Here is a 51284-nt window from a genome sequence, read left to right on the forward strand (position 1 = left end):
TGTGGGGTCGAATTGATTTGTGCCCAAGTGGAGGCAGGCTCGTCTTCCAACAGTTGCCGCAGTTCCCCTGGCTCGAATGCCATCATCGGTGGGGAGGCGGGTTCATCCTCCAGCAGCTGCCGCGGCTCTTCCTCGTGCGGCAAGCGCCTCCTTAGCCGGTCTTGCAGCGCCTGCCGATCGGCAACGAGGTTGTCGAGGGGCAGCGGCTCGTGGTCTGGCCGCTGCCCTTTCACCAATCGTTCAACCAGCGCCCACGTGCCCTCCAGGACAAATACGCCGCAATCATAATGGTTCGTCTGTCTGGCCATGGGGGCTGGCGCCAAGGTGGCATTCAGCAGTCCTGCGAGCTGTTTTGCAGGCACGTCGTTATATCCCTCTCGCTGGAGGGAGTCGTAGTGATAGGCGAACCGCCTTTCCGGGTCGCGGCGATCAACGAGCAGCAGCGACCAATGGGTGCCGGGGCTAGTAGCCGTGCCATTATTCACTGGCAAGAACAGGAAGTCGGCTGTGGCGTTGTTTTGATTATAGATGGACTGCAATATGCCTCGAGCGTCTTGCGGCGACGTGTGTCGCAGTAGATGGGATACGGAAGGATCCACCAGCCGAGTCCGGGCAGCGAGCGCCGGATTGATCCCCTGCAGTTGCCCCTCCAGCAAATTGTAATCTCTCTGGATATGGGCGTCGCTCAGCCATTCGGCGGCGCCGAGCACCCGCCCCGTTGCAACGTTGGACGGGGCTGTCGGATCGAGCGCCCCGATCTGAGCCCCAGAGGAACTGGTAGTCAGTGTGGTCACATCAACCAGTGGAAGGCCGCGGTAGGTGCCTGGCAGCCTAGCGGTTGCTGGCGAGGCGGGTTGGGGAGCTCTTGCCGGTGCCGCTGGCCCAGCTTCAGCAGCGGCCCCAACGCGCCTGGTGACTGCGTCTGCCGGATGAGCAGAAAGGACAGTTTCGCGCCCGAGCACAATGCGCGGCAGGATATCCCGGAGGTGAGCCAATGCAGAACTGATACTTAGCCTATTACCATAGGAGACAGCCTTGAAGCTCTCAACATCTTTATCCAGCGATTTGTCGTGAATCCGAGCCGCAATCCCAAGCTTGTTATTTTGACGCAGGTACTGACTAAAATGTCTAAGAAAATTTGTATAGCCGCCCACGGTATCTGGATTCCGTCCGGTCGCAGGCGCTGCCAGGTACTCCTTGGTCGAAGCGGCTCTGTAATTTCTAATGAGCTCGGCATCGTCAGGATAGGGGATCACGACAGGGCGAGCCATAATCGGGGCTCCGCCTGTCGACTTCTTGAGGTAACGCAGTGCGCCAGCCACGGTGGAGGAACCACCCGTACTCTCGTACTCCTTGAGATCCTGATCCAGCGACGAATGGTAAAGCCGAGCAGCAAACCCTGGCTTGTTGTTTTGAAGGAGCCACCGACTAAAGCCGAAAAGAGAATTTACATTGTAAGTGACCGTGTTCGCTTTGGCCTTACCCGCGTGGAATGCTGCCCTCAGCCCTTCGATAGCGGTCGCATCGTTGGAATAGACAGGACGCTTGTCGGCACCGTCGGGGACTACAATTGGACGATCCGGCTGCACTGTCGAGGGCATCGACCCACCACCTCCGGGATGCGGTGCTGGGGTGGATTCGTGCTCATCCCTCTGCCTGACGAGCTGCGCCTCACATTCCGGTGTAGCCACCTCATGAGGATCCTGCATCGGTTCGATCCCCTCCATCTCCTGCTGCAACCAAGCCAAAGCTTGGCGAGCGGCCTGCGCGGCTTCATCAACCGCGGAGGATGTCTCCACACCTCTGGCGGACGCCGGCAGAGCCTGCTCCGCCCGCCGTCGAAAGAGCTCTGGCGAGGCGGATTTCTCCGCCCACAATCTGGGCTGCGTAGCGAGTCCCCGTCCAGATTTATGTGGCACCGCCTCGCTTGGCAGCGGGCTGCTCCTGTCCCGTGCAGCTACCAGCTCCTCCGGGGCGCCCTGGTCGCCGTGGCGCCAGTTCAAGTGAGGGACGGCCTCTCCAAAGTCGGGCGCTTGGTGTTGGTGCGCGGTTGGGGCGAGAGACAATGGTAGATCGGTGCCCTCCTTATAACCTACCGGCAGGAGCTCCTCTGGCCAATCGAATCCCTGCTGTGGTGCGGTATGCTGAGCAGCGTCGCCACGGGGACGAGCCTCCATGCTGACCGCGTTTTCCAGATGATTCCCGAGTATAACGCGCGGCGGGTTCTTGCGGAGATAAACCAGCGCAGATTCGATCGGAGCTCCACCATTAGAGGAGGCGGCCTTGTAGCTCTCAACATCTTTATCCAGCGATTTATCGTAAATGCGACCCGCAATTCCGAGCTTGTCATTTTGACGTAGGTAATGACTGAAATGGTTAAGAGCAGTTGCGTAGCCGCTCGCGGATCTGAAATGTCTGGTGAGCGCGGCGTCGTCAGGATGGGGGTTCAGGACAGCGCGACCCACAATCGGGCCGGCTCCGCCCATCGACTTCATCAATTGACGCAGTGCGCCAGCCACGGTGGAGGAACCACCCCTACTCTCGTACTCCTCGAGATCCTGGCTCAGCGACGGATGGTAAAGCCGAGCAGCAAGCCCTGGCTTGTTGTTTTGAAAGAGCCAACGACTAAAGCCGAAAAGAGAATTTGTGCTGCGAGTGACCGTGTCCGGCCTGGCTTTACCCGCAAGGAGTGCTGACTTCAGCCCTTCGATGGCGGTGGCATCGTTGGAATAAACAGGACGCTTGTCGGCACCGTCGGGGACCACAATTGGACGATCCGGCTGCACTGTCGAGGGCATCGACCCGTCGAGATGCGGTGCTGGGGTGTATTCGTGCTCGTCCCCCTGCATCACAAGTTGCGCCTCCCGTTCCGATGTACCCACCTGATCGGTGGGGAGTTGCATCATCACGCGAGCGCCTGAGTTGCCAACCTCACCTGGTTGCCGCTCAGTGACAGCATGCTGCAGATTGCTTTGGATCCTCTGCCTCTTCGTTGGTCTCAACTCACCTTTACCATGCGAGCCATTGACGAGGACCTCCTCGCCTAGCGCACCCATCAACTCGTCCGCCGCCTGCAGTTCGCCCAAGTGCTGCTCAAAACCGGCTTGGCCGGCCTGTCCGCTTGCTCGTGCGGTACGGCGTGCTGCACCTGCAGCCAAGCTGCCACGATGAATGTCTAGTTTGTACGGGTGCACGCTATCCTCACTTCCACAGATCACATGAGCAACCTACTCAGGCAAGCTTTCGAGAGGCTGACGAGGTCCGCCGCCGCGGAAGGCGAAGGCTGGTTTTCTGCTCAGCGGTTGACGGCCTCGCGTGTTGCGGCCGCGCCGGGTATCACGCCAATCAATCTGAATAGTCGATGCGTCAAACGAACCAGGATGGGATTTTCGTAGCGGGGCTGCTCTACTCACTCTTGTCCTGAGGGCAGAATTCAACCATATCGCCGAGCAACTGGATGCCGATTGGATACCCGATCCGGAAAGCTTCAGCTCATATGTGACGCGAGGATGAGAATCGTGGCAGCTCCAGACCGACGGGCTGCCACCCACAGCGGCGATGACCGACGAGGGTCTTCTATTGCCAAGGCAATCGTCCGTTCGGGGACCTATGTGTTCCAATGCTCGTCGAGCGGATCGGTGGGCCGCACCGCCGTAGCGTTACGGCGAGCGGAAGCGGCGTTGGGTGCGGCTTTTCCCCTGAACGCTTCACACCAGGCTGATAGGGGATCTTGCAATCGCACACACGCGGTCTGCAGGCGTGCCTATCAAGCAGTTTGCTCAGACCAACGTCGCGGCGAGCCGATCCTCAATACGCAGCGCAAGTCCTAGACTCCACGATCGTCCTTCGGTGCAGATTTGCTCGCGCCTCGCCCTGATTACAGCTGATAAGGCGAGCTAACAATTGCAAGAGCCACAAGCTATTCCAGCTCGATCGGTTTGGTGTTCCAGTCGGGCGGGGTCTGACCGAGAATGTTGCGAACGAAGAAGTCTAGGAGTTTGCGCTCGGTGTAGGTGCCTAGAGTATGGTGATTGGCACCAGGAACGTAGACCATGTCAAAATCTTTTCCTGCCTTGATGAGTCGATCGGCAAGCTGGAACGAGCAAAACGGATCGACATTATCATCCATTTCGCCGACCGCGATCATCAGCTTGCCCTGCAGCCTGTGAGCATTGTCAACGGCGGAGGATTGCGAATATTCAATGCCGACCGGCCACCCCATCCAAAGTTCGTTCCACCAGGTCTTGTCTATCCTGTTGTCGAAGCAGCCGTTTTTGGCGACGGCGACCTTGTAGAAATCGGGGTGAAAGAGCAGCGCGCTGACTGCACTCTGGCCGCCGGCGGATGCGCCAAAAATGCCGACGTTGGATATGTCGTACCATGGATATTGCGCGGCCGCCGCCTTGTGCCACAGAATGCGATCGGGAAATCCTGCGTCCTTCAGATTCTTCCAAGCAACATCATGGAAGGCGCGGGAGCGGTTGTTGGTGCCCATGCCGTCGATCTGAGCAACGACGAAGCCCAGCTGCGTGAGCGGCTCTGTCCACCGCGAGAAGGATTTTGGGACGAAGGAGCCGTGGGGTCCAGCATAGATATTCTCCACAACCGGGTATTTCTTCGTCGGGTCGAAGTTGGCTGGCAGGTGGAGCACGCCCCAGATGTCAGTTTTGCCGTCGCGCCCCTTGGAATGGAAACTGAGCGGCGGCTGCCAGCCTGCGGCGACGAGCTCAGAAATGTCGGCCGTCTCGATCTGCTGGAGCTTGGCATTGTCGCTGGCGCGGTAGAGTGCCATGCGCGGGGGCAGATCGATGCGTGACCAGAGATCGACATAATAGCGCCTGTCAGGCGAGAACTCGATATGGTGGTTGGCCGGTTCGGGCGTCAGTGCAGTCAGTCCCTTGCCGTCAAAGCCGATGCGGTAAGCATGGACCCAATAGGGGTCCTCCTGCGAGTTCATCCCGCTCGCCTCGAACCAGATCTGACGCTTGACCGGATCGACATGGTTGACCCTCCGGACGACCCACTCACCTCGCGTGATCTGGTTTTCGAGCGCGCCTGTCCGGCCGTTGAAAAGATACAAATGCTCATACCCGTCGCGCTCTGATGCCCAGATGATCTCCTTCCCGTCATCGACATCGTAACGGAAGATTTTTCCGGCATCCTCCTGGCCATGCCCCAGCGGCAAATAATCAACGAATGTCTCGCTGGTCTCATCGATCAGGGAGCGCCCGCGGCCCGAGGCGGCGTCTACCTCGACCAGGCGATAAAGCTGATGCCCGCGCTGGTTATATTCGAAAGTGAAGCCGCGGCTGTCCGCCCACCACCGGAGAGGGGAAAGTTCGAAGACGTTCGAGAAGAGGGCACCGTCAATCACGATCTGGCGCCGGCCGGCAATGTCGAACAGGACTGGCTGGGGCAGCGGAAGGACATCGCCCGGCCTGGGATAGAATTTTGTTGAATATTCCCGCTCCAACTGGTCCGTCGAAGAATTGAGGTAGCGGACCTCTCGCCTATAGCCGGGGCGAACAAGGTAAGCGGCGAGGTGGCGCGAGTCCGGCGACCAGCTCAGCGTCGAAAAGACGTAGCAATTGCCTTCGGCTCCGTCCCGGCTCAGAGGAACATCCTGCAATCCGTCCTCGCTGCGCAGGAAAACGTTGCAGTTCTTGATATAGGCGATCCATTTGCCGTCGGGCGACGCGTTGCTCTTGTCGGGGTTGTTCTCCGCTGGCGGCGTGTAGCGGTGGCTGAGCTCCCTACGGTCCCCTTTCCTTGCATCGAATGTGGTGCTGGTACAGTCATAGCTTGCAAGGTCGCAGCTCCACCGGGTGTCTTCAATCTGGAAGTCGAGCCTGCGACCATCCTCACTCAGTTCGAAACGGTCGAACGGAAGATTGCCGGCTTGATAGCTCTCATGGCTCACCTTGTTTAGCGCTGCCGCCAGACGCGCCTGATCGAAAGCGGGCCGCTTGAAACCCGTGGCAGCATCGACCTGCATGAACTGCTGCTCGCCGTGGCTAGTCCGGCGGTAGACGAAGGCTTCACCCCCGGTCAGCCAGAAAGGCATTTTGGGGACATTGACAGTGAGCCCGCCATATCGATCGTTGATCGTAAGTGCGCGCTTGAAATCGGCCGGCGCTAGCGTCGGGTGTAAACTTTTCGAACCCTTGGCCAGCGTCTGAGTTGCCGATCGCCATGCGGCGCGCGTCAAAGCGCCGATCCTGGACATACCTGTTCACTTCTTTCGGTTTTCGGAATGCTAATTTTGAAGTTGGGTTCTCGTCGCCGGTCTGCAGCAGCGCCGAAGCGTCGCCTTGGAGGAGAGCCAGCACGCGGGTGCAGCCAGGCACGCGCAACAGGGGCGCTCCTTGGACATCCAGGCACTGGTTCGGGTGCCGATTGAAGAGTTGGCGTCCGCCGCCGAAACAACCAGGAAAGAGCGTCCATGCAGCCCTGACGCGACTATTTCCCCGCGAGTATGGCCGCTTGCTTTTCTGCATCATCTGAAAGGTCCTGCTCTAGTCGGGCCGGATGTCACCCCGGCAGAAATCATTGTGCTATTTCGACAATCTCCGAGCGATTGCCGCCGGCCCATGACGAGGTTTACCGATAGGGCGCAATATGCGTGCCAAAGGAAAAGCGGTTTAAATACACGGCAATCCGCCTATGTCGCATCCCCAACATCGTCGCACACCGGACAATGCCGGACGAAATTGTCCCGGGGCGTCAAATTGGTTTGATGGTGACCCAAGGAGTTCTGGCTTTATCTGAGGCGTTCGGCCTTTTTCGAAAGCCGGACTCTTCGCGCGTTTCCGACGGCCCGAAGCGCCTGATCAAAGCTGACGGCATTCCCGGGTCTTGGCCTTGCCACAGCAGCACCTGCTGCATCAATTCCGACGGACGCTGTAGAACACCTGCAACACACGGCCCGCAGCAATTTCTCCGGCGCAACGCTGGGGCGACCGCCTTTGGCACTGCAGGCGTACATGCCGGAAAGGATGCCGTCTAGCCGCACCAGCGCTCCATTGATCATCAGCCGGTGCGGGCACCAGGATGACCGGCTGGAACGAAATCTTCCAACCGCTTCATCGTGAACAGCTGCTCCATGAACACATCGCTCCCGTCAATCGAGCCGTCTCGCCAGGGGGATCAATAGTCTGTCTTTGGCGTAGGTATTTCAGCAGCCTGCTGTTAGCGTGCGGACGACGCCGACATCAACCGGCGGACAAATGCGACGAGGGCAACAAGCGCGCCTGACGCAACGCCGCCAGATCAGCCGAGCCCGTGCAGAAGCAGGCGACGGCCAACTGGCGGATGACGATCTCGAAATGCGCGACAACGGCCCCGGTGGACACTGTCGCCGCGCCCAGCACGCTGGCCGCCTGCCCGGCGATGTCCGCGCCCAGGCGGATGGCCTTGGCCACGTCGACGCCATCGCGGATCCCGCCCGACGCGATCAGCTTCACCGTTGGCAGCGCCCGACGCACCGCCTGCACGCTGGTCAGGGTGGAATCCCCCAATCGGCGAATGACATCGCCACTGCACGGTCGGCGGCATTGCGGGCGCGCTCGCCCTCCACTGCGGCCCAACTGGTGCCGCCGGCGCCGGCGACATCGATTACCGCCACGCCCGCCTCGACGAGCGCACAGGCACCGAGGCGGACAGGCCCGCCCCCACTTCCTTGGCCACCATCGGCACGCCCACGATGCGCGCGGCGCCAGCGATCAGCGCCAGGACGCCGCGCCAGTTCGCGGTCGCCCTCCGGCTGTACCGCTTCCTGCAGCGGATTGAGATGGACGATGAGCCCATCGGCCTCCAGCGCGTCCACCGCGCGACGCGCCAGGTCCAGGCCGTCGGCCTCCCGCAGTTGCGCGGCGCCGATATTGGCCAGCAAGGGAATGTCTGGCGCCAGGCGGCGCAGCGCGCGCGTTAGCCCCTGGGAGTTGCGGGATTGCAGGCTCACACGCTGCGAACCGCACATGGCGATCCCCAAGGCTTGCGCTGCCTCGCTCAAATGCCGGTTGATGGCCTCGGCCCGTGGCATGCCGCCGGCCATAGAGCTGATCAGCAGCGGCGCGCGCATAGCCTTGCCCAGCAGCGAGGCGCGCAGGTCGATCTGCGTCAGGTCCAACTCGGGCAGTGCGCAGTGTTCGAGATGGATGTACTCCCAGCCAGCGGCCACCGTGGCCGGCGCCGTTCGCCGATCCAGCACGATGTCCAGATGTTCGTCCTTCCCCGGCTCAGGGCGGTGTCGCTCATGCTCGCTCCATCCGTAGCAGCGGGCGACGGCGTTGCGTCGGATCGAACCGACGGCAGCGCGCCCAAGCCGCCGCCTCCGGCGCGTCCAGGCCGACGCACGCTGGCCTCCCCCTGCAGCGTCGCTGCGATAGCGGCTGGTCGAAGTCTGGTAGTACTGCGCGCGGATCGCCGCCATCGCCTCGATCAACGGTCCCCACGGCGCGGGAAAGCATTCTTCCGCCATCACCCGGTGCAGCATGCGCGTATGGCCGGCCAACTCGTCGTTGAGGAACTCAACCACAGGCATAGCCGGATAGCGCTGCAGAAGCAGGATCGCCGCGTTATCGCCGGCCGACCTGTCCTTGTCGCGTCCATGCAGATCGTTCTGCAGGCGCCCTATCACTGAGATGAGCCGCAGGACCTGGCGAAACGCTGGACGCGCGCGCAAGGTCGCCATGTCCAGCCCCCACAGCAGCGACAGGCAACAGAACACGGTCCCGTAAGCGATCGAATCGATGCCGTTGTGCAGGTACTCGGCGTAAGACCAGCGTCGCGCCCCTGCCGCCTGCGCGTGTCCGGCGCGCAGCGCCGCGCAGTAGCACCGGGTATAGTCGAGAAGCCGAGCATAGTCGTGACGATCGTAAGCGAGCGCAGCCAGCGAAGCGCGCAGCTGAGCGCAGCCCTCGAATCCGGAGAGCACGCACGGTACGCCGTGCCCCAGCGCCTGCTCCAGGGCGGCGAGCTGCTCCGGCGCGATCAGGCCAACGTCGTTGCAATCGTCTAGCCAGAACAGCAGCGCCAGTTCGCGATAGAACGCCACGATCAGCGTTTCGTCCTGCGGATCGCGGCCGGTGCGGGCGCTGGTGTCGCGCAGGCTCGGGTGAATGCGTTGCAGGATATACTGGCCGCCCCTTACCGCTTCCTCAGCATGCTCATCCGCGAAACCGGTCAGGGCACGCCCCCACTCAAGCACCTGCTGCAGCGCGCGTTCGGTCTGGATCATGGCGCCGCCCCTGCTCCCTCGGCTACGACGCGCCGCCCACAACGAAGCGCCAGCCACAACCCGGCGAGACCGCATCTCCGCGCCATAACGGCGATCGCGAAGTTATCGATCCGATTGCCAGTTGCTGATGCAAGCTCTTGTGAACGGCCGTTAGGACCGGCCCGCAGCCTCGCCGGCAGTATCGAGCAATCCGCTTGCGCCGGCTCGCCATAGCAGGCGAGGACGGCAAGGTCGCCGGCGGCAAACGCACGCGAGCACATTGCAAGCGACATCCGCGAACGCGGCGCCGACTGGTCAGCCTCCGCCTCGGTGCCCGCATATGTCCGCGAGTCGAGCAGCGCCTTCGCCACGAAATGAGCAGAACGCCTTACGAGCATCGACCGCCGGCTGCTGCGCATGCGCGATGATGAGGCATGGTCTCGCAGCGGACCCGTTCCGACAGATGCTGCACCAGGGACGAGGCGACCTTATCCAACAAGGCACCACTTGCGCTGTTTGTGGAGACGAGCGTCGGCTGCATCCATGCGGCTGCTTGAGTGGTGAAGACTCTGAACGACGGTTCCTACGGCGCTGCCGGCGCAATCGGCTGCTTGGGGGACGCGTGACGCAGTCAAAGCTCCCCTTGCCAAGCACGGAGCAGGCGAGTGAGAGAGCAGATGAATAGGCGTGTCGCCAATATTTTTGCATTGCTCTAATCGATTATAGTTGTGAGGAGCAATTTGAGACCATTTACTTGCGGCTCAAGTCACCCATAAAAGAAGGCAAGCACCGATTCGGTAGCTTATCCCCTGTCTTTCGCGTACTCGCGGCCGTGGCGCCGGGTGAACGATTGAAGACCGCCGGTCTCACTCGCAGGTGGGCGCCAGGGCGTGGGGCGGTTGGCAAGCCACAGGAGTAGGACAATGTCGAAGGATTCGGGTAAGGGCGATAATCACGGCGGCGGACCGGGCAAGATCGAGATCACGGTGGTGGTGAACGGCCAGCCCACGCAGGTCGAAGCCAATCCCAACCAGCCGCTTCACGTCATTCGTACCAAAGCCCTTGAGAACACGCAGAATGTCGCCCAACCAGCCGAGAATTGGGAATTCAAGGATGAGGCCGGCAACTTGCTCGATGTCGACAAGAAGCTTGGCGACTTCGGTTTCCCGAATACTGTGACCCTGTTCCTCAGCCTGAAGGCGGGCGTCGCAGGTGCCTAAACACCAAAGTGTGGATCCGGAGGTCTCCCGAGCGAAGTTTGATCGGGAGATCGGCCGGTTCCGGCCATATGCTGATGTCTATCGGGCTCAGGGCTGCTTCTTGATCGAGGCGACCTTTCCGCGCGCTTTCTTCATTTTCGCCAGCCCCAAGTTAAAGCCACGGGTGGTCAGCGCAGCGAGCGAGGTCGACTTCACCGACTACGACTTAAGACCACCGTCCGTGGTCTTCGTCGATCCGTTTACGCGTCATCCGATTGCCCGGAAAGATCTATACCTGAAAATGCTTAGACGTCCGCCGCTGCCCGGAACGCCGCCGGAGATGATAGGAGCTCTCATCCAGCAGAACGCCGTGCCGCTGACGGACTTCATCCAGGCCAACAGTCCCGAGGACGAACCATTCCTGTGCATGGCGGGCGTCCGGGAATACCACGACAATCCAGCCCATTCAGGTGATCCATGGCTGCTTCATCGGGGTTCTGGCGAAGGCTGTTTGGCCTTCATCCTGGACAAGATCATCAAGTACGGAATCGTTCCTATAGAGCAGTTGCAGATTCAACTCCAACCGACAATCGTAGGAATGGTGGTATCCCCTCAGGCGATACAAGAATGACTGGTTTGAGAGATGTAACGATCGTGACTCTCCCGCGCGGCTGCATCTCGACCACGCATGGGCATCTGCGCTCAGTTGGTCGCGAGGGCAATGAGGGGATGGCGCTCTGGGTCGGCGTTCAGCAAGAGCGGCACTTTGCCGTAACAGAGACGGTTATCCCGGCGCAGCGTCACATTCGGACAAACGATGGCGTTTGCGTGATCGTTGCGGCCGAAGAACTGCACCGGCTCAATGTCTGGCTCTACAAAAGCGGCCTGAAACTCTTGGCCCAGATTCACAGCCATCCGGGCCGCGCCTACCATTCGACGACGGACGACGCTTATGCGGTTGCTACCACGGTTGGGTGTCTGTCGCTGGTAGTGCCGAATTTCGCCCGCGAGCCTTTCGATTTTGCTCGGGTCGCCGCCTATCGGCTTGACGAAAAGGCCAAATGGAATGCGCTCCCTCCCGCGGCACTGTCGCGAATGATCATGATATCGAGTTGAACAATGGCATTCGCTAACTTCATCGATCGCGCCGCCACGGCGGCATCTCAGGTCCTGGCCGATTTTCATCTGGGAGACTTCAAAGCAGCTCTTGAAAAGCAGGTCGTGGCAGTCGCCTTCGACCATCAGGCCGCTTCCTGCGCCGAAGGCCAGGCGACACTAGATCTTGCGGTGAGATTGCTCGCTAGGCTCTACCCGGTTCTGGCGATACTCCCGCTGGACAGCGCGGCGAGCTCTCAAGCCCAAGCGCTGGAGCGCTTGGCAAAGTCGATCAATCCAAAAGTCGGCATCCGGCGTTCCGGCAAGTCTGCCACCGTCTGCGTCGTTGCAGGGGTAACGCGCCCATCACTCCGGTGCCCGATCTTTTTCGTGGGATCGGACGGTTGGGCGGCAAAGCTGTCGCGTACGGACCCGGTGGGCTCTGGCCCAAGTCTGCTGCCTTATGGAGCTGGCGCCGCCAGTTGCTTCGGCGCCGCCAACGTCTTTCGAACTATCTTCGCTGCCCAGTTGACCGGCGCCGAGTTGGACGAAACCATCGACCTCTCGCTATGCAGCTACGACAAGACCAAAGCCGGAGAGCCTGGCCCGATCGACTTCCCAGTCGACCTTGGCGAAACCCACCTCGTTGGGCTCGGTGCGATAGGCCATGGCTCGCTTTGGGCGCTAGCGAGACAACCCGATCTCAAAGGTCGTCTGCATGTAATCGATCACGAAGCGATCGAACTCTCAAACCTGCAGCGCTACGCATTGGCTGGCCAGGCGGAGATTGGTATGTCCAAAGCGGTTCTTGCAGCCACCGCCCTTAGATCGACTGCCCTTGAGGTCGAGGCGCACCCTCTGACGTGGGCAGAATATGTTGCGCGCCGGGGCAATTGGGTCTTCGACCAAGTGGGTGTGGCGCTTGACACCGCCGCCGACCGTCTGGCTGTCCAAGGTGCACTGCCGCGATGGATCGCAAACGCTTGGACGCAGGAGCACGATCTCGGTATCTCCCGGCATGGTTTCGATGACGGCCAGGCTTGCCTTTGTTGCATGTACCTGCCATCCGGAAAATCCAAGGACGAGCACCAGCTGATTGCCGAGGAACTCGGAATACCGGAAGCACACGAGCAGGTGAAAACGCTCCTGCAGACCAATGCCGGAGTTCCCAACGACTTTGTAGTTCGCGTGGCTACAGCGATGGCTGTGCCGTTTGAACCGCTAGCCCCGTTTGTCGGCCAGCCCCTGCGCTCCTTTTATCAGCAGGCTATCTGCGGCGGTCTGGTGTTCCAGCTTAGCGAAGGAAGTCGCCGCGTTCGAACTGTGGTTCCGATGGCCTTTCAGTCGGTGCTTGCCGGGATTATGCTTGCCGCGGATTTGGTCAAACATAGTGCGGGGTTTCCCATGAGCCCGACGACGAGCACTCGGGTGAATCTTCTGCGCCCCCTTGGCTCTCACTTGCACGATCCGAAGGCCAAGGACTCCAGCGGCCGCTGCATCTGTAGCGACGACGATTTCATTGCCGCTTACAGGCGCAAATACGGCGAGCGCGTTGATCAGGTAAGCGATGTCTCGGCCGCCTAAACAGACGCGCACCTCTCCGTAGACGCAGGGGGCGCGGCTTGTGGGCGTGACCATGGGCGCCATTATCACACGCTTGGCCCGCTCCTTTGCCGGCCTATCGTCCTCCGCGCATGATCCCTGTTGCCGACGTGATGATCCAGCACCAGCCGCCATGGCACCAGAGGCTGGTCAAACCTCCGTTGTTGGCCGATTTGGACAGTGCTGCATCAGGTCTCGACCGACGTCTCGACAGTCAGGGCTGCTTCGACGGGTGTGAAGATGTCAACATCGACCCCAGGCGCCCGCATCGTCACAATCAGGGCGTACCGAGCCAGAGCGTCGACGCGTTCCAGGTAAGGCTTCTCCTTCCACCAGCCCCCGACCGGGAACACGCCGATCGCATCACGCTCGGCGAGATCGGCGGCGCTGCCCGACCAGAAATCGGCGTGCAACGAGCCGCGATCGCGGAAGGTGCCGAGCAGCCACTCTTCTCCGCCTCCAGCAGGCGCCCCTTCCTCCTCGTCCCGAGCGGCCTGATTGATGCGGGCTCGGAATTCGTCGACTGTCTCGGTCGCTGACTTTACTCTGAACCGAAGACCATGGGACGCGTAACGATGCCGGCGGGTCCATCCGCGTTCACCGGGGTTGGGTTCGATGAAATAGGACAGCGTGACGCGGAGCTCGACCTGGGCAGCGCCGAGCGCCGCGAGCTGCTCCTTCGGCCAAGGCAGGCGATGCAGCTTCATGTCACGCGTTTTGGCAGCCGCGCCGCCCTCGCGCTGGAAAGGCTGAAGCTCATCTTCAACGATAAGCGTGAGGTCGTTCACCGTTGACAGAAGCGCGCGCCCAAGATCTGGCACGCCGTAACCATAGCGCCGCACGAGCGCCTGGATCTCGCCCTTCGCTCCGTTGCACGCATCGATGCGTGCGCGCATCGCCGGAGTCCATTCGGCCGAGTGGACGATCAGGGCGCGAACCGTTTCAGGCCACAGCTCGGGGCGCGCTGATAGAATTAGTCCCGCCATCCGTGCGGCATGGGCCGTTGCCGCGCTCGTATCTCCGAGGGTGGTGAAGTGGCGCAGTTCGGGTCGATAGAAAGTGGTCAATATCTGCAGATCGTCGATCGGCTCGCCAGGCAACACACCGTCATGGGCGAGATTGCCGCCTTCGAAGACGACCTCGGGCTTCACCGGCCACTGCCTGTCCCAAACGACCGAAGTGCGACTGCGCGGCGAGAGCTCGCCGACCGGCGCGATCGGAGCGTAGCCCGCAAAGTCGGTGTCAATGATATCGACCTTTTCTGTGAAAGCGCCGACCGTCAGCGCATTCCAGGCCTGAGAAGGATCATCGACTGCTTCCAGATCGTTGCGCGTCAAATGCTCGGCCGGCATGAGGTCATCGCCGATGTTGCCGGCAGAGAGAACGATCAAGCGTCGCTGCTCCTCTTCGAAACAGAGTTGGTCGATAGCGGCAGACCACGATGTGGGCCTTCCACGCGCCGGACTGGCGCTTGTCACAGCCATTGCGATCGCGCGGCGGCGCTCCGGCGCCTGCACCTCGGCGCGGGCGATCGCTTCCGCGGTGATCGAGCCATAGAGTTCTGGATCGTTTGCCTCGTCTTCTGGCGGAAGGATACGGACACTCTCCAGCCGAAAGGGCAATGGAACTGGATCGCCTCCGACCAGGAGCGGGACCAGATCACCGTACAGGCCGACACCTGCCATTCGCGTCCCGTGGCCGCTCCACGCAGGTGTGTCGTCGCTGCCCCATGCCGGTTTGACGGTGTGCCAGTCTTCAACGGCAAGTGCGGGTTCGATCAACGGGTGGGTGCGACGTACGCCGCTGTCGAGAATGCAGACCGCAATATCGGATTGAGGCGGTCTGACGCGCCCGAGAAGCTCGTCGCTCCAGTCCCTTTGCTCCGCGCCGCCAAGGCCCATGAAGAAGGACGGCGTATCCTTCGCGCGCCGCAGCTCGGCGACGACATCGCTGTGCGCAATCATGCGGTCGAGCATTGCCGTGCTGGCGAGTGCCAGCATGACCACCCGCTCCGGAAACCTGACCGCATGCGTGCGCAAAGTGATGTTCAGGGCTTCGGCAATGTGCTCGAAGTTCTCGCGGCGACCGTCGCGCAGCCAGACTTCCCACCACACCTGCTCGTCAGCGGCCTGGGGGAAGAGGTCGTCGTGGTCGGTAAACAACGATCGTGCAGTCGCCAGCCTGACTGTCTCCATGCGGGAGACGAGCGGCTCGTTGCGCGGTCTGCCGCGGTCAGTGTCAACGTCTCGATACGCCTCGACTTTCCGCAAATAATAGGCTTGCGCGCTTTGCGGCAGGAACACCGACGCTGTGATGGGAGCACCGGGTTGAGTTGGCTCATGGACGGCGACCAGCTCCATGTGCTGGCGACGATCGGCCAACTGGTCGAGGGCCGCCCGTCCGGACATGGGCAGATCGATCTCGAGGTAAAAGCCAGGCGTGCCGACCGACAGCTGGGGGTCACGCGCCGCAATCTGCTGGCGTGCACTTTCGACCGCTTGTTCGATGGATTGCGTCAAGGCCGCAGCATGCGACGCCCGATCACGCGCCGGCAGCGGCGGTGCATGTATAAGTTGGTTGGGCCGCCGATAGGCTTCCCGAATGCCGTTGTTGCGAAGGTGGATATGGGCGCGGTCGCGCGGAAAATCGTCTGCCATTATGATCTGTGCTGTCGCTACTCAGACAGCGAAGCCTGCCGGCGTTCCTTCAGAGCGTCGATGAGCGCTTCCGAGGTGATCCGCTTCCCCCCCCGCAATATGATGGTTTTTGCAGCGTCGTCGGCCGCGCGGGTGATCTCGGCCTGCGACAGTCTCTCTGCCTGAGAGATCGCCTCGTTCCAGGCAAGCCCTCTGGTGTCGAAGCGGTCGAGTCGAGCCCGAAGCAGCGCCTCGATAATCGGCCGATCGGGCACGGCGTATTCGATGACATCGTCGAAACGGCGGAACAAAGCTCTGTCGAGCAGCTCGGGATGATTTGTTGCCGCAATAATCAGGCTGTGGCTGTCGTCTTGCTCGAGAAACTGCAGAAACGAATTCAGCACGCGCCGAATCTCGCCAACATCCTGGCGTTCGCCTCGACGCGCGCCGATGGCATCGAATTCGTCAAAGAAGTAGACGCCCCGCGTCGCCTGCATTGCATCAAAAACAAGCCGCAGCTTTCCGGCAGTCTCTCCCATGAACTTGGTGATCAAACCATCGAGGACGATCATGAAAAGGGGCAGATGAAGCTCCCCGGCCAATGCCGATGCGGTCATCGTCTTGCCTGATCCTGGCGGGCCGACCAGAAGCAGTTTGCGACGGGGAACAAGCCCGTGCTCGCGCAAGCTTGCTTGTTGGCGCTGCTCTCCCAGCACGCGGTGCAGGCGCGAGCGCAGACTGTCCGGCAAAATCATGTCCGTCAGTCGCAGGTCCGGATAGCGCACATGCAGGAGGCCTGCGAGTTCGCCCTTTGGCTGAAAAAGGGGAACCGGCCGACTGCTCTTGGCAATCCGGGCGTCCCTGCTCTTGGCTGCGTCGACCAGATCCTTGAGCTCCTGAGCAAGCTTGCCATGGCCTTGACGTGCCTCATGCGCAGCAAGCTGCATCGCGATAGAGAGGAAACGATCCTCGTCGCCGGCAATGTGGCTTTTAAGCAGCGTCACGATATGGCGGGCCGTGGTCATGGCTCTCTTCTGGGGTATCCGTTTACTTGGCGAAGCGCATGCAACCTAAACGCTTTCAACGGCGATTTGTAACGCGCAATGGTGTTTTTTCTCTTGTCGATGTTCGCCCGTGGCAACTTCAGCGGTGAACTGTTGCGCCGCGGTCATAGGCCAGCCGGAATAACGCCGGCCAGCAGACAACAGTCCGCATCTTCGAGCGCTCGAAGTCTGGCCACTCACGCAGCGTGTCGGGTCCGAACGCTCCAAAGCCGCCCCGCCTGGCAGGTCCATGCGACCGATTGCGGGCGTGCGGCCATAAGGTCTACGCGGGCTCGCATGGCTGCCCGCGCCGCTGGCTAAAAAGCTGTACACCATCTCACGAAACACCAGGTCCGCTCCTTTGCCGGCCGACGGTCCATGAAATCCCCTCCCCACTCACGACACCGGAGACCTCCTTGCCCACATGGCGCTCAAGCACCGGCCGCCATGGCACCAGCGTGAACTCGCGCGACTTTTCAACGACGGCATATTTTCCGCTGGCAAGCTCGACGGAGCGGCGGAGCGTACCCTCTACTCGTCCTCCGAATCGCGCTTCGGCATAGGGCAGGCCAAGTTCCTCCGACAGTTGGCCAGCAACACGGTTCAGTTCTCGCTGGCGCAGGATCGAAAGCATGTTGGCTCGATAGACGATCCCATCCTGTTCTTTATGCGCGAGGCCTTGCGCGATCAGCCACTGCCGCCGGCGAGCTTGCGCCTCTCTCACGTCGCGGCCGAAGCCGGATCCGTGCAAAGGCTCGGGTCTATCGGCAACCAGCTCCCGGTCGAGCCAGGTGGCGCCGTTGAAGCTGACCTGTCGCTCCAGCGCCATTGAGGAGAGCTTGTCGGCAACGACAGGCTCGGCCCTGGCCCGCTGGCCCTCATAATTCGCGACGCGATCGAGATGGTCCGGCGCGATGAGCCAGGTGCCGTTCGGCTCTCGCTCAACGCCGCCGGTCGCGCGGCGGATCGCCTCCAGCCGCCGCACATGCGTTCGCGCAAAGCTCTCGGTGGCGGATGGGTCATGCTTCAGGTGCATATCGACGTCGTAACGGCCGCCATGCGCGGCGGCGATTTCGGCGATGGTACGATCGACCTGCCTCGGCTCGGTGTTCCTTGGCGCGACACGCACGATGCAGCCATTAGGCATCGTTTCCATCGCCTCGCCTCTACCGATGTTGATCCAATGGCTCTTACCGTCGACGGCGTCGACGATCATGTAATGGCGGTCATTGATCTCGTCGGCCAGTCCACGCGCGACAACGCGACCGACGAGAGACTGGACGGGCTCGCCGGATCGATCGTGGATCACCCAGTCGGCGGCCCTGCGGGCAAGCCCCTTGCCGGTCAGTTCGCGGTGCATGGTCTTGATGATGTCGCCGCGTTCGCCGGTGCGGCGCAGCGTGGCTTCGAGCTCATCGTCGAGGCGCCAGGAGCCAGCGCCGACCTCCGCGGCCAGACCCATCCGCTCGAGCTTGCGCAGCCGTCCCTGGTGCAGCGTCTGGCGAATGGCGTCGGGACCGCCCGGCGAGACCAGGCCGTCATCATCACGCATGCTGAGCAGCCGACGGTCGATGCTGGTGAAGCGTTCCTGCTCCATTTCCCGGCGCAGGCGAAGCTCAATCTCGCGGTCGGTTCGCGGACCGAGATCGAGGCTGACCAGCTCGGCCGCCCGCTCGCGGATGCCAGATGAGATATATTCGCGCGCGATGACCAGGTTCTCGCCACGGTCGTCCCTGCCACGGACGATGATGTGGCTGTGCGGGTGGCCGGTGTTGAAATGATCGACCGCGACCCAGTCGAGCTTCGTGCCGAGGTCTTCCTGCATCTGCGCCATGAGCCGCCGCGTCAGCGCCTTGAGGTCGTCGTACTCGATGCCGTCTTCGGCAGCGACGATGAAGCGGAACTGATGGCGGTCGCCGTCCGCGCGATCGATGAACGCCTTGCCGTCGACGCGGCCGCTGTCGGCGCCGTAGAGCTCGCCAGGTTCACCTTCGCGGGTGACCCCGTCGCGCTGAAGATAGCGTAGATGGGCACGCGCCCCGTCCGCGCCCTTGCCGGCGAGCTTGACGACCCGCGCCTTGACGATCACCCGGCGCTGGCGGAAGGCGGCATACCGGTCGCGCGATTTCAGCAGTGCGGCGGCCGCCCCGCCGCGCCCTGTCCGGCTTCCTGTGAAGCGACCACCGCGTTGCGGCCGGCCGCCAGCCCGGTTGATCGCCGCACGAACCTGGCCGGCATAGCGTTTGCCGGCCTTCGAGCCGCGCGACCCGATTTTGCCGAGCTTCGGCCTGAACTCGTCATCCTTAATGCGAGCCTCCCAGACATATCAAGCAAAATCAGACACTTACACGTCAAACCCTCTTGGCACCGGCGGCAGCCTCCCGGAAAAACGATGTGCAGACAAAGATTTAACCGCCTCCTGGAGGCGGTACCTTTATCTTGCCTTCCGCGCCCAGCCCCGCCAGACGCGCCCCCGTCCGCCATGGCTAACGCACCGGCTCCTTCGGCTGCGCGCCGTCCTTGCCGAGCGGCACGAAGAGATCGCCGTTTCGCACGCCTGAGTGAACACCGTCATGAATGAAGAACAGCGACCGTCCGAGAGGAGCGATTTGCGCCTTTGGAGCGACAGATTGGCTTTCGAACGCCTCGATGTCGGCCGCCGAAACTCCGGCCGCCTTGAGTTGGTCGAGGTACTCGACGGTCTCTTCTGGCAGCGGTTTGCCACGCTTCAAATGCTCGTCGTAGCGCTCGGGACCGGCATTGTAGGCGCCAAACAGGCCAGGAAATCCGAAGCGGTCATACATGGCACTGAGATAGGCCGTGCCGGCCAGGATATTGTCGCGCGGATCGTGGGGGTTAGGCCCAAGGCCGTGTTCGACCCGCATCTCTTCATAGGTGCCGGGCATCACCTGCATGAGGCCCATGGCGCCAGCGGGGGAGGTGATGGGGCGGCCGCCGCGCATTGTCTTGCCGCCGCTTTCGGCAGCCATGACGGCATAGATCCAGGCTTGGGGAATATGGAAGCGCCGGCTTGCTTCCGATACCAACGTCTGCCACTTTCGCAGCTGCGGACTTTGGGAGATGGCGACCGGCTCAGCGCCGGTCGAGGCGGAACAGGCGCATGGCGCAATGGCGATCATGCCCAACAAGAGGAGGGTCACTCGGTCCATAGTGGTACGAGCCTCCCGATGACATTTTGAGTGGGAACAGGCCCGAAATAGCGGCTGTCGAAGGAGCGGTTTTTGTCGCTGCCGAGCAGGAAAACCTCGTTATCCCCGAGCGCTCGGCAGCCGTTCCACCATGGCAAAGGTCGGCCTTCGGCGTCGATTTTGAGCCGGCGCGCGACGATGTCGCCGCCGATGATGATGGCGTCATTGAAGGCGCAGACATTATCGTCCGGCAGCGCTGCAAGACGTTTTGCCAGCGGCACATTGCGAGGCAGATAGCTGCGCTCGGCGGCGAGATACGCCGCGTATTCAGGCGGGCGCACGAGCACGAGATCGCCACGCGCCAGCGCTCCCGCAGCGATGCGGTAAAGGCCGATCGGCGCGCTGGCCGAGGCGTTCCAGACCAGCCAAGGGGCGGGCTTTCCCAGCGCCGTGAAGCCCAAAAGACCGAGACCGGCCGCGGCCAAGGCGACCGTCTTACGGGCTCGAACACGCCTCAGGCGGCTGCCGATCAGATGGATGGAAGGGCGCCGCCTCATGAACGGCCTCCCGTGCCGCCCTGGCCGGAACCGGCCTTGCCATCGCCGGCGATGGAGTGCTGCGGGTGTCCTTTCGACCAATGGTCGAGTTCGTCGATGTGATAGCGGACATAGCGGCCGTGCTTGCGGAATTTCGGGCCGCCGCCCTTGAGCCGCATCTTTTCGAGCGTGCGCTGGGAGAGCCCGATATAGAAGGCGGCTTGGGCTGTGCTGAGAAACGGGCTGCCCTTTTTCGCGCGGGCCGCGCGTTCGTTTTCGTCGTCCATGATGATCCTCGTTTCGCTTCGGACAAGCGAGGGCGAGGATGGGCGAGGGAGATCGTCTCGGGGACGGGCGAAGAGTCGGGGGAGAGTTTTCGCCGCCCTTTAGGGCGGACGGGGTTTGGGTGGAACTCCTGGGAATGAGCCCCGCGCCGGGGCTGCGGCGCGAGGCTCTTATCTCGGCCGGTCAGTCGGCCGGGTTCCAGATGATGGCGTAGGTGTCGTGATCGTCCTGGCCGGCGGCTCGGCCGAGATTGGCGTAGAGCTTGCGCGGTCCGAACTCCGGCGCTGCAATCGACAGGCTCACATAATCCTTGCCGGAAGTCTCGCCGGTGCGGATCCAGCCAGCGCCGACTTCGACCCCTTGCGTAAGCACCCGGAAGTCGGGATGGTTATCGGCGCTCTTGGCCTGGTTGGGGACGATATCGATGTCGGCGCGGACGCTGAGCGTCTTGAACTGGCCCTTGTAGGCGCCGTTTTCCTGCTTGTTGACGTAACCGATCGCGGTCATTTCGAAGTCTCCTTTTGTGGTTTCGCCGGGGACCATCCCCTGCGATGGCGCACCGTAATGGGCGCGTCAGGACCGCCTGAATCCGACAGGGCCGCAGCGACAGTGAAGGACCCGAGCGGGCAGCTTTTTTGTGAGCGAAGCGGCGCGAGGAAGCCGCCGCAGGCGGCGGGGAAAAAAGCTGATGGCGCGAGGGTTTCGGGCGGCCGGACCCGCCCATAGGTCGACAAGCCAGCCGCAGGGATGGTCCTTGGAGAGAGCATGGAGACCGCTCGCCAAGTGCGGTCTGTCAGCCAAGCAGGACGCCGGGATGAAACGGCCTGCAAAGATGCTGCGCCCTTATGCCGGATCGAGATCGTGCCAGCGGGTCGGGCGCCAGAGCAGACATCCGGCATGGTGCGATCTATGAAAGCAGGGCTCGCCAGCGGGAATTTGATACGCGAGGGGGCCAAAGTAAGGCTGGATGAGAAGCCGGTGCTACCTGCAGGTCCAGTGTCATGTGGCGGCGCTCGGGAAACCGCTACGCAATGTAACGCGCTCTTATGAGGCGAACAGACCGGCCCCAAAACCGATCGACCGGTGGTCGGCGCGAAACGCGTCATGCCTGTCCGAAAGCTGACAGTGGCAGAAGACGCATGTCGGGTTCCGCACAATTGACCATGCTGGATTTGTGAGGTTTTCAGGGAGAGCCATGCGTTCACTTCCCAGTGAGCTTTGGCACGGCATTTGCTCTTGATGTGGCAACACGGATCGAAGGTTGACTGCATGCACAAGCGCGAGATGAGCAATGCTCTCCTTTCCTGGAGGCTTGGCAGCAGATTCGATTTGACGTTGCGAGGAGCTTCAGCCGCTCGCGGCGGAAGTGATCTCAAATCTGAAGGCACCGTTGGGGCCGCAGCCATCAAACACATCTTTCTCTTTTTCGCAGCTCGTCTTCAACGCGATGCGGACTTCTTCGCGTCGACGGCGGCCGAAGGTGGAGAAGGGGCTCGACTTGCAAAAAGGAGTTGTCAATGACGTCTTACGTTCGCACCAACAGCCCGGCGCAGGTGCGCTCACTGTCCACCTTTGGCAAGCATCTGCAAAGGAGCGTGCTGACGGCGACGCTGCTTGCCGCGGCTTCGACGGGAAGTGAAGCGCAGCCCTATGTTCGTGCTGACGGCAGCACGACTGACGACTTGGAAGCGGCGCGAGCAAGTTGGCGTCATGACGCCGAATTCAATGGAAATGTGGGGCTCGCAGCCATCAACGCGGATGCCGCGTATGCGTTGGGTTCCACCGGGGAGGGGGCCAGAGCTCCTCGCCTGCCCTCGTCCGTCTTGACGAGTGCCCGCTTACAGCCTACCTCACTATCGCGTTAGCACTCGTCCATCGCGAGTGCTAACAAAAACCCCTCAACAGCGCACCAGGGAAAAATCCGAAAATGGCAAAGTCGAAGTTCCGCCCGCTGCATGACCGCGTGGTCGTTCGCCGGGTCGAATCCGAATCCAAGACCGCTGGCGGGATCATCATCCCCGACACGGCAAAGGAAAAGCCGCAGGAAGGCGAGATCATCGCTGTCGGCTTCGGCGCTCGTGACGAAGCTGGCAAGCTGGTCCCGCTGGACGTCAAGGCCGGCGACCGCATCCTGTTCAGCAAGTGGTCGGGCACGGAAGTCAAGCTCAATGGCGAAGACCTTCTGATCATGAAGGAATCCGACATCATGGGCATCATCGGCTCATATCAGGCCCTTTCGTCAACTGAATTCCCGGGCTCGATTGAAGCCCCTGCCAGGAGCTAAAAATGGCTGCCAAAGACGTAAAATTCTCCCGCGATGCCCGCGAGCGCATGCTGCGCGGTGTCAACATCCTCGCTGACGCGGTGAAGGTCACGCTCGGCCCCAAGGGCCGCAACGTGGTCATCGACAAGTCGTTCGGCGCCCCGCGCATCACCAAGGACGGCGTCACCGTCGCCAAGGAAATCGAGCTTGAGGACAAGTTCGAAAACATGGGCGCGCAGATGGTCCGCGAAGTTGCTTCGAAGACCAACGACATCGCTGGCGACGGCACCACGACCGCGACCGTTCTGGCGCAGTCGATCGTCCAGGAAGGCCACAAGGCCGTTGCCGCCGGCATGAACCCGATGGACCTGAAGCGCGGCATCGACCTCGCGGTAACCGACGTCGTTGCGACCCTGATCAAGAACGCCAAGAAGATCAAGACCTCCGAAGAGGTTGCCCAGGTCGGCACCATCGCCGGCAACGGCGATGCTTCGGTCGGCAAGATGATCGCCGAAGCGATGCAGAAGGTCGGCAACGAAGGCGTCATCACGGTTGAGGAAGCCAAGACCGCCGAGACCGAACTCGAAGTCGTCGAAGGCATGCAGTTCGACCGCGGCTACCTCTCGCCCTACTTCGTCACCAACGCCGACAAGATGGTTGCCGAACTCGAGGACGTCTACATCCTCCTGCACGAGAAGAAGCTGTCCAACCTCCAGGCCATGCTGCCGGTTCTCGAAGCCGTCGTGCAGACCTCGAAGCCGCTGCTCATCATCTCGGAAGACGTCGAAGGCGAGGCTCTGGCCACGCTGGTCGTCAACAAGCTGCGTGGCGGCCTGAAGATCGCCGCCGTCAAGGCGCCGGGCTTCGGTGATCGCCGCAAGGCCATGCTGGAAGACATCGCCATCCTCACCGGTGGCCAGGTCATCTCGGAAGACCTCGGCATCAAGCTCGAGAACGTCGGCCTCAACATGCTCGGCCGCGCCAAGAAGGTGTCGATCTCCAAGGAGAACACCACCATCGTCGACGGCGCCGGCAAGAAGGCCGAGATCCAGGGCCGCGTTGCCCAGATCAAGCAGCAGATCGAAAAGACCACTTCGGACTACGACAAGGAGAAGCTGCAGGAACGTCTGGCGAAGCTCGCCGGCGGCGTTGCGGTGATCCGCGTCGGCGGTGCGACGGAAGTCGAAGTCAAGGAAAAGAAGGACCGCGTCGATGACGCCCTCAACGCGACCCGCGCGGCCGTCGAAGAAGGCATCGTTGCTGGTGGTGGCGTCGCGCTGCTGCGCGCTTCGGCCAACATCAAGGCCACCGGCGTCAATGCCGACCAGGCCGCCGGCATCAACATCGTGCGTCGTGCGCTGCAGGCTCCGGCCCGCCAGATCGCGGCCAACGCCGGTGCGGAAGCATCGATCGTTGCCGGCAAGATCCTTGAGAACAAGGGCGCGACCTTCGGCTACAACGCCCAGACCGGCGAGTATGGCGACATGATCGCCATGGGTATCGTCGATCCGGTCAAGGTTGTCCGTACGGCTCTTCAGGACGCGGCCTCGGTCGCCGGCCTGCTGGTCACCACCGAAGCCATGATCGCGGAGGCTCCGAAGAAGGAGTCGGCTGGCGGCGGCATGCCTGGCGGCATGGGCGGCGGCGGCATGGGCGGCATGGGCGGCATGGATTTCTAATCCAGCTCTGGCAGCTTTCGCAACGAGAGGGCGGCATCAATGCCGCCCTCTTTTTTTGCGAACCTCGGTCCGATGAACGATCGACGCCAACGCCGGCCATCGGCGTTAGGGCAACCTCAAAAGAACTGTCGAGTTGGTTGCGCGCGGCTTTGCGTCATCAGAGGCGCAAGGCGGTCGCGTGTGAGGATTGCGCGCTCCCATAGGCGGTTTCGGCATGTGCCTCGCCTTCGACATCGACATTGCGGCCAAGCAGGAAATCGGCGGCTTTCGAGGCATGGCTTGCGGCGCGGAAGATGGCGCGGTTGTCCTCGCGCAAAACCGTCAGCCATGAGCCGATGTAGTCGGCATGGCGCACGGTCGGCTCGATGCCGAGACTGCTGCAGATGAAGGCTGATGCGATTTCGGCGACCAGTTCCTCGCGCGCATAGGTGTTGGACCCGAAGGAGCCGGACAGGTCGCGCGCGAGTCGCCTCGGGTGGCCGGTCCAGTGGCCAAGCTCGTGAAAGCAGGTCCGGTAATAGTCGATCTGGTGGAAGAAAGCCGGCTGCGGCGGCACCTGTATGGTGTCGCTGCCGGGCATGTAGAAGGCGCGCTCGCCGCCGACGCGAAAATCAGCGCCGGTTGCATGAATGAGCGCCTCGGCCTGCGGGACCATCTCGCGCTCAGGCAGAGGCTCGCCGGCGGCGTAAAGATGTTCGGGCAGATTATCGCACTGCGCGACATTGAAGACGGTGAAGCGCTTCAGGAAGGGCACCGCCTGCGGTTCGTCGCCATCGGTGTCGGCGCGTTGCTTTTCGTTCTTGGGAACAAAGCGGTCAGCGTGAACGATGGTGGTGCCGTGCTCGCCCTTCCTGACATTGCCGCCAAGCGAAAGCGCCTGCCGGAAGGTGAGCCAGTTCTGGCTGGGGAAACCGCGCTCGATGACCGCGCCCCACAGGATCAGGATATTGATGCCGGAATATCGGCGCTGGGTGGCCGCATTCCGCGGCAGGCCGAGGCCTGTCCTTGCCCTGCCCCACGGCTTGACCCATGGCACGGTGCCGCGCTCCAGTTCGGCAATGATGCGGTCGGTGATTTCCTGATAAAGGCTGGCGCCGGTGCGCCCGCCGCTGTCTGCGCCAGCCTGTCGGCTGCCGCAACGTTTGTTGTTTGCACGCATCGTGATGTCCTCCGCTCTACAATCGCGCGCCCTCCCCGGAAGCGGGGTGGGCGGCAAAAGCGACCGGAAAGGCCCGCCGTCGGAGGCGGACTGCATCAGCAGGACCGGAACGGAGTGGAGGACCCGAAAGCGACAAGCGAAGGGTTGCGGGACGCCGCGGCGGGCCTAGAAGGGAGTGCTGCCCACCCTGCGCCAGGGGGAAGGCCACAATAGAAAGACGCCGGCCGACAGGCCGGCGACCGTCAGCAGCCGAAGGCTGCCCCGCGCCAGGGGGCGATGCCGCAGGGCCAAGACCGCCTGAGCTTGCCGAAGAAAAGCGGGCTCGGTTCACGAGCACCCGGCCAGCGACTTCAGGCGCGGGCGCTCAGGATTGTTGTTGGCGCCCACGGCAGCTGGATGACCGCAACAAGATTACGAGGAGCGACAGCAAAGCCAGCTGCCACAAACGGCACGCTCCGGCAACAACAGCGTGGCCGGTCTACAGATGCTGCCCCGCACGAGAGCCAGCACGCTTTGAGCGCGCATCGGCGATGCAAGCGTTGCAAGCTGGCCATGTCCACAAGGTCGGCGACCACTATATCGCCGACCACCAACGCGGGCGTACCGTCTAAGTGCAGACCTTTCGCGAGTGCGCGGACGCGCGCATTTCATCTGCGATGGCCGGATCTTGCATTCCCGCTTGAGCTGCTCAACGTCAAGGCCTACACGCGCTGCGATCTTGAGAGTGACCCTTCAACTGGGGGAAATCATAAGGGCGCGGTGGAATTCGTCGAACTTTCCCTGTTTTCTCGAGGCGAGTGCGGCGAAGGCTGGGAATTGGGAATCCGGTCCCAGGACCGGGAACTGTTTGATCACAAGCTTCAGATTGGGCTCATGCTTGAAGGCTTTTTGGTAGTTGATATCAGCCAGTCTGCAATGCGGACAGTTGTGGTAGTCATTGAATATGACCAGAACGGCATCGCCTTGCGGGTTGCCGGCGATTGGCGAAGGAGATCGTTGTCGAATGCGCCGCTCCACTTTTGCCTGTCGGTCGACCACGCCTGCCGGTGCAGGTTCGCGCTATATTGGCTCGCCAGCAAGGCGAGGAGTAAAAGAAGAGCTGCGACAGTGATGGCAGTCGGCTTAGACATGAGTCTCCAATCCATGGACGGCGTGGCAGCAACGGCCGCCTTTTTGGTGTAAAATGGGTCAGTTTTGATCGTGCCCCGCAGTTGCTACAGGCGCACAGGTGCCGGTGCGATCTGGCGGTTTCTCAAATACGGCTTTGCGCCATCGGGTCCACCCCAATAGCTGAGCGTCGTTCGCACGGGGAATTGTGTTCACCACGCCGGGCGACTTGACCGTCCACCGCCAGAGCGCTGAACGGTCCGCTAGTGAGGCGCTCCCCGAATCGTCGTTTATCCCGCTCGCCCCGGACCGGGTGACAGCCAGCGTTGCCGCTACGCTGCGGAGAAAAACCGTCAGCGCGTGGCATTCGGACATAAGCTGATCGACGCCAAGAATAAGCCCCACGGAGGTGACCGGTGCGGCCGGAACAAGAAAGAGCGTTGCAGCCATTGTGACGAGGCCTGCACCGGTAATGCGGGTTGTTCCGTTCGAAGGGAACAATGCGACAAACAGCATGAGGATCCGGCAGCCGATCGGGAGATCAGTTTTCGTCGCTTGGGCGATGAAAAGGGCGGCGAGCATCATATTCGTGCCGTCCAGATTGAATGGAATGAGACCCACGACCGAATGCGTGGCGCCGGCCTTTTCCATCTTCTCCATGAGCGAGGCCAGCGCGGCCTCTGAGGAGGACATTGCGAGCAGCAGCTCGTCCTTGATGTATCGGACGAGAGAGAAGAGCGAGCGGCCGTTGTAGCGGCAGACCGCGCCGAACAGGATCGAGAGGAACAGGACCGAGAGGAACAAGACTTGCAGGATGTCGCCTTCCGCGAAGGCACTGGCAATCGTTGACGGGATGATGTTCATCAGGAAGCTGGTCACGGACTGCTCGTGAGCCGTGGCCACATAGCCCTTAACGGCTTCGACATCGAGCGAGGCCGGATCGATGTTGAGGCCGGCGCCAGGCTGAACGATATTCGCGACAATCAGCCCGACAAGGAGTGCTAGCGTCGAGAAGGTAAGGAAATAAACCATCGCCTTGGCGGCAACTCGGCCGACCTTCTGCAGATCGCTCATGCCGGCAATGCCGGTCGCCATTGTCAGGAAGATGACAGGTACGGTGATTATCTTGACGACATCGACGAAGGCATCGCAGAGCGGCTTCAGGCTGTGGCCGGTCTCCAAATGGAAATAGCCGATTGCGGCACCCAGGATTATGGCGGCAAGTACCTGCACGTAGGTCCGGGCAAAATGGCGCTTGCGGGGCGCTAAGATCGCGCGGGGAACTCTTGGAACCAACACCGTCTCTCTCCTTGACCGGATCGGGGTGGGGCTCCTCCCTCTCCCATGCAGTGCTCCGGTCGAACGCTGCGCCCACTTCGGCGCAAACGATGTGCCAAATAGCAAGAGGGGAAAACGCGCAGGACCTCACGCAATGCTTGCGATTCGCTCTCCCACACTCGTGCAGTGGTTGCCTGTCGCAACTATGGAAGGGTCGATTCTGGGAACTCCAAAGGCCGCTCTTTGCGTCGACGCAGCTTGGCTGCCTGGAAGGTTCCCTCTTTGCCTTGCGGTCTGCGAGCTGGGTCCAGATGGTCATCATTTGGCTGCGCGCTGCACGGGGCTCGAAAGATTCAATCGAGGACGGGTCCTCTTGGAAAACGGGGGCAGCGTTGGTCAAGCCCTTCCACCCTGCTGTCCCAATGGTGTTCAGAAGCTCAGTTCACGATCAAGCGATGGATCAGCGTCATCTGGCGTTTGCGCCATCGCGGCGGCGTTGCAACGGGTCTGCCAAAGATGAGCAGGCCGCGAGGCAGGGTCCGAGACCTAGACTCCAACCTCATAGCGCGCTCGGCTCGCGTTCGGAAGGTTCGAACCGCAGCACGATCAGGTGGCGACACCGTTGGTCGGAACCGGAACCCGACGAATGATCGTTCGTGACCGACATCTGTGAACAAGCAGTATGTGTCATTGCAATCACCACCCGTTGCGCGGAAATGCCCATATGGCCGTGAATGAACTGGATTTGGTGATTTTCCAGATGGCGGTGGAAAGCGTCCGCTTGCTCTCTTCAAGCTTTGATGAGAAGGCGGCTGAGATAGCCACGAGGAGCCGTGGTAGCCTTCTTTTTGACGTGCGGGTGGACGGTGACCTGGAGGTCCAGCGAGTCGCAGCCATTGGATATCCAGGCGACAAGATCGGTGTGGTGGCATTGGACCGAGAGGGCCTTGTTAGCTGTTGTTGCCTTGTCAATGGCACCTTCTCACCTTTCATTGCACCGTTGGAGAACTGGACCAGCATGCCCCTTTCGATGCAGGCCCAGATCGATGTCACAGGCTATGCGAGGCTCCTTCTGGCCGCCTTGCGAAATGCTGGACATATGCTGGACAGGTAGCATCGCGATGATGTCTGTGATGAGATGGTGCAAACGGCTGGATGAGGCGATCGCTTGCTGGCAGCTTTGGCAACAAAGCGATCGGTGAGTTCGCAATGCTGGAACACGTCCTTTAGACTCTGCAGTTAAGTTAGCGGACTACCATCTGACGAATGCCCTCTGACAGTCTGCATGGCGCGGCATGCCCTCTTAGGAATGCAGCCGTGGTTCTACACCATCGGCTGTTTTTGTGTCGAAGGCGACGGGCACGCCATGAACGAAGGAAGCGGCCGCCAACAGTTCCTCCAACTCGCGGTCGGTGGCCTTGCATGCCGGCATTAGTGTTCGGATGGCGCGGATCGCCTGCGCCATGGAGAGAAAGCGGACCCTTCCCCTGGAAAGGACATAGGCTTCTGCGGCTTTTTCGACGGTGACGGTGTGAAACGAATTGGTCATGACGAATTCCTCCCTGAACCCTGACCAACCCGACTTATGGCACGAATTCGACCGCCTTCAAGCCTATGTCCGATTGCGGACAATCGCTGCGATTCGTTCAAAACCGCTGATGCTTTTGGGCGACCTGGTGAGGGGCAAGGAGACGTCGGCTGAACCCGTTTCAACCGACATGCTTCAGGCAGCGGCCAGGCCGAAATAACGCTGCTCCTCCTTGTCATAAGCGCCATGTGTGAGCTTTATCAATCCGGCACGGTCGATGATCGTGATCTCGCCGCGCTTGGCGTGCACCAGTCCTCGATACTCAAGCATTTGCAGGGCCGTGGTGACCCCGGGCGGTGGGCGCGAGCATGGTCGCCAGAAATTCATGCGTCGGGAGGATCTTATCTCCTTCCGCACGGTCGTGGACCATCAGCTGCCAGCGGGCCAGCCGTTCTTCGACCTTGGAGTGGCCATTGACCAGTGCCGTCCGGCATGATTGGACGAGGAACGCGTGGGCATAGTCCAGCACTGAGGTGCGAAGCGACGGGCTAATCGCAGGGCGAAGGTTTTCAACCGGCAGGCGCCAGGTAGTGCTTTCCTTTCCGAGAATGACGGCAATTCCTTTCATCCCGTCATAGCCGACAATGCCGACTTCACCTTGCCGCCCGCCGGTCATGGTGGCGACCACCGACGCGATGCCCCTCTCGGGAAAATATACGTTCTTGATCGGCTGATGCGCGACCTCCAACTTGTCCTTGATGCCCGGTTCGACGTGATGCAGCGATGGTCGCAAAAGCGCGAAGTCCTGCGGGGTGAGGGCTTCAGCACCTGGTCGCGAAAGAGGGATCGGGCAAGGCTCTCTTCCAACGGGGCAAGAGCGCGTACGTCTTACTGTCGGCTGCACCGAAGTAAATGCCGGCCGATGCCAAAGCATAGGCTTCGAAACGCGCGATTGCAAAGCCCTGTCGGGGCAGTGCAGTCATGCTAGAAGTCGCGCCGCCTACGATAGGCAGCGGATGACATGATTCCCTTCTGCGGCGGCCACCAAGAACGGCTCGGGCACGCTTTAATCGTTCATACACAAGCTCGCAGGAATGTAAGCAGCGGAACAGTCGGGTGATTCGTACCGCCCTGCCCTTTCAGAGATCAAGTCATTGGACGTCAATTCGGCTGGAACGCCTCGTCGAACGGCCCAGGAAAATGCAGCCGGATGAGCAATGGTGGTTCACCTTATGTGCGGTCCCGGATATGCGGTCCGGCGGCTCATCTCCCAATGGCTTGTCGATGGGGAAGTGGAACTCGTCATGTCGCCGCGAACCGTCACCGCGCTAGCGGGGCTCTTTTGAAGACGCCGGTGTTTTTCTTTGTGGAACTGAATCTGTGAGGTGATTGATGCATGAATCAAACATTTGCGTATTTCCGCTGCATCGGCGACGTATATTGGTCGAAAGTATCGCCCAGGCCCTCGAGACCAAGAACGGCGAGGCGGCGAGCGCGTTCTGGCGCTGTGCCGCCAAGAAAATGCTCATTCAATTGTCCGATGTAGGAATTGCGCCAGAGCTCGCTGCGCAGGAGGTTGGAAGCCTTCTTCATGCGGTCTTGGACGACATGGCCAACCGAACGGTAATGCACAAAGCATAGGCTCGGGCGCTGTTGGACCGCGCGTCAGCTCGGGTCCTTATCGGGGGACTGCTCCGACTGGCCGACGGTCCGGCCAAACCGGCATACCGGCAAAGCTTTGAGGTTGCGATCGCTCACGGCGGCCGGTCCAATATTCTAAGACGACCTCAGAAGCCACGTTGGCTTCTTTGGACGAAGCGGAGGGGCGCCATTTTGGCGTGCTCACGCTGGACTGCGGGTTGCGCCTACGGAAATCCAAAGTCCGGCCGCGCGAGCCAATCGACCGGAACAGTCGAAAGCTCGTGGGGCGGGTCCGCTCACCCTCACGGCGGCGGTGGCGGCCGTGAGCAGACTTAACTCAAGTCACGGCTGAGCATCCGCAGGCGCTATGCCGATTGGATGAGAACTGGTTGCCACAACACCGGCCCGTTGAGGCGTCCCCTCCAGCGGATGCGCAAGAGACTGGCGTAGGAAATATCGAGGAAGCCGGCGACTGCCTCGGTGTTGCCGACCTGCTTGGGCTGTCCGATACGTGACAACGGCCAGGTCGCGAGACGAAGGATCCTTTCGATGCGCGTATCTGTCACCGTTACGATCCCGGAGAGATTGTTGGCCAAGCCGAATTCGATGATCCCCGCGAAGAGCTCGTAGGTTGCTTGGGCCAGGCCGCCAGCTGCCTTCGGCGCTGTCGCAGGGAGATCGAGCGCGAAACGACTACTCTCCCAGATATCGGCACTCGCAGGGACCACCATCTCATCCAGCAGCGTCGGAAACGTATCGCGCAACATTGTCGGTCCGGTGGTCGGCAAAAGGCGGACGCAGCCGCAAGTTCGCCAATCGGACCCCTTGAGAAGCAGGTAGACGGGGTTCAGGCTGTCAAACGAGTCCGTTTCCATTTCGCCTTCGGTCTGCACTTCCCAATCGAGCCGCTTCTTGAAAACCCGATACCTAAGTCCGTGCATTTCCTTGAGTTCGCTCGCAAACTCGGCGTAGCAGTCGGGTGTTATCAGCTGCATCATTGTCGTCTCCGTGCGGGATGTGTCCACGCAATCGAAGGGCAAAGCCGTCATGAATGCAGCCTGTAGACCTTTACAGCTAGACTTGGAGAGGATCAGGATCTCGCCCGAGCAGCCATCCGCACTACGGCCTGGTTGATGGTTCGCACGCCAAGCTTCGCCTTGGCGTTTTCCTGATGGAAGGTCACGGTGCGTTTCGAGACACCGAGAATCTGGCTGATATCCCAGGCCGACTTGCCGCACGCCGCCCATTTCAGGCACTCGAACTCCCGCCGGGTGAGCATTATGCCATCTACCACGCAATCTTCGGCGAGCCTGCGCCGGGCATGGATATGAACGTTGATCGCAACCAGTTGCATTGCTTTTTCGTAGCGCGTCAGCGACCTCAGAAATGGCGGATGCGCCTCGTTGGAGGCGAAGGTCAGTGCGGCGAACCGGCCGCGATGATCATGCATCGACATGGTCAGTCCGCCGCGAATGCCGAACTCAGCTGCTTTTTCCAGGACTTCCTGCTGAGAGGTCGGCAAATAACGGTGATCGCGGTCCACACCCCAGTCGAAGGTATCCCAGCCCCGCAGTCCCCGCAGGATCACGGGATCCACGCTGTGGTAGCGCTGTTGCAGGTAATGTGATGTCCATGATGATGGATAATTCGAGATCAATCGCGGCCTGTCGCCGGAAGCGGATGGGTAGGTGAAATAAGCGAAGAGCGGAAAGTCGAACCCGGCTGCGGCGGACGCCATTGCCTCATGGAGATCGACGGCATCGACGCTTGCAGAGAGTTGCTCGACCAAGGTTTCAAATACGCGATGCATCTGCGCTTAGCGTACCTCGCGGAGGTTGCTGGAAGCCGACGGAGACGTGGTTCTAAATGATGGCCTGTCCCTGCAGGGCATACGACGCGCCGCCGTCATCACCGCAATTGCTGTGCTGCTTCCGATTGGAGAGAGCTCCGCCCACCTGACCAACTACCGATGGGTGATATTGCGACGTTATCGATGAGCCGCGTGTCGCCAAGCCAAGCCGCAGCAAGCAAGCGTGCCGGTCGGTCAAGGCTTGCTAACGATTGCAGGTCTGTTTCTCCGCGAAGCTCCAGGTATTCGAGCTCGCGATAGCCGGCAGCCAGAATTGCTGCACGCGCTTCATCAAGCGTAGGCAGGATGGGGGAGCCGCGTGCAAGCCGCTCGGCCGTATCGAGCAGGACCGATGCTAGTTTTGGGGCAATGGCGCGTTGGGCTGGGGAGAGCCGCACGTTACGCGACGATAGCGCAAGACCATCGGCTTCGCGGACTGTCGGACAGGGCACAATAGTGATCGGAATGTCGAGATCCCGGACCAAGCGCCTGACAAGCTGAAGTTGCTGAAAATCCTTTTCGCCAAAAAAGGCGAAGTCAGCGCCGGCCTGCAGGAAGAGCTTGGCCACGACCGTCGCCACGCCATTGAAATGGCCGAGCCGGAATGCGCCGCAAAGGCATTCGCTGATGCCGGACACTGAAACGGCCGTGGCGAAGCCCACCTGGTACATTTCCTCTGTGTCCGGCACATAGAGCAGATGCGTGCCCAGCAGAGCGAGCTTGGCAGCATCGTCGCTTTCCGTCCGAGGGTAGGCAATCAGGTCGGCGGGGCTGTTGAACTGCTTGGGGTTTACGAACAGCGTCACGATCACCCGCTCGGCCCTTTCGAGCGCCTTCCGCACGAGGCTCAGATGCCCGTCGTGCAAGGCTCCCATGGTCGGCACAATACCGATCGTGGCACCCGAGCGACGCCATTGCGCAACGACGCCGCGCAGCTCGCTCACGGTTCGAGCGATCGGCACGCTCATGTGAAGTCACCGGCCTTCAAGGCGTTGACATAGAGATGTTCGACCGCCGGAAAGTGCCGGTTCCGCATATCGGTGGCGTAAGCGGCGATTGCCGCCTCAGCCTGCTCACCGAGCTCGGCATAGCGTTTGACGAACTTCGGCCGAAATGAGGTGAAGAGCCCGAGCATATCGTGGCTCACCAGAATCTGGCCGTCGCAAGCTGGCGAGGCACCGATGCCGATGGTGGGTATGTCGATATCGGCGGTTATCTGCCGTGCAAGCTGCTCCGGTATCTTTTCCAGCACCAAGGAGAAGGCGCCAGCTTCAGTTACCGCCCTGGCGTCGCGCCTGATCCGCTCTGCATCGGCTCCCCGGCCCTGCACACGATAGCCTCCAAACGTGTTTACCGCCTGCGGCGTCAGGCCCACATGGGCCATGACAGGTACGCCGCGCGCGGTAAGGAAGCGGATGGTTTCCGCGATGGTCTCGCCGCCCTCGATCTTTACCGCTGAACAACCGGTCTCACCCATCACGCGCGCAGCGTTGCCGAAAGCGTGCTCTGGGCTTTCCTCGTAGGAACCGAAGGGCAGGTCGACGACCATCAGCGCGTGTTCAAGGCCGCGGCGAACGGCCTGTCCGTGCATGATCATCATGTCGAGCGTGACCCCCAGCGTCGACGACAGGCCGTGCAGCACCATGCCGACGCTGTCGCCGACAAGAACGATGTCGCAGTGGCGATCGAGCAGCCTCGCGACCGGCGTGGTGTAGGCCGTCAAGCATACAAGTGGCGTCTGGCCTTTTCGCGATCGAATATCTGGAGGAGTCATCCCTTTTATCTCACCAGCCGCGCTCAACCGAGGCCCCTTCCCTTACGTTACCAACAGCGGGTGTCGCGTTTGGCATATTTTTGTGCGACTGCGAAGAGCTAAAAACAGCGCTTGAGTACTCCGGTGTTGACGTGCTGGCTTCCAAGGTTACATTCAATCGATTAAGGCGCTCCGTTGGGCCAACCCGCTTTCGCAAACATGGATCCTCAGACAAGAAGAACCAAGAAAGGCAAAGCCGCCGTCAAAGCTGACGAAGCCAAAGTGGACCTGACTGCCGTCGTGGTCGCCGTAAACGACAGTGAGCCCTGTGTCCTCACAGTCGGTCATGCGGACACCCTCCCTTCTGGACCTTTTGCCCTTGAGCATCGATCACTGCAGTCGGGTTTGAGGGGGTGGGTGGAGCAGCAGACCGGCCATGCACTTGGATACATCGAGCAACTCTACACCTTCGCCGATCGCGATCGCATCGGCACTGAGCGCCACCAGCGCGTCATCTCAATCAGCTATCTCGCATTGACCAGGAAGGAACAGGCAACGAACTCGGCCGCGTGCGGCTGGCAAAGTTGGTACGAATATTTTCCCTGGGAGGACCACCGCTTCGGCACGCCGCCTGTGCTGCTCGATAGATTGCGGCCCCGCCTGATTGAGTGGGCCGGCGGCGCCAGCGAGCCGACCACTCAACGCGAGCGCCGGCAGCGCGCTGCGATAGCCTTCGGCTTCGACGACCGCCATTGGAACGAGGAACTCACGCTCCAACGCTACGAGTTGCTCTATGAAGCTGCTCTGATTGAGGAGGCCGGTGGCGGCAGGGACGCGATTGCGGCCGCGGCTGGCAAACCAATGGTCGCTGACCACCGTCGTATTCTGGCAACCGGGATCGCGCGGCTGCGTTCGAAGATCAAATACCGGCCGGTCGTGTTCGAGCTTATGCGGCCTTCCTTCACGCTGCTGCAACTGCAGCGAACCGTGGAAGCTTTGGCTGGCAGGCTGATCAACAAGCCGAACTTCCGGAGATTGGTCGAGCAGCAGGAACTTGTTGAGGAGACCGGGGAGACCTCCCTCGACACGGGCGGCCGACCGGCGAAGCTTTATCGCTTCCGGCATGCCGTCCTCGACGACAGGGCTATCGCCGGGACAAAATTACCGCTGGCGCGGGCTTGACATACTTATAGTCAAGGTAGATATATTCCCTTATTGTCAAACCGAATATAATCGAGGCGCCAATGACTGGGGCGTTACCTATGGCTGCGTCCTTGTATGAGCGTGTCCGGCGGGTGATCCCACCCGTTGAATGGCCCGCGTTCGCCGGCGATATTGAAGCCATCTTAGCGCTGAAGCGTGAGCGCAATGCGGTGGTGCTGGCGCACAATTACCAGACGCCCGAAATTTTTCATTGCGTGGCAGACATCGTCGGCGACAGCCTGGCGTTGGCCCACAAGGCGGTGACGGTCGACGCCGACATCATCGTGGTTGCCGGCGTTCATTTCATGGCCGAGACGGCAAAACTGCTCAATCCGAACAAGACCGTGCTCATCCCGGATCTCCGCGCCGGCTGCTCGCTGGCCGAATCGATCACGGCAAACGACGTGCGGCTAATGCGGCTGCGGTATCCGGGGGTCCCCGTTGTTACTTACGTCAACACTTCCGCCGCCGTAAAAGCGGAGTCCGACATCTGCTGCACGTCCGGCAACGCCAAGGCGGTGGTGGAATCGCTTGGCGTGGCGCGTGTGCTGATGCTCCCGGACGAATATCTGGCGAGGAACGTGGCAGCCGATACAGACGTCGAGATCATCGCCTGGAAAGGCCATTGCGAGGTGCATGAGCGCTTCACCGCAGCAGACATCCGGGAACTGCGCGATGCCCATCCAGGCGTCATCGTGCTGGCCCATCCAGAATGCCCACCAGACGTTGTCGCGGAGGCGGAGTTCTCCGGCTCGACCGCGGCGATGTCGGATTATGTCGAGCGTGAGAAACCGAAGCGTGTCGTCCTTCTGACCGAATGTTCGATGAGCGACAACGTCGCGGTCGCGCATCCCGACGTCGAGTTCGTTCGCCCATGCAATCTGTGCCCGCACATGAAGCGCATCAACCTGGCCAACATTCGCGCCGCACTCGAGCAGAACCGGCATGAGGTCCGGATTGATCCCGAAATTGCCGGCCCCGCCCGCCGCGCGGTCGAGCGCATGCTTTCCCTATGAGTCTGGAGGTTCGCGAAATCGCGGGGGCGCCGGTCGTCATCGGCGGCGGCATTGCCGGCCTGATGACGGCGCTTCATCTGGCGCCGGAACCGGTCGTGCTTTTGACCAACGCGCCGCTTGGAACCGGAGCCTGCAGTGAACTTGCCCAGGGCGGTCTTGCGGCAAGTCTCGGGGGCGACGACGGCCCAGATTTTCACCTTTGCGACACGATAGCTGCCGGCGACGGACTCTGCGATGAGGCCACGGTGCGGCGAGTGGTACGAGCTGCACCCGAAGCGATTAGGACGATCCAAAGGTTCGGCGTCGACTTCGACCAGCACCCTGACCGCGCGTTGCGACTTGGGCTCGAGGCGGCACACTCGCGACGGCGGATTGTGCATGCAGCCGGCGACGCCACCGGTCGCGAGTTGGTGCGCGCGCTCGTCGCCGCGGTTCGGCGTACAGCCTCGATCACCATTATCGAAAATGTGGAGGTCCGCCGGCTGGTCGTGCAGGACGGGTCGGTCATCGCCGTGGTCGCAGCAGGACGAGCCGGCGCGCTCGCTCTGCCCACGCGTCGCGCGGTGCTGGCGACCGGCGGCGTCGGCGGGCTGTTTTGCGACACGACAAACCCCGCTGGCTCATGGGGTCACGGGCTGGCGCTCGCCGCATGGGCGGGGGCGGAACTCGCCGACTTGGAATTCATACAGTTCCATCCAACTGCGCTCGACGGTCCGCGCCGGCCGATGCCGCTGGTGAGCGAAGCCGTGCGTGGCGAAGGCGCGGTGCTCATCGATGAGCGAGGAGAGCGCTTCCTCGCCGACACACCTGGCGGTGAACTTGCGCCTCGCGACGTCGTAGCGCGCGCCATTTGGCACCAGCTTGCCGTTGGACGCCGCGTATTCCTGGACGCACGGCAAAGTCTCGGCCCGAGATTTGGCAAGCGTTTTCCAGGCATCGCCGAATTGTGCCGGAGCGCAGGAATCGACCCAGCGACCGACCTGATCCCGGTGCGCCCGGCGGCACATTATCACATGGGCGGCGTCGCCGTAGACAGCGCCGGCCGCAGCTCCATCGAGGGATTGTGGGCCTGCGGTGAGGTGGCCTGTACCGGCCTGCACGGCGCCAACCGCCTGGCCAGCAACTCGCTCACCGAAGCGGCGGTCACCGCGAGCTGGGTTGCCGAAAGCGTTGCCGGCACGTCGTATACCCGGCGACCGCGCAGATGCTCCACATTCGTCCCTCCACGACCAGACGCTTCCGTGGTCCGCCCGATTGTCTCCGCCGCCCTGGGTATCATCCGCGACGGCGAGGCAATGCGCGAAGCGGTGGCGACCCTGCTGCCGATCGCAGCCAATAGTGTCGCTGCCTCTGGTCCGGCTTTGGTCTCACTGATGATCGCCGCGGCGGCCCTGAGGCGGGAAGAGAGTCGAGGCGCGCACTGTCGGTCCGATTTCCCGCTCCACGATGCCAACGTGCGCCCATCACGGCTGACACTGCACAGCGCAATGCGGGCCGCGGCCGCACTCGATTGCCGGGCTACCATACGGAGCACTTGATATGACTTCATTCTCCCCCCTCCCCGCGACCCTGATCGAACCGATTGTGCGCGTTGCGCTCCTCGAAGACCTGGGCAGATCCGGCGACCTGACCACCGATGCGGTTATCCCGTATGATTGCACTGCCACGTTGGTGCTCAAAGCGAGGCAGGCGGGCGTCGTTGCCGGGCTCGATCTGGTCTCGTATGCCTTCCTTCTCGTGGAACCGGCGATCAACATCCAGATCTGGCGCCCTGATGGCAGCGAGGTTGGGGCCGGGGAAACCATTGCAAGATTGTCCGGACCCGCACGAGGCCTGCTCACGGCCGAACGCACGGCCCTCAATTTCTTATGCCGGCTGAGCGGCATTGCCACTGCCACAGCGGCCATGGTTGAGGCCGTGCGCGGTCACAAGGCGAGGATTGTATCGACGCGAAAGACGACGCCCGGGCTGCGGGCATTGGAGAAATACGCCGTGCGCGTCGGCGGCGGTGCCAATCACCGGTTCGGCCTCGATGACGGCGTGCTCATAAAGGACAACCACATCGCGATCGCCGGCGATATGCGCACAGCAATAGAGCGGGCGCGCGCCGCAGCAGGGCATATGGTGAAGGTCGAGGTCGAGGTCGACACGCTGAAGCAGCTCGATGCAGCGCTCGCGATTGGTGTTGACGCGGTGCTGCTCGACAATATGTCGGTCGAGGATCTTGCCCGCGCGGTTTCTATAGTGGATGGCCGTACGATCACCGAGGCGTCCGGTCGGGTGATGCCGAAAACGGCGGCGGCGATTGCGGCGACCGGTGTCGATCTCATCTCCATGGGTTGGCTGACGCACAGCGCCCCGATCCTCGACATCGGCCTGGACATGCCGGACCACCAGAACATCTGCAAGCACTTGAACTGAGGATTACGGCGTGAGGAGCAACATCAGCTCGGCAGGCGTAGGAGGTGCTGGAAAGACGTGCCGCAGCTCGCCTTTAGCGAGTGCGCCCCAAAGCCAAGAAGGCGTACCGGACTAGCAAACAAAGGTTTGACGATGACGATTGGAATGAACTCGGAGTTCGACGTGAACCAGACCATGCAATCGGTCGACGGAACGCCTCCGCGATGGAACCGCAAAGAGGCCGAGGCCATCTACGGCATGCCATTCAACGATCTGCTGTTCCTGGCTCAGACGATCCACCGCCAGAACTTCGATCGAAACCGAGTGCAGCTGTCGCGGCTCCTTAGCATCAAGACCGGCGGGTGCCCCGAAGATTGCGGCTATTGCAGCCAGTCTGCGCATTACGAAACCGGTGTGAAGGCGTCGAAGCTGGTGGACGTCAAGCATGTCATCGACGAAGCGGCCAAGGCGCGTGATGGCGGCGCAACGCGCTATTGCATGGGCGCGGCGTGGCGAAGTCCCAAGGAGCGCGACATGGACGTTGTGGTCGCCATGATTGAGGGCGTCAAGGCCCTCGGCATGGAGACCTGCATGACGCTCGGCATGCTCGATCTTGAGCAAGCTGCTCGCCTGAAGCAGGCCGGTCTCGACTACTATAACCACAACATCGATACCTCTGAGCGCTACTATGGCGAGGTTATTTCAACCAGGACTTTTGCCGACCGGCTGAAAACGCTTGGGCACGTGCGCGCGGTTGGGATGAAAGTCTGCTGCGGCGGCATTGTCGGGATGGGAGAAGAAAAGACCGATCGCATCGACATGCTGGTCACGCTCGCGAACCTGCCCGAGCCGCCGGAAAGCGTGCCGATCAACATGCTTATTCCCATCGAAGGCACGCCGCTTGCCGCGGCCGACGCCATCGATCCGATCGATTTCGTCCGCATCGTTGCGCTCGCGCGGGTGATGATGCCGAAATCCTATGTAAGGCTGTCCGCCGGCAGGACGGCGATGAGCGACGAAACGCAGGCGCTGTGCTTCTTTGCCGGCGCCAATTCGATCTTTGTCGGCGACACGCTGCTGACGGCGGGAAATCCCGGCGAGGACAAGGATACCCTTCTGTTCCGGCGCCTCGGCATTGAGCCTATGGAACTCGCCACGCAATGAAGGAGGCAATTCTTGCCCGCTATGACGCAACCTTGCGGGGACTGGGGCGCAAGGACCGGTTGCGGACGCTCGCACCGCGCGCCGGGCTCGACTTCTCGTCGAACGACTATATCGGACTTGCCGCCTCCAAAAGACTGGGCGATGCGGTTTCGACGGCGATTGCGCGGGGCACGCCAGTGGGCGCCACCGGATCGCGGCTGTTGCGCGGCAATGCACCGGAACATGAGCAACTGGAGGCGGACGCAGCGGCATTTTTCGGAGCCGAGCGTGCACTGTTCTTCGGCAGCGGCTATATCGCCAACTTCGCTCTGCTGACGGCCCTGCCGCAGAAAGGCGACCTGCTGGTCCTCGACGAGCTCGCTCATGCCAGCATGCATGAGGGTGCCCAGGCCGGGCGCGCTGAGTTCAAGCTGGCCGCGCACAACGACGTCGACGCTGTCGAGGACGCAATCACCCGCTGGCGCGCCGAAGGCGGCATGGGGCGGGTGTGGATCGCCTTCGAAAGCCTTTACAGCATGGATGGCGACCGTGCGCCGATGGAGAGCCTGGTCGCGCTGGCTGATCGGTACCAGGCATTCATCGTCGTCGATGAAGCGCATGCCACCGGCGTCTGGGGACCGGACGGCCGGGGACTGGCCGCCGCGTATGAAGGCCGCGACAACATCGTCACGCTCCACACATGCGGCAAGGCGCTTGGCGCATCCGGCGCGCTCGTTACCGGACCGCGAACACTGTGCGACTATCTTATCAACCGGTGCCGGCCATTCATCTATGCGACCGCACCATCGCCGCTGATGGCAGTCGCGGCACGTGAGGCGCTGACTATTCTGTCTGACGAGCCTATGCGTCGTGCTCAGTTGCACGAGCGTGTCGCTTTCGCGAGCCGGCAATTGGCCGAACGCTGCGGCGTGATGCCCAGCGGCTCGCAGATCCAGCCGCTTGTGATCGGCGATAACAGCCGCACCATGGCGGTGGCGGCAGGACTGCAGGCACGCGGCTTCGACATACGCGGCATTCGCCCGCCGACAGTGCCTGAGGGTACGTCGCGCCTGCGCATTTCGCTGACTCTCAACGTCGACGAAGCCGACATTTCCGCCATGGTCGAGGCTCTCGTCGGAGTGTTGGCCACAGCATGACCAAACGCATCGTCGTCACCGGAACAGACACTGGAATTGGCAAGACAGTGTTTTCGGCCGGACTTGCCGGGCTGCTCGACGGCTTCTACTGGAAGCCGGTGCAATCGGGCCTCAACGAGGAGACCGACAGCGAGGTCGTCGCCCGGCTTTCCGGCTTGCCCGACGGACGCGTGCTGCCCGAAGTCTATCGACTGACGATGCCGCTGTCGCCGCATCGATCAGCCGAAATCGACGGCGTCGCGATCGAGGCCGACGATCTTTCATTTCCGGTCCTGCCGACACCGCTCGTCATCGAAGGCGCCGGCGGGCTGATGGTGCCGCTCAATCGACAGACAAGGTTCATTGACATATTCGAACAATGGCGGCTGCCGGTCATACTGTGCGCCCGCACCGCGCTTGGCACCATCAATCATACGCTGTTGTCGATCGAGGCCCTGAGAGCCCGCTCCATCCCGCTCATCGGCATTGCCTTCATTGGCGAAGAGGTGGCCGATACACAAAGGACAATCGTGGAATTCGGCGGCGTGCCGCAGCTGGGCAGGCTGCCGCACCTCGGTCCGCTGACGGGTGAAACGTTGAGAGATGCAATGATTTCCGGCTTCGACCTGGCCATGATTGCCGGAGGCGACTGATGGCGGAGTCTCGAGTCTGGCATCCGTTCACGCAGCACGCGCTAGAGCCCTCGCTCCCTGAAATCGTGCTGACTGAAGGCGCCTATCTCCACAAGGCCGACGGCTTCCGCATCCTCGATGCGATTTCTTCCTGGTGGGTCGTCACCCATGGCCATCGCCACCCCCGCATCATGAAGGCCATCGAGACGACCGCCTCGAGCCTCGACCAGATCATCTTCGCGGGCTTCACCCACGAGCCGGCCGAACGGCTGGCCGAGGCGCTTGTAGGCATCGCACCCGCCGGCCTCCACCGGGTGTTCTATTCCGACAGTGGCTCGACCTCAGTCGAAGTCGCGCTGAAGATGGCGCTCGGCTATTTCCGTAACATCGGCGCGTCGCGTTCGCGCATCGCCGTCATGGAGCACAGCTATCATGGCGACACCATCGGCACGATGAGCGTCGGCGCCCGTGGCGTCTTCAACGCCGCCTATGAGCCTTTGCTGTTCGAGGTCGACACCATCCCCTTCCCGGCCGCCGGGCGCGAGCAGGAAACGCTGGATCGGTTCGAGGCCGTTAGCCGCGACCGGCGCGCAGCCGCGCTGATCGTCGAGCCGCTGGTGCTTGGCGCCGGCGGCATGCTGATGTATCCGGCCTGGGTTCTTGCCGAATTGAAGAGGATCGCCGAAGCCTCCGGCACGCTCGTGATCGCCGATGAAGTGATGACCGGCTGGGGGCGCACCGGAACCATGTTTGCCTGCGAACAGGCGTCCGTCTCGCCCGACATCTTGTGCACCTCGAAAGGTCTGACCGGTGGTACCATCCCGCTGGCCGCCACGATCGCCACCGATGCCATCTTCCACGCTCACTTTTCGGAGGATCGCAAGAAGACGTTTTTCCATTCGAGCTCCTACACCGCCAATCCGATCGCCTGCGCGGCAGCACTTGCCAATGTCGAGATCTGGCGTGACGAGCCGGTGGCCGAGCGGATCGCGGTCTTGAGCGCGAGGCAGGCCGCGGGGCTGCAACGCTTCCGGGACAATCCATATTTCACCGACTGCCGGACAACCGGCACCATCGCGGCACTCGACCTACGCACCGGCTCAGCCGGTTATCTGGCCGAGATCGGGCCAAAACTGCGCGCTTTTTTCCTTGAGCGCGGCCTGTTGGTGCGCCCGCTCGGCAATGTCCTCTATCTTCTGCCGCCCTATTGCATCACCAGCGACGAATTGGACGGGCTCTATGACGCGATAGAGGAGGCCGGCGAACGCTTCGGCTCGCGGCCATGAACCTATCGTCGCGCGTTCTCGGCTTCGGCCATCATGCGCCGACGCGCAAGGTCGAGAACCCGGAAATCGAAGACCGGCTCGGGCTTGAGCCCGGCTGGATCGAGCGGCGCACCGGAATTCGCTCGCGCTTCTGGGCAACAGACGAAGACACGCTGTCGGGCCTTGCCGCCTCTGCCGGCGACATGGCGCTGACCAATGCCGGTATCGACCGCGGCGACGTCGGTCTACTCTTGCTCGCCACGTCGACGCCCGATCACCTTCTGCCGCCAAGCGCGCCGCTGGTCGCACATCGGCTGGGGCTAGGCCGCGCCGGAGCGATCGACCTGACCGGCGCCTGCGCCGGCTTCATCTATGCGCTGATGTTCGCCGACGGGTTCACCCGCCTGCACGGCAAAGCGAGCCTTGTCATCGCCGCCAACATCCTCAGCCACCGCATCAATTTGGCCGAGCGCGCCAGCGCCGTGCTGTTTGCCGATGCCGCCGGCGCCATGGTGATCAGTCCTTGCGATGACCCGGATCGAGGCATTCTCGGCGCTTCGGTGGATTCCGACGGCTCGCGCTACGGGCTAATCCAGATTCCCGCCGGGGGAAGCAACACTCCGTTCCATGCCGACCTCGACCTCGCGCAGACACGGATGACGATCACTGACGGCCGTGAAGTATTCAGCAAGGCCGTGGAGATGATGACCGCCTGCTCGAGAGATGCGCTCACTGCTGCCCGACTGAGGCCGCAAGACCTCGATCGTTTCGTGCCGCATCAGGCCAATGCGCGCATTTTCGACGCGGTCGGCAGGAACCTCGGCATCGCTGATCACTCGATCGTCAAGACGATCGCCGAATATGGCAACTCTTCCGCCGCGACGATCCCGCTCTCATTGTCGCTGGCCCATCGGGCGCAGCCGTTTCGGCCTGGCGAGAAAGTCCTCTTGGCGGCAGCGGGTGCGGGTCTCAGCGGCGGCGCGCTTGTGGTGGGAATTTAGCAAAGCAATGCTTGCGCACAGGACTGCTCATGAATGAGACTATGAGAATGGCTCAATACGCAAATAGTCGCCGGCAAGCTCCATAGAGCTGGGGTCCGTGCGGTGCTCCGCGATGTCTAAGTATCGACCCGCTTGCTCAAATCGCAGCGCTCATCGAAGGCCAGCAATACCTCATGCAGAGCGAAAATCCCCAACCGCCCGTTTCAAAGACGCTCGCCCCATTTCGAAACAAGGTGTTTCGCTCAATTTGGGCGGCCACCCAGATTTCCAGCCTCGGTTGGCTAGTGCAAACGGTCGCCATCAGTTGGCTTATGGCAACGATTTCAGCGTCCGACCTCATGGTGGCACTCGTCCAGGCCGCATCCACATTGCCGGTGTTCTTCCTCTCAGTTTTCGCCGGAGCCATTGCCGACAACTTCAGCCGCCGGTGGGTGATGTTTGCGGGACACTGCCTGATAGCATCGGCGTCGACGACGCTGATGATTTCTGTGGGTCTGGGATTTGTCAGTCCTTGGCTGATTCTCGGGTTAGGTTTCCTGGCCGGCTGCGGCTTTGCCTTGAATGATCCGGCTTGGCACGCTTCGGTCGGCGATATCCTTCACAAACGCGACATTCCGGCCGCAGTGACGCTTATGTCCGTCGGATACAACATTGTGCGCAGCGTTGGTCCAGCCTTGGGGGGCGTGATCCTGGCCGTCTTTGGGCCGCTGGCCGCTTTCGCCTTGGCTGCGGTGAGTGATCTGGCGCCCATAAGCGCGATATGGCGCACCAAATGGGAGGTCCGCTCTTCGCCTCTCCCTCGTGAGAGAATGACGACGGCAATTCATGACGGAGTGCGCTTTACGGCGATGTCTTTGGAGATCAGGGCAGCGACCGCCCGAGCCGCTCTTTTCGGGTTGGCAAGCATCTCCATTCTGGCGTTGCTCCCCCTCGTCGTCCGGGATCAGTTGAAGAGTGGGCCAATTGTCTACGGTATCTTATTGGCCGGCTTCGGCATGGGTGCTTTCATCGCGGGTATGGGCAACGGCTTCTTGAGGAAGGTCACGTCTCAAAACAGGCTGGTGGCCTTCGCCTCTGTGGCTTGTGCAGTCTGTTGCCTCTCCCTTGCCCTTACATCGTCGCTTCCTGTGGCGGCCATTTCGCTGGCGCTCGGCGGAGCGGGTTGGCTTATCACCTGGACGGGCATTGACGTGTCGGTGCAGTTGGCAAGCCCAAGGTGGGTTGTAGGCCGCACGCTCTCCATTTACTACGCCTTGAGCGCAGGCGGTATGGCTGCTGGCAGCTGGATCTGGGGTTCTGTCGCGCAAAACTATTCCTTGACCTCAGCATTGGAGGGCGCCGCAGGCGCTCTGTTGCTGGTTGCAGCAGCGGGGATCGTGTTGCCGGTCCGTCCCTGGGAAGAAACCGATCAAGAAAGTTCAGTTTTTCATCCGCCGGACGTGGCTCTCGATCTGAAACCCAGAAGTGGCCCTATCGTGGCCAAGGTCGAGTATTTGATATCGGAGGAAAATATCGAGGCCTTTCTGGGCTCCATGCGCACGCGGCGACACGTCCAGAGCCGTGCCGGTGCACGAAACTGGACGCTCCAGCGAAATCTGCAAACACCGTCACTTTGGACGGAGACATTCCGCACCCCCACCTGGATGGACTTTCTCCGCCTAAATCATCGACTCACCGCAGCAGATAAGGAAGTCGCCCAGCATCTCCTGTCACTGCATGAAGGAGAGGTGCCTCCGCAGACAGTGCTTTCGATTGAACGGACGACCGAGGCAATTCGTACCCGTACCTCGACAATCTTTTCTCGTCCTCCAAGATGACGCCATCAAGCTGCTGTCCAGGGACAGGGTGGATCACCGGTGCTTTGCAGAGCACAGCCTCACACCGAGAGCAGCGTGCTCCGGGTTGTGCGCTTTCGCGCGCACCCAGGCGAGATGATGGTGAACGCGGCGTCAAGTGGAAGTCCCCTGCATACGCTTGCGGAGTCTTCTGCGAGAGCCCATGCCGACGAGCGCCAAACAAGGTCTGATGCCTTTCGGCGTCGTGGCCTCAACTCATCGATTCGCGAGAAAAGCATCGAATGCAGCAGCAACGGCGCGAACAACAAAGCGGTGCTCCGGCCGCACGCGGATGAAGCCGTTTTCGACGTCCAGGATCCCCTCCTCAGCCAGCGTCACCAAACTCTCAACTGAATCGAGAAAACGAGCTGGTTCGATTTCGTGGGCGGCACAGATGGTCGGCACGTCGGCCTCCAAATCGCACATCAGTCGCTCGATGATCGCTGCGCGCACCCGGTCATCGTCGGTCAGACGGTGACCCTTTGATGTCGCCAGACGTCCACTTGCGATGTGCCGGGCGTAAGAATCCCGTGTTACTTCGTTCTGAACATACCCCTCGCGGACTCGGCCAATAGCCGACGCGCCGAAGCCGATCACGTTTTGCAAGTATCGGCCGAGTATCCCAGCGAATTACGCCGTAGGCGCCCGGTCTTCTGGCGCTAGCGCAAGTTCGTCGTCCGGCGGAGCGAAATGATCGAGCCCGATCTCCCGGTAGCCAGCGCCAACCAGTGTCTCGGCGACAGTTGCAGCCTGTTCGGCGCGAAGATCGCCGTCCGGTAGACCTGCCTGCTCGATTAGGCGCTGATTCTTTATCACGGAAGGAATATGCGCGTATCCGAACACCGCAAGCCGGTTGGGGCGCATGGCGACCGCAGCCATCGCGGTCTGGATGCAGGACTGCACAGTCTGTTTCGGTAGACCGAAGATGAGGTCGAAGTTGATATGGCCAACGCCATGCCGGCGGAGATTTTGGACTGCAGCGGCCGTCTGCACCTTACTCTGGATCCGATTGATCGCCTTTGCACATCGGGATCAAAGCTCTGCATCCGATGCTCGCGCGGTTGACACCGTTAGCTGCCAGGGCTTCGGCCATTTCCGGTGTGAACGTTCGGGGATCGATCTCCACGGCGATCGCAGCAGTTTTGCTGAAAGCGAAGTGGCGGCGTAGAAATTCCATCAGCGCCAAGTGCTCGGCTGGCCCGATAAGGTGAGGCGTTCCGCCGCCGAAATGCACATCGCTCACCGGCAGCCCTTGCCGCACTTGCTCCGACACCAAACTGATCTCCTGACGCAGCACCGCTAAATAATTAAGGATCGGGCCGTTGCGACGGATGACCGCGGTAGGGAAGCCGCAATACCAGCACATGGATCGGCAAAACGGAATGTGGAAATAGAGCGACACCGATTCGTCGGCCGGGAGGCCCCCCAGCCATTCCTCATAATCGTCAGCACCAACTGCCGCAGAGAAGTCTGGCACAGTCGGATAGATGGTATACCAAGGCGGCCGGGGGTCCCGGTACTTTGTCAGGATTGAGGTGTGCAAGGAGCTGTCATCCCACGTCGCTCATCCATCATTCTTTCGTTGCGCGCTCGTCCTGGTCTCTGACCTAAGTCAGTGCGTCCCGCTTATGTCGCAGTCTCGTTTGGACAGGATGGGGTCAACCACGCCGGGGAGCGCGCGTGCCATGGTTGCGCCTGAGGTGATGGTGCGGTGCCGCATTCAACGTCTGAGTACGTGACGCCAGTGCAGTGTGCTTGAGGCGTCTGCGGAAGAACTTTGCAATGCGAAATTCATGTCCGACGCAACGGACCTGTCAAGCCTCGTTCAGACGCCATCCAGGTCCAGCCAGCGGCCTTCCCTGCCGGCCGAAAAACCATACCGGCTTTAGCCACCGAGACGCTCTAAAGCTGACGTCGGCTCATTTGATGAAAGGAGGACGCCGCTAGGGGGTGCACAAGGTTCCCCGGCTTGACGTCGCTTCGAGCGAAGAGCGGTGTGGCTTGTCGTCAAGCGCCGGGCAGCGTGCCCCCTACCGATATCCCGAAAAGATCGACCAAGATGGCCATGCCGACGCCACACGCGGTCTGGATGAGGCCGACCATGAAAATGCGATTGGCGCGTTCGTAGATGGGGCGCCGCAAGGAACTCATGTCGAGCAGCATGGACAGCGCTCTCATCTGCAGTGCGATGCCGAGCAGGATCGGCACTACGGCGAACAGATCGTAGAGTTGCCATGGCAAGGGGTTCGCGGCCCAATGAGTGAGGAAGCCGAGGGAAAAGGCAAGCAGGATACCCACGGCAGTGATTGTGCCGTTGCGGAAAATGGTCTCGATCGGTTCTTCCTTCGGATCGTGCTCGTCCAAGCGGCTTCCTTTCGTTGCTCTTTCCGTCGAGACTAAGTTCTCGAGAATACTGTTCATCGCCAATTACTCGAGGCGAGCCGTAGGCAGCCGTTTCAGGGTGCGCTCCCTCTCGCTTCCGGCCGCGCAATGTACCTGCACGGCGAACTTACAGCGGCGAAAAGGTGCTGCGGCCACCATGCGACGCCTCGGACGTGCACGCCCTCTGTTCCTGGCGCAGCCCTTGCGGAGCGTACGCGCAGTGATCCTTCTCGGTAGCGGATGGCGCGGCCTCCGTTGCGGTCAGACGGGAAGCCGTCGCTGTTAAACGAGACTGTCACATATCGAACATGGCGAACCGTGTCGCACATTTCTTTTCGCAGTGACCCTCAAAAAAAGTGATTCCAGCGAGACGAAGGCGCGTCGGCCCGATTTTGGTGTCGGCCGCATCTACGCTTCAGGTTGGCATGTCGCTTGCTGCTCTATTCGGAGAGCTGCAGCGGTCCGACCGGAGTGTTTCACATGTAAACGATAATGAATCTCCTAGCAGAAAACACTATTATAAGTACATGTGGCTTTTACGCTGGCTCACCTCTCGTGTCAAGCGCTTTGGCGTCCACATATTGGAGACAACACGCACAAAATTTAGAGGAAAAGCTTGCTCTTTCGCCTCTATCCTTTTTATTCCTTCATGGAGATCTAGACATGTACATCAAGAGTCCTCTTCTCGGCTTAACTGCTCTGATGACCATTTCCGTCGGTCGAGCAGCTGGCGCCGAGCGGGAACCGGCCGAGTACATCAAGATCTGCGACGTCCTCGGCTCGGGATATTCCTATATTCCCAACACCGAGACCTGCCTGCGCATCGGCGGCTATGTCCGTTACGATATCGGCCTGGGTGACGTCCGATCGTATGACAGCGCAAGAACCTCGGACGTGAGAACTGGCGAGGACCAAGGCACTTGGCGAAACAGCACACGCTTCACGTTCAAAACTTGGACCGGCCAGCAGACCGAGCTCGGCGCGTTGACGACCTATACCGAAACCCAGGTGAATTTTGGCAACAGCGCTAACTCGCATGACAGTCCTCAGAACTATGATTTCAACAGCGGCCTCGCACTGGCTTCTGCCTGGGTCGAGCTGGGAGGCCTGCGAGTTGGCAAGGAGGGGTCGGCCTTCGATACGTTTGCAAGCTACGCTGGCAACGTTCTCGATAGTATGCTCGTTCCGTCGGCCGGCTTCGACACCAACGTGGCTCAGTACCACTTCGACGCCGGCAACGGCATTTCGACTGTGATTTCGCTCGAACAAGGATCGGGCTCAGCCGGTACTATCGACAGCTATATTCCGCACGTTGTCGCCGGCTTGAAATACACGCAAGGCTGGGGCTCGATCATCGGCGTCGCGGCTTATGACAGCAATTACGAAGCTTTTGCCGGCAAGATCCGCGTCGACGTCGCTGTCACAAACCAGCTGTCGCTGTTTGGACTCTTCGGCTACGGTTCCAATGCCAGTCTCAACGAGGACTCAAACGGCGCAATTGCCAATCATGGGCGCGGCTCGTACAAAATCTGGAACGGCCAGTGGGCTTTCTGGGCGGGCGCCACCTACGAGTTTGACGAGAAAACTTCGTTCAACCTTCAGGTCTCGGGTGATCAGCTCAAGGATGCTGGTGTGGCTGCAAACGTCGCCTACATGGTCGTTCCCGGCTTCACGGTCACAGCCGAGGTCGATTACGACCACTACGGCAACTCTGGCCTCGGCCCTGCCGAGCCTACCGCCGTCAAGGGCACGAGCAAGCCGAACAGCGTCGGCGGCATTCTCCGCTTACAAGGCTCATTTTGAAATCTCTCCAGTCGCGAGCATGGCAAAGGCACTTGCCTCGACAACGCACGCATGGAGAGCTTCGTTCGCCATCTTGAAGTCTGCATCGACCGTCCACGGCCCATCGTACCAACTAGAAACTGAAAGTTATGAGCCCTGTGTACTACACCTAGCCCTTGACCTGCCCGATGAACCGGCCAGGGGCCGTCAGTTCAAATTCGGGGCCGTTTAGAGGGCAGTGTGAGGCCGTGTTAGGTAAGCGCCACTGCAATGTCGAGGCCGCGACACGCCTGTCGCTTTGGACGGCTGGAATTGCCCTTCGCGGCGCCATTCATTCTCTCAACATTTACGTGATAATGCACGCTGAGTCCGAGCCGCGTGGCAGCACCCATCCTAGGTGTGAGCTTTCGAGAGGTTGTCCATTCGGACCGGACCGAGGAGACTGGAGTTACCACGCTTCAGCATCCATC

General features: G+C 61.3%; 39 protein-coding genes and 5 pseudogenes. 20 read left to right on the plus strand and 24 right to left on the minus strand.

Annotated features, from left to right (window positions below):
- The 5 genes and pseudogenes from FJV80_RS28830 to FJV80_RS28845 form a co-directional block, all read right to left on the minus strand.
- The coding region (locus tag FJV80_RS28830; RefSeq protein WP_246689074.1) for a Ulp1 family isopeptidase at positions 1-3086 on the minus strand (3086 nt) is incomplete at its 3' end.
- 833 nt (positions 3087-3919) lie between these two features.
- Complete coding sequence (locus FJV80_RS28835; protein ID WP_063169235.1) at positions 3920-6226, minus strand: S9 family peptidase; 2307 nt, start codon at positions 6224-6226, stop codon at positions 3920-3922.
- Between the two features lie 667 nt (positions 6227-6893).
- Positions 6894-7125 (minus strand): annotated as a pseudogene (locus tag FJV80_RS35335) (IS5/IS1182 family transposase); the annotation flags it as partial.
- Positions 7126-7211: 86 nt separating this feature from the next.
- Positions 7212-8256 (minus strand): annotated as a pseudogene (gene fni / locus FJV80_RS28840) (type 2 isopentenyl-diphosphate Delta-isomerase).
- 88 nt (positions 8257-8344) lie between these two features.
- Positions 8345-9238: pseudogene (locus tag FJV80_RS28845) on the minus strand (hypothetical protein); the annotation flags it as partial.
- A 902-nt stretch (positions 9239-10140) separates the two neighbouring features.
- On the opposite strand from FJV80_RS28845, the gene FJV80_RS28855 reads away from it, so the two are divergent.
- Genes FJV80_RS28855 through FJV80_RS28870 form a run of 4 tightly spaced genes read left to right on the plus strand, consistent with a single transcriptional unit; the run spans position 10141 to position 13095 of the window.
- Entirely contained in the window at positions 10141-10437 is a 297-nt protein-coding gene (locus tag FJV80_RS28855) for a DUF2604 domain-containing protein (protein ID WP_024505654.1), read from the plus strand.
- Positions 10430-11047 (plus strand): putative metal-binding protein, encoded by a 618-nt coding sequence (locus tag FJV80_RS28860; protein ID WP_024505653.1) that lies wholly within the window; start codon positions 10430-10432, stop codon positions 11045-11047. The genes FJV80_RS28855 and FJV80_RS28860 overlap by 8 nt, the downstream gene beginning before the upstream one ends.
- Complete coding sequence (locus tag FJV80_RS28865; protein ID WP_024505652.1) at positions 11044-11532, plus strand: Mov34/MPN/PAD-1 family protein; 489 nt, start codon at positions 11044-11046, stop codon at positions 11530-11532. Before FJV80_RS28860 ends, FJV80_RS28865 begins: the two co-directional genes overlap by 4 nt.
- A 3-nt stretch (positions 11533-11535) precedes the next feature.
- Positions 11536-13095: an E2 ligase fold family C protein gene (locus FJV80_RS28870; RefSeq protein WP_024505651.1), complete on the plus strand. Its 1560-nt coding sequence runs from the start codon at positions 11536-11538 to the stop codon at positions 13093-13095.
- A gap of 206 nt (positions 13096-13301) precedes the next feature.
- Here FJV80_RS28870 and FJV80_RS28875 read toward each other — a convergent pair whose 3' ends face one another.
- The 7 genes from FJV80_RS28875 to FJV80_RS28905 form a co-directional block, all read right to left on the minus strand.
- Complete coding sequence (locus tag FJV80_RS28875; RefSeq protein WP_063169237.1) at positions 13302-15770, minus strand: S8 family peptidase; 2469 nt, start codon at positions 15768-15770, stop codon at positions 13302-13304.
- A 17-nt stretch (positions 15771-15787) separates the two neighbouring features.
- Positions 15788-16774: an ATP-binding protein gene (locus tag FJV80_RS28880; RefSeq protein WP_024505649.1), complete on the minus strand. Its 987-nt coding sequence runs from the start codon at positions 16772-16774 to the stop codon at positions 15788-15790.
- A gap of 355 nt (positions 16775-17129) precedes the next feature.
- Positions 17130-19100 carry a relaxase/mobilization nuclease RlxS gene (rlxS, locus tag FJV80_RS28885; RefSeq protein WP_063169238.1) on the minus strand — a complete coding sequence of 657 codons (1971 nt, stop codon included), beginning with the start codon at positions 19098-19100 and terminating at the stop codon, positions 17130-17132.
- 178 nt (positions 19101-19278) lie between these two features.
- Positions 19279-19962, minus strand: a complete 684-nt coding sequence (locus tag FJV80_RS28890; RefSeq protein WP_024505647.1) for a lytic transglycosylase domain-containing protein — start codon at positions 19960-19962, stop codon at positions 19279-19281.
- Positions 19950-20498, minus strand: coding sequence for a S26 family signal peptidase (locus tag FJV80_RS28895; protein ID WP_024505646.1), 549 nt, complete (start codon positions 20496-20498; stop codon positions 19950-19952). Before FJV80_RS28895 ends, FJV80_RS28890 begins: the two co-directional genes overlap by 13 nt.
- Positions 20495-20764, minus strand: coding sequence for a helix-turn-helix domain-containing protein (locus FJV80_RS28900; RefSeq protein WP_024505645.1), 270 nt, complete (start codon positions 20762-20764; stop codon positions 20495-20497). The genes FJV80_RS28895 and FJV80_RS28900 overlap by 4 nt, the downstream gene beginning before the upstream one ends.
- Before the next feature lie 181 nt (positions 20765-20945).
- Positions 20946-21269 (minus strand): DUF736 domain-containing protein, encoded by a 324-nt coding sequence (locus FJV80_RS28905; protein WP_024505644.1) that lies wholly within the window; start codon positions 21267-21269, stop codon positions 20946-20948.
- Between the two features lie 1010 nt (positions 21270-22279).
- Here FJV80_RS28905 and FJV80_RS28910 point away from each other — a divergent pair.
- From FJV80_RS28910 to groL, 3 genes and pseudogenes are all read left to right on the plus strand, one after another.
- Complete coding sequence (locus tag FJV80_RS28910; RefSeq protein WP_063169239.1) at positions 22280-22627, plus strand: hypothetical protein; 348 nt, start codon at positions 22280-22282, stop codon at positions 22625-22627.
- A gap of 62 nt (positions 22628-22689) precedes the next feature.
- Positions 22690-22983, plus strand: a pseudogene (groES, locus tag FJV80_RS28915) (co-chaperone GroES); the annotation flags it as partial.
- Between the two features lie 65 nt (positions 22984-23048).
- Positions 23049-24704 carry a chaperonin GroEL gene (gene groL / locus FJV80_RS28920; protein WP_063169240.1) on the plus strand — a complete coding sequence of 552 codons (1656 nt, stop codon included), beginning with the start codon at positions 23049-23051 and terminating at the stop codon, positions 24702-24704.
- 157 nt (positions 24705-24861) lie between these two features.
- Here the strand turns inward: groL and FJV80_RS28925 are convergent, their stop codons facing one another.
- From FJV80_RS28925 to FJV80_RS28935, 3 genes are all read right to left on the minus strand, one after another.
- Positions 24862-25863 carry a zincin-like metallopeptidase domain-containing protein gene (locus FJV80_RS28925; RefSeq protein ID WP_063169241.1) on the minus strand — a complete coding sequence of 334 codons (1002 nt, stop codon included), beginning with the start codon at positions 25861-25863 and terminating at the stop codon, positions 24862-24864.
- Between the two features lie 732 nt (positions 25864-26595).
- On the minus strand, positions 26596-26901 hold the full coding sequence (locus FJV80_RS35340) for a thioredoxin domain-containing protein (RefSeq protein ID WP_126057771.1): 306 nt from the start codon (positions 26899-26901) through the stop codon (positions 26596-26598).
- Between the two features lie 150 nt (positions 26902-27051).
- Positions 27052-28266 carry a cation:dicarboxylase symporter family transporter gene (locus tag FJV80_RS28935; protein WP_210326676.1) on the minus strand — a complete coding sequence of 405 codons (1215 nt, stop codon included), beginning with the start codon at positions 28264-28266 and terminating at the stop codon, positions 27052-27054.
- 706 nt (positions 28267-28972) lie between these two features.
- Between FJV80_RS28935 and FJV80_RS28940 the strand changes: the two genes are divergently transcribed.
- Positions 28973-29362: a hypothetical protein gene (locus FJV80_RS28940; RefSeq protein WP_024505560.1), complete on the plus strand. Its 390-nt coding sequence runs from the start codon at positions 28973-28975 to the stop codon at positions 29360-29362.
- 189 nt (positions 29363-29551) lie between these two features.
- Here FJV80_RS28940 and FJV80_RS28945 read toward each other — a convergent pair whose 3' ends face one another.
- The 3 genes from FJV80_RS28945 to FJV80_RS28950 all read right to left on the minus strand — a co-directional run bounded on the left by FJV80_RS28945 (position 29552) and on the right by FJV80_RS28950 (position 30569).
- Positions 29552-29797, minus strand: coding sequence for a hypothetical protein (locus FJV80_RS28945; RefSeq protein WP_063169243.1), 246 nt, complete (start codon positions 29795-29797; stop codon positions 29552-29554).
- Between the two features lie 174 nt (positions 29798-29971).
- Positions 29972-30106, minus strand: coding sequence for a hypothetical protein (locus FJV80_RS35645; protein WP_256754986.1), 135 nt, complete (start codon positions 30104-30106; stop codon positions 29972-29974).
- Entirely contained in the window at positions 30099-30569 is a 471-nt protein-coding gene (locus tag FJV80_RS28950) for a hypothetical protein (protein ID WP_224570941.1), read from the minus strand. The genes FJV80_RS35645 and FJV80_RS28950 overlap by 8 nt, the downstream gene beginning before the upstream one ends.
- Before the next feature lie 599 nt (positions 30570-31168).
- Here FJV80_RS28950 and FJV80_RS35345 point away from each other — a divergent pair.
- The gene (locus tag FJV80_RS35345) at positions 31169-31417 is read left to right on the plus strand and encodes a DUF6074 family protein (RefSeq protein ID WP_063169245.1); all 249 of its coding nucleotides are present in this window, start codon (positions 31169-31171) and stop codon (positions 31415-31417) included.
- A gap of 365 nt (positions 31418-31782) precedes the next feature.
- On the opposite strand, the gene FJV80_RS28960 is transcribed toward FJV80_RS35345, so the two are convergent.
- The 4 genes from FJV80_RS28960 to panB form a co-directional block, all read right to left on the minus strand.
- A complete protein-coding gene (locus tag FJV80_RS28960; RefSeq protein WP_063169246.1) occupies positions 31783-32415 on the minus strand; it encodes an acyl-homoserine-lactone synthase in 633 nt (210 codons plus the stop codon).
- 92 nt (positions 32416-32507) lie between these two features.
- Positions 32508-33227: a LuxR family transcriptional regulator gene (locus FJV80_RS28965; protein WP_063169247.1), complete on the minus strand. Its 720-nt coding sequence runs from the start codon at positions 33225-33227 to the stop codon at positions 32508-32510.
- Between the two features lie 98 nt (positions 33228-33325).
- Positions 33326-34234: a pantoate--beta-alanine ligase gene (panC, locus tag FJV80_RS28970; RefSeq protein ID WP_063169248.1), complete on the minus strand. Its 909-nt coding sequence runs from the start codon at positions 34232-34234 to the stop codon at positions 33326-33328.
- A complete protein-coding gene (gene panB / locus FJV80_RS28975; RefSeq protein WP_063169249.1) occupies positions 34231-35067 on the minus strand; it encodes a 3-methyl-2-oxobutanoate hydroxymethyltransferase in 837 nt (278 codons plus the stop codon). Before panB ends, panC begins: the two co-directional genes overlap by 4 nt.
- Positions 35068-35238: 171 nt before the next feature.
- On the opposite strand from panB, the gene FJV80_RS28980 reads away from it, so the two are divergent.
- The 10 genes from FJV80_RS28980 (at position 35239) to FJV80_RS29025 (ending at position 46632) form a co-directional block, all read left to right on the plus strand.
- Positions 35239-36201 carry a membrane protein gene (locus FJV80_RS28980; protein ID WP_024505567.1) on the plus strand — a complete coding sequence of 321 codons (963 nt, stop codon included), beginning with the start codon at positions 35239-35241 and terminating at the stop codon, positions 36199-36201.
- 62 nt (positions 36202-36263) lie between these two features.
- Positions 36264-37238, plus strand: a complete 975-nt coding sequence (gene nadA / locus FJV80_RS28985) for a quinolinate synthase NadA (protein ID WP_063169250.1) — start codon at positions 36264-36266, stop codon at positions 37236-37238.
- Complete coding sequence (locus FJV80_RS28990) at positions 37235-38776, plus strand: L-aspartate oxidase (RefSeq protein ID WP_063169251.1); 1542 nt, start codon at positions 37235-37237, stop codon at positions 38774-38776. Before nadA ends, FJV80_RS28990 begins: the two co-directional genes overlap by 4 nt.
- Position 38777: 1 nt before the next feature.
- The gene (gene nadC, locus FJV80_RS28995; protein ID WP_063169252.1) at positions 38778-39659 is read left to right on the plus strand and encodes a carboxylating nicotinate-nucleotide diphosphorylase; all 882 of its coding nucleotides are present in this window, start codon (positions 38778-38780) and stop codon (positions 39657-39659) included.
- Positions 39660-39833: 174 nt separating this feature from the next.
- The gene (gene bioB / locus FJV80_RS29000; protein WP_224570943.1) at positions 39834-40802 is read left to right on the plus strand and encodes a biotin synthase BioB; all 969 of its coding nucleotides are present in this window, start codon (positions 39834-39836) and stop codon (positions 40800-40802) included.
- Positions 40799-41938 (plus strand): 8-amino-7-oxononanoate synthase, encoded by a 1140-nt coding sequence (locus FJV80_RS29005; protein WP_024505572.1) that lies wholly within the window; start codon positions 40799-40801, stop codon positions 41936-41938. Before bioB ends, FJV80_RS29005 begins: the two co-directional genes overlap by 4 nt.
- Entirely contained in the window at positions 41935-42570 is a 636-nt protein-coding gene (gene bioD, locus FJV80_RS29010) for a dethiobiotin synthase (protein WP_063169254.1), read from the plus strand. The genes FJV80_RS29005 and bioD overlap by 4 nt, the downstream gene beginning before the upstream one ends.
- Positions 42570-43835 (plus strand): adenosylmethionine--8-amino-7-oxononanoate transaminase, encoded by a 1266-nt coding sequence (locus FJV80_RS29015; RefSeq protein WP_063169255.1) that lies wholly within the window; start codon positions 42570-42572, stop codon positions 43833-43835. The genes bioD and FJV80_RS29015 overlap by 1 nt, the downstream gene beginning before the upstream one ends.
- Positions 43832-44815, plus strand: coding sequence for a beta-ketoacyl-ACP synthase III (locus FJV80_RS29020; protein WP_063169256.1), 984 nt, complete (start codon positions 43832-43834; stop codon positions 44813-44815). The genes FJV80_RS29015 and FJV80_RS29020 overlap by 4 nt, the downstream gene beginning before the upstream one ends.
- Positions 44816-44988: 173 nt before the next feature.
- Positions 44989-46632, plus strand: coding sequence for an MFS transporter (locus tag FJV80_RS29025; RefSeq protein WP_063169257.1), 1644 nt, complete (start codon positions 44989-44991; stop codon positions 46630-46632).
- A 234-nt stretch (positions 46633-46866) separates the two neighbouring features.
- Here FJV80_RS29025 and hemN read toward each other — a convergent pair.
- Together hemN and FJV80_RS29035 are read right to left on the minus strand one after the other, a co-directional pair.
- A pseudogene (gene hemN / locus FJV80_RS29030) lies at positions 46867-48193 on the minus strand (oxygen-independent coproporphyrinogen III oxidase).
- Positions 48194-48657: 464 nt separating this feature from the next.
- Positions 48658-49014, minus strand: a complete 357-nt coding sequence (locus FJV80_RS29035) for a hypothetical protein (protein WP_024505577.1) — start codon at positions 49012-49014, stop codon at positions 48658-48660.
- A 681-nt stretch (positions 49015-49695) separates the two neighbouring features.
- On the opposite strand from FJV80_RS29035, the gene FJV80_RS29040 reads away from it, so the two are divergent.
- Complete coding sequence (locus FJV80_RS29040) at positions 49696-50835, plus strand: porin (RefSeq protein WP_063169258.1); 1140 nt, start codon at positions 49696-49698, stop codon at positions 50833-50835.
- Positions 50836-51284 lie beyond the last annotated feature (449 nt).

The organism is Mesorhizobium sp. WSM4310 (genome assembly GCF_007003935.1).
Taxonomy (GTDB): Bacteria; Pseudomonadota; Alphaproteobacteria; order Rhizobiales; family Rhizobiaceae; genus Mesorhizobium.

Excerpts from the sequence above, each read along its gene's own strand:
- FJV80_RS28865 (WP_024505652.1), top strand. The coding sequence starts at position 11,044 with ATGACTGGTTTGAGAGATGTAACGATCGTGACTCTCCCGCGCGGCTGC.
- FJV80_RS28835 (WP_063169235.1), bottom strand. The coding sequence starts at position 6,226 with ATGTCCAGGATCGGCGCTTTGACGCGCGCCGCATGGCGATCGGCAACT.
- FJV80_RS28940 (WP_024505560.1), top strand. The coding sequence starts at position 28,973 with ATGGCCGTGAATGAACTGGATTTGGTGATTTTCCAGATGGCGGTGGAA.
- FJV80_RS28855 (WP_024505654.1), top strand. The coding sequence starts at position 10,141 with ATGTCGAAGGATTCGGGTAAGGGCGATAATCACGGCGGCGGACCGGGC.
- FJV80_RS35345 (WP_063169245.1), top strand. The coding sequence starts at position 31,169 with ATGCATGAATCAAACATTTGCGTATTTCCGCTGCATCGGCGACGTATA.
- FJV80_RS29020 (WP_063169256.1), top strand. The coding sequence starts at position 43,832 with ATGAACCTATCGTCGCGCGTTCTCGGCTTCGGCCATCATGCGCCGACG.
- FJV80_RS29005 (WP_024505572.1), top strand. The coding sequence starts at position 40,799 with ATGAAGGAGGCAATTCTTGCCCGCTATGACGCAACCTTGCGGGGACTG.
- FJV80_RS29025 (WP_063169257.1), top strand. The coding sequence starts at position 44,989 with ATGCAGAGCGAAAATCCCCAACCGCCCGTTTCAAAGACGCTCGCCCCA.
- FJV80_RS28960 (WP_063169246.1), bottom strand. The coding sequence starts at position 32,415 with ATGATGCAGCTGATAACACCCGACTGCTACGCCGAGTTTGCGAGCGAA.
- FJV80_RS28910 (WP_063169239.1), top strand. The coding sequence starts at position 22,280 with ATGACGTCTTACGTTCGCACCAACAGCCCGGCGCAGGTGCGCTCACTG.
- FJV80_RS29015 (WP_063169255.1), top strand. The coding sequence starts at position 42,570 with ATGGCGGAGTCTCGAGTCTGGCATCCGTTCACGCAGCACGCGCTAGAG.
- FJV80_RS28870 (WP_024505651.1), top strand. The coding sequence starts at position 11,536 with ATGGCATTCGCTAACTTCATCGATCGCGCCGCCACGGCGGCATCTCAG.
- FJV80_RS28875 (WP_063169237.1), bottom strand. The coding sequence starts at position 15,770 with ATGGCAGACGATTTTCCGCGCGACCGCGCCCATATCCACCTTCGCAAC.
- FJV80_RS28990 (WP_063169251.1), top strand. The coding sequence starts at position 37,235 with ATGAGTCTGGAGGTTCGCGAAATCGCGGGGGCGCCGGTCGTCATCGGC.
- FJV80_RS28965 (WP_063169247.1), bottom strand. The coding sequence starts at position 33,227 with ATGCATCGCGTATTTGAAACCTTGGTCGAGCAACTCTCTGCAAGCGTC.
- FJV80_RS28895 (WP_024505646.1), bottom strand. The coding sequence starts at position 20,498 with ATGAGGCGGCGCCCTTCCATCCATCTGATCGGCAGCCGCCTGAGGCGT.
- FJV80_RS28980 (WP_024505567.1), top strand. The coding sequence starts at position 35,239 with ATGGATCCTCAGACAAGAAGAACCAAGAAAGGCAAAGCCGCCGTCAAA.
- FJV80_RS35645 (WP_256754986.1), bottom strand. The coding sequence starts at position 30,106 with ATGCTTGAGTATCGAGGACTGGTGCACGCCAAGCGCGGCGAGATCACG.
- FJV80_RS28945 (WP_063169243.1), bottom strand. The coding sequence starts at position 29,797 with ATGACCAATTCGTTTCACACCGTCACCGTCGAAAAAGCCGCAGAAGCC.
- bioD (WP_063169254.1), top strand. The coding sequence starts at position 41,935 with ATGACCAAACGCATCGTCGTCACCGGAACAGACACTGGAATTGGCAAG.
- FJV80_RS28925 (WP_063169241.1), bottom strand. The coding sequence starts at position 25,863 with ATGCGTGCAAACAACAAACGTTGCGGCAGCCGACAGGCTGGCGCAGAC.
- nadA (WP_063169250.1), top strand. The coding sequence starts at position 36,264 with ATGACTGGGGCGTTACCTATGGCTGCGTCCTTGTATGAGCGTGTCCGG.
- FJV80_RS28900 (WP_024505645.1), bottom strand. The coding sequence starts at position 20,764 with ATGGACGACGAAAACGAACGCGCGGCCCGCGCGAAAAAGGGCAGCCCG.
- nadC (WP_063169252.1), top strand. The coding sequence starts at position 38,778 with ATGACTTCATTCTCCCCCCTCCCCGCGACCCTGATCGAACCGATTGTG.
- groL (WP_063169240.1), top strand. The coding sequence starts at position 23,049 with ATGGCTGCCAAAGACGTAAAATTCTCCCGCGATGCCCGCGAGCGCATG.
- bioB (WP_224570943.1), top strand. The coding sequence starts at position 39,834 with ATGCAATCGGTCGACGGAACGCCTCCGCGATGGAACCGCAAAGAGGCC.
- FJV80_RS29040 (WP_063169258.1), top strand. The coding sequence starts at position 49,696 with ATGTACATCAAGAGTCCTCTTCTCGGCTTAACTGCTCTGATGACCATT.
- panC (WP_063169248.1), bottom strand. The coding sequence starts at position 34,234 with ATGAGCGTGCCGATCGCTCGAACCGTGAGCGAGCTGCGCGGCGTCGTT.
- FJV80_RS28880 (WP_024505649.1), bottom strand. The coding sequence starts at position 16,774 with ATGACCACGGCCCGCCATATCGTGACGCTGCTTAAAAGCCACATTGCC.
- FJV80_RS28890 (WP_024505647.1), bottom strand. The coding sequence starts at position 19,962 with ATGGACCGAGTGACCCTCCTCTTGTTGGGCATGATCGCCATTGCGCCA.
- FJV80_RS28905 (WP_024505644.1), bottom strand. The coding sequence starts at position 21,269 with ATGACCGCGATCGGTTACGTCAACAAGCAGGAAAACGGCGCCTACAAG.